The organism is Ensifer sp. Root278 (genome assembly GCF_001429285.1).
Taxonomy (GTDB): Bacteria; Pseudomonadota; Alphaproteobacteria; order Rhizobiales; family Rhizobiaceae; genus Ensifer.
The window spans coordinates 1-56,616 of record NZ_LMJJ01000003.1 but is presented as its reverse complement, the minus strand read 5'-3'; the positions used below and the strand labels follow the sequence as shown (position 1 = coordinate 56,616).

53 protein-coding genes and 1 pseudogene (1 of these 54 only partly in view) are annotated in these 56,616 nt (G+C 62.6%); 28 read left to right on the top strand and 26 right to left on the bottom strand.

Annotated elements, in window-relative coordinates; all coding sequences use genetic code 11:
- Positions 1–797, bottom strand: the 5' portion of a protein-coding gene (locus tag ASE60_RS04390) for a sigma-54 dependent transcriptional regulator (RefSeq protein ID WP_057248528.1). 562 nt of this gene lie to the left of the window's left edge; only the first 797 of its 1,359 coding nucleotides appear in the window; it begins with the start codon at positions 795–797; its stop codon lies off the left edge, out of view.
- Entirely contained in the window at positions 794–2,620 is a 1,827-nt protein-coding gene (locus ASE60_RS04385; protein ID WP_057248527.1) for a sensor histidine kinase, read from the bottom strand. The genes ASE60_RS04390 and ASE60_RS04385 overlap by 4 nt, the downstream gene beginning before the upstream one ends.
- Before the next feature lie 238 nt (positions 2,621–2,858).
- Here ASE60_RS04385 and ASE60_RS04380 point away from each other — a divergent pair, with 238 nt between their 5' ends.
- Positions 2,859–3,791, top strand: coding sequence for a VOC family protein (locus ASE60_RS04380; RefSeq protein ID WP_057248526.1), 933 nt, complete (start codon positions 2,859–2,861; stop codon positions 3,789–3,791).
- A gap of 164 nt (positions 3,792–3,955) precedes the next feature.
- Positions 3,956–4,558 carry an alpha/beta hydrolase gene (locus ASE60_RS04375; protein WP_057248525.1) on the top strand — a complete coding sequence of 201 codons (603 nt, stop codon included), beginning with the start codon at positions 3,956–3,958 and terminating at the stop codon, positions 4,556–4,558.
- A gap of 2 nt (positions 4,559–4,560) precedes the next feature.
- Here the strand turns inward: ASE60_RS04375 and ASE60_RS04370 are convergent, their stop codons facing one another.
- The 7 genes from ASE60_RS04370 to ASE60_RS04340 form a co-directional block, all read right to left on the bottom strand.
- On the bottom strand, positions 4,561–5,673 hold the full coding sequence (locus ASE60_RS04370; protein WP_057248524.1) for an ABC transporter permease: 1,113 nt from the start codon (positions 5,671–5,673) through the stop codon (positions 4,561–4,563).
- A gap of 1 nt (position 5,674) precedes the next feature.
- Positions 5,675–6,823, bottom strand: a complete 1,149-nt coding sequence (locus tag ASE60_RS04365) for an ABC transporter permease (protein WP_057248523.1) — start codon at positions 6,821–6,823, stop codon at positions 5,675–5,677.
- The gene (locus ASE60_RS04360) at positions 6,820–8,550 is read right to left on the bottom strand and encodes an ATP-binding cassette domain-containing protein (protein WP_057248522.1); all 1,731 of its coding nucleotides are present in this window, start codon (positions 8,548–8,550) and stop codon (positions 6,820–6,822) included. The genes ASE60_RS04365 and ASE60_RS04360 overlap by 4 nt, the downstream gene beginning before the upstream one ends.
- Positions 8,547–9,554: a secretion protein HlyD gene (gene hlyD, locus ASE60_RS04355; RefSeq protein ID WP_057248521.1), complete on the bottom strand. Its 1,008-nt coding sequence runs from the start codon at positions 9,552–9,554 to the stop codon at positions 8,547–8,549. The genes ASE60_RS04360 and hlyD overlap by 4 nt, the downstream gene beginning before the upstream one ends.
- Entirely contained in the window at positions 9,551–10,255 is a 705-nt protein-coding gene (locus tag ASE60_RS04350; RefSeq protein WP_057248520.1) for a CerR family C-terminal domain-containing protein, read from the bottom strand. Before ASE60_RS04350 ends, hlyD begins: the two co-directional genes overlap by 4 nt.
- A gap of 245 nt (positions 10,256–10,500) precedes the next feature.
- Positions 10,501–11,853 carry a HAMP domain-containing sensor histidine kinase gene (locus ASE60_RS04345; RefSeq protein ID WP_057248519.1) on the bottom strand — a complete coding sequence of 451 codons (1,353 nt, stop codon included), beginning with the start codon at positions 11,851–11,853 and terminating at the stop codon, positions 10,501–10,503.
- The gene (locus tag ASE60_RS04340; RefSeq protein WP_057248518.1) at positions 11,850–12,524 is read right to left on the bottom strand and encodes a response regulator transcription factor; all 675 of its coding nucleotides are present in this window, start codon (positions 12,522–12,524) and stop codon (positions 11,850–11,852) included. Before ASE60_RS04340 ends, ASE60_RS04345 begins: the two co-directional genes overlap by 4 nt.
- A gap of 272 nt (positions 12,525–12,796) precedes the next feature.
- Here ASE60_RS04340 and ASE60_RS04335 point away from each other — a divergent pair, with 272 nt between their 5' ends.
- The 4 genes from ASE60_RS04335 to ASE60_RS04320 all read left to right on the top strand — a co-directional run bounded on the left by ASE60_RS04335 (position 12,797) and on the right by ASE60_RS04320 (position 16,758).
- The gene (locus ASE60_RS04335) at positions 12,797–14,509 is read left to right on the top strand and encodes a phosphoethanolamine--lipid A transferase (protein WP_162261275.1); all 1,713 of its coding nucleotides are present in this window, start codon (positions 12,797–12,799) and stop codon (positions 14,507–14,509) included.
- 165 nt (positions 14,510–14,674) lie between these two features.
- Complete coding sequence (locus ASE60_RS04330) at positions 14,675–15,046, top strand: hypothetical protein (RefSeq protein ID WP_057248516.1); 372 nt, start codon at positions 14,675–14,677, stop codon at positions 15,044–15,046.
- 249 nt (positions 15,047–15,295) lie between these two features.
- The gene (locus ASE60_RS04325) at positions 15,296–15,964 is read left to right on the top strand and encodes a metallophosphoesterase family protein (protein ID WP_057248515.1); all 669 of its coding nucleotides are present in this window, start codon (positions 15,296–15,298) and stop codon (positions 15,962–15,964) included.
- Positions 15,965–16,083: 119 nt separating this feature from the next.
- Positions 16,084–16,758 (top strand): HAD family hydrolase, encoded by a 675-nt coding sequence (locus ASE60_RS04320; RefSeq protein ID WP_057248514.1) that lies wholly within the window; start codon positions 16,084–16,086, stop codon positions 16,756–16,758.
- A gap of 51 nt (positions 16,759–16,809) precedes the next feature.
- Here ASE60_RS04320 and ASE60_RS04315 read toward each other — a convergent pair whose 3' ends face one another.
- Together ASE60_RS04315 and ASE60_RS04310 are read right to left on the bottom strand one after the other, a co-directional pair.
- Positions 16,810–18,399, bottom strand: a complete 1,590-nt coding sequence (locus tag ASE60_RS04315) for an ABC transporter substrate-binding protein (RefSeq protein ID WP_057248513.1) — start codon at positions 18,397–18,399, stop codon at positions 16,810–16,812.
- Positions 18,400–18,566: 167 nt separating this feature from the next.
- Positions 18,567–19,253, bottom strand: coding sequence for a GntR family transcriptional regulator (locus tag ASE60_RS04310; protein ID WP_244495534.1), 687 nt, complete (start codon positions 19,251–19,253; stop codon positions 18,567–18,569).
- 239 nt (positions 19,254–19,492) lie between these two features.
- Here ASE60_RS04310 and ASE60_RS04305 point away from each other — a divergent pair, with 239 nt between their 5' ends.
- The 4 genes from ASE60_RS04305 (at position 19,493) to ASE60_RS04290 (ending at position 24,356) form a co-directional block, all read left to right on the top strand.
- Positions 19,493–20,524, top strand: coding sequence for an amino acid ABC transporter substrate-binding protein (locus ASE60_RS04305; protein WP_057248512.1), 1,032 nt, complete (start codon positions 19,493–19,495; stop codon positions 20,522–20,524).
- Positions 20,525–20,650: 126 nt separating this feature from the next.
- On the top strand, positions 20,651–21,799 hold the full coding sequence (locus ASE60_RS04300) for an ABC transporter permease subunit (RefSeq protein ID WP_057248511.1): 1,149 nt from the start codon (positions 20,651–20,653) through the stop codon (positions 21,797–21,799).
- A 3-nt stretch (positions 21,800–21,802) separates the two neighbouring features.
- A complete protein-coding gene (locus ASE60_RS04295) occupies positions 21,803–22,909 on the top strand; it encodes an amino acid ABC transporter permease (RefSeq protein WP_057248510.1) in 1,107 nt (368 codons plus the stop codon).
- Positions 22,902–24,356: an amidohydrolase family protein gene (locus tag ASE60_RS04290; RefSeq protein ID WP_057248509.1), complete on the top strand. Its 1,455-nt coding sequence runs from the start codon at positions 22,902–22,904 to the stop codon at positions 24,354–24,356. The genes ASE60_RS04295 and ASE60_RS04290 overlap by 8 nt, the downstream gene beginning before the upstream one ends.
- A gap of 28 nt (positions 24,357–24,384) precedes the next feature.
- Here the strand turns inward: ASE60_RS04290 and ASE60_RS04285 are convergent, their stop codons facing one another.
- Positions 24,385–24,972, bottom strand: a complete 588-nt coding sequence (locus ASE60_RS04285) for a YqaA family protein (RefSeq protein ID WP_057248508.1) — start codon at positions 24,970–24,972, stop codon at positions 24,385–24,387.
- Between the two features lie 112 nt (positions 24,973–25,084).
- Positions 25,085–25,987, bottom strand: coding sequence for an AraC family transcriptional regulator (locus tag ASE60_RS04280; protein ID WP_057248507.1), 903 nt, complete (start codon positions 25,985–25,987; stop codon positions 25,085–25,087).
- 99 nt (positions 25,988–26,086) lie between these two features.
- On the opposite strand from ASE60_RS04280, the gene ASE60_RS04275 reads away from it, so the two are divergent.
- Positions 26,087–26,830 (top strand): SDR family oxidoreductase, encoded by a 744-nt coding sequence (locus ASE60_RS04275; protein ID WP_057248506.1) that lies wholly within the window; start codon positions 26,087–26,089, stop codon positions 26,828–26,830.
- 49 nt (positions 26,831–26,879) lie between these two features.
- On the opposite strand, the gene ASE60_RS04270 is transcribed toward ASE60_RS04275, so the two are convergent.
- Positions 26,880–29,150 (bottom strand): methyl-accepting chemotaxis protein, encoded by a 2,271-nt coding sequence (locus ASE60_RS04270; RefSeq protein WP_057248505.1) that lies wholly within the window; start codon positions 29,148–29,150, stop codon positions 26,880–26,882.
- A 155-nt stretch (positions 29,151–29,305) separates the two neighbouring features.
- Positions 29,306–29,953 carry a TetR/AcrR family transcriptional regulator gene (locus tag ASE60_RS04265; RefSeq protein ID WP_057248504.1) on the bottom strand — a complete coding sequence of 216 codons (648 nt, stop codon included), beginning with the start codon at positions 29,951–29,953 and terminating at the stop codon, positions 29,306–29,308.
- A 145-nt stretch (positions 29,954–30,098) separates the two neighbouring features.
- Between ASE60_RS04265 and ligD the strand changes: the two genes are divergently transcribed.
- From ligD to ASE60_RS04235, 6 genes are all read left to right on the top strand, one after another.
- Positions 30,099–32,561 (top strand): DNA ligase D, encoded by a 2,463-nt coding sequence (ligD, locus tag ASE60_RS04260; RefSeq protein WP_057248503.1) that lies wholly within the window; start codon positions 30,099–30,101, stop codon positions 32,559–32,561.
- Between the two features lie 26 nt (positions 32,562–32,587).
- Positions 32,588–33,478, top strand: a complete 891-nt coding sequence (locus tag ASE60_RS04255) for a Ku protein (RefSeq protein WP_057248502.1) — start codon at positions 32,588–32,590, stop codon at positions 33,476–33,478.
- Positions 33,478–34,560, top strand: a complete 1,083-nt coding sequence (locus ASE60_RS04250; RefSeq protein ID WP_057248501.1) for a tetratricopeptide repeat protein — start codon at positions 33,478–33,480, stop codon at positions 34,558–34,560. Before ASE60_RS04255 ends, ASE60_RS04250 begins: the two co-directional genes overlap by 1 nt.
- Before the next feature lies 1 nt (position 34,561).
- Complete coding sequence (locus tag ASE60_RS04245) at positions 34,562–35,203, top strand: alpha/beta fold hydrolase (RefSeq protein WP_057248500.1); 642 nt, start codon at positions 34,562–34,564, stop codon at positions 35,201–35,203.
- A 13-nt stretch (positions 35,204–35,216) separates the two neighbouring features.
- Positions 35,217–35,990: an exodeoxyribonuclease III gene (gene xth / locus ASE60_RS04240; protein WP_057248499.1), complete on the top strand. Its 774-nt coding sequence runs from the start codon at positions 35,217–35,219 to the stop codon at positions 35,988–35,990.
- A gap of 132 nt (positions 35,991–36,122) precedes the next feature.
- On the top strand, positions 36,123–36,329 hold the full coding sequence (locus ASE60_RS04235; protein ID WP_057248498.1) for a molybdopterin-binding protein: 207 nt from the start codon (positions 36,123–36,125) through the stop codon (positions 36,327–36,329).
- A gap of 56 nt (positions 36,330–36,385) precedes the next feature.
- Here ASE60_RS04235 and ASE60_RS04230 read toward each other — a convergent pair.
- A pseudogene (locus ASE60_RS04230) lies at positions 36,386–36,595 on the bottom strand (TrmO family methyltransferase); the annotation flags it as partial.
- A 253-nt stretch (positions 36,596–36,848) separates the two neighbouring features.
- Here ASE60_RS04230 and ASE60_RS04225 point away from each other — a divergent pair.
- The 9 genes from ASE60_RS04225 to ASE60_RS04185 all read left to right on the top strand — a co-directional run bounded on the left by ASE60_RS04225 (position 36,849) and on the right by ASE60_RS04185 (position 46,102).
- On the top strand, positions 36,849–38,618 hold the full coding sequence (locus ASE60_RS04225) for a cytochrome c biogenesis protein DipZ (protein WP_057248779.1): 1,770 nt from the start codon (positions 36,849–36,851) through the stop codon (positions 38,616–38,618).
- 10 nt (positions 38,619–38,628) lie between these two features.
- Complete coding sequence (msrA, locus tag ASE60_RS04220) at positions 38,629–39,366, top strand: peptide-methionine (S)-S-oxide reductase MsrA (RefSeq protein WP_057248497.1); 738 nt, start codon at positions 38,629–38,631, stop codon at positions 39,364–39,366.
- A 223-nt stretch (positions 39,367–39,589) separates the two neighbouring features.
- The gene (locus tag ASE60_RS04215; protein ID WP_057248496.1) at positions 39,590–39,805 is read left to right on the top strand and encodes a hypothetical protein; all 216 of its coding nucleotides are present in this window, start codon (positions 39,590–39,592) and stop codon (positions 39,803–39,805) included.
- A gap of 408 nt (positions 39,806–40,213) precedes the next feature.
- A complete protein-coding gene (locus ASE60_RS04210; protein WP_057248495.1) occupies positions 40,214–41,014 on the top strand; it encodes an SDR family oxidoreductase in 801 nt (266 codons plus the stop codon).
- A gap of 86 nt (positions 41,015–41,100) precedes the next feature.
- A complete protein-coding gene (locus ASE60_RS04205; RefSeq protein WP_057248494.1) occupies positions 41,101–42,444 on the top strand; it encodes an epoxide hydrolase family protein in 1,344 nt (447 codons plus the stop codon).
- A gap of 52 nt (positions 42,445–42,496) precedes the next feature.
- Positions 42,497–43,135, top strand: a complete 639-nt coding sequence (locus ASE60_RS04200; protein ID WP_057248493.1) for a VOC family protein — start codon at positions 42,497–42,499, stop codon at positions 43,133–43,135.
- Between the two features lie 78 nt (positions 43,136–43,213).
- Positions 43,214–44,155 carry a GlxA family transcriptional regulator gene (locus ASE60_RS04195; RefSeq protein ID WP_057248492.1) on the top strand — a complete coding sequence of 314 codons (942 nt, stop codon included), beginning with the start codon at positions 43,214–43,216 and terminating at the stop codon, positions 44,153–44,155.
- Positions 44,156–44,317: 162 nt separating this feature from the next.
- Complete coding sequence (locus tag ASE60_RS04190; RefSeq protein WP_057248491.1) at positions 44,318–45,370, top strand: alpha/beta hydrolase; 1,053 nt, start codon at positions 44,318–44,320, stop codon at positions 45,368–45,370.
- Positions 45,371–45,685: 315 nt separating this feature from the next.
- Entirely contained in the window at positions 45,686–46,102 is a 417-nt protein-coding gene (locus ASE60_RS04185; RefSeq protein WP_057248490.1) for an organic hydroperoxide resistance protein, read from the top strand.
- A 141-nt stretch (positions 46,103–46,243) separates the two neighbouring features.
- Here the strand turns inward: ASE60_RS04185 and ASE60_RS04180 are convergent, their stop codons facing one another.
- From ASE60_RS04180 to ASE60_RS04155, 6 genes are all read right to left on the bottom strand, one after another.
- Complete coding sequence (locus ASE60_RS04180; RefSeq protein ID WP_057248489.1) at positions 46,244–47,578, bottom strand: HAMP domain-containing sensor histidine kinase; 1,335 nt, start codon at positions 47,576–47,578, stop codon at positions 46,244–46,246.
- Complete coding sequence (locus tag ASE60_RS04175) at positions 47,575–48,315, bottom strand: response regulator (protein WP_057248488.1); 741 nt, start codon at positions 48,313–48,315, stop codon at positions 47,575–47,577. The genes ASE60_RS04180 and ASE60_RS04175 overlap by 4 nt, the downstream gene beginning before the upstream one ends.
- A gap of 240 nt (positions 48,316–48,555) precedes the next feature.
- Positions 48,556–48,795: a 4-oxalocrotonate tautomerase family protein gene (locus ASE60_RS04170; protein WP_057248487.1), complete on the bottom strand. Its 240-nt coding sequence runs from the start codon at positions 48,793–48,795 to the stop codon at positions 48,556–48,558.
- Positions 48,796–48,915: 120 nt separating this feature from the next.
- Positions 48,916–49,629, bottom strand: a complete 714-nt coding sequence (locus tag ASE60_RS04165) for an SDR family oxidoreductase (RefSeq protein WP_057248486.1) — start codon at positions 49,627–49,629, stop codon at positions 48,916–48,918.
- 143 nt (positions 49,630–49,772) lie between these two features.
- Entirely contained in the window at positions 49,773–50,705 is a 933-nt protein-coding gene (locus ASE60_RS04160; protein WP_057248778.1) for a LysR family transcriptional regulator, read from the bottom strand.
- 123 nt (positions 50,706–50,828) lie between these two features.
- Positions 50,829–51,857, bottom strand: a complete 1,029-nt coding sequence (locus tag ASE60_RS04155) for a nitronate monooxygenase (protein ID WP_057248485.1) — start codon at positions 51,855–51,857, stop codon at positions 50,829–50,831.
- 243 nt (positions 51,858–52,100) lie between these two features.
- Between ASE60_RS04155 and ASE60_RS04150 the strand changes: the two genes are divergently transcribed.
- Positions 52,101–52,295, top strand: a complete 195-nt coding sequence (locus tag ASE60_RS04150; protein WP_057248484.1) for a hypothetical protein — start codon at positions 52,101–52,103, stop codon at positions 52,293–52,295.
- A 15-nt stretch (positions 52,296–52,310) separates the two neighbouring features.
- Here ASE60_RS04150 and chrA read toward each other — a convergent pair whose 3' ends face one another.
- The 4 genes from chrA to ASE60_RS04130 form a co-directional block, all read right to left on the bottom strand.
- Positions 52,311–53,717, bottom strand: a complete 1,407-nt coding sequence (gene chrA, locus ASE60_RS04145) for a chromate efflux transporter (protein WP_057248483.1) — start codon at positions 53,715–53,717, stop codon at positions 52,311–52,313.
- Position 53,718: 1 nt separating this feature from the next.
- Positions 53,719–54,540: a sulfurtransferase/chromate resistance protein gene (locus tag ASE60_RS04140; protein WP_057248482.1), complete on the bottom strand. Its 822-nt coding sequence runs from the start codon at positions 54,538–54,540 to the stop codon at positions 53,719–53,721.
- A gap of 203 nt (positions 54,541–54,743) precedes the next feature.
- Positions 54,744–55,502: an alpha/beta hydrolase gene (locus tag ASE60_RS04135; RefSeq protein WP_057248481.1), complete on the bottom strand. Its 759-nt coding sequence runs from the start codon at positions 55,500–55,502 to the stop codon at positions 54,744–54,746.
- A 196-nt stretch (positions 55,503–55,698) separates the two neighbouring features.
- Complete coding sequence (locus tag ASE60_RS04130) at positions 55,699–55,965, bottom strand: hypothetical protein (protein ID WP_057248480.1); 267 nt, start codon at positions 55,963–55,965, stop codon at positions 55,699–55,701.
- A gap of 129 nt (positions 55,966–56,094) precedes the next feature.
- Here ASE60_RS04130 and ASE60_RS04125 point away from each other — a divergent pair, with 129 nt between their 5' ends.
- Complete coding sequence (locus tag ASE60_RS04125) at positions 56,095–56,424, top strand: YciI family protein (protein WP_057248479.1); 330 nt, start codon at positions 56,095–56,097, stop codon at positions 56,422–56,424.
- Positions 56,425–56,616 lie beyond the last annotated feature (192 nt).

Genomic DNA, 56,616 nt, shown 5'->3' with positions numbered 1-56,616 from the left:
ATGACGCGTTCCTGGAGGACGCGCAGGAATTTTGCCTGAAGGTCGAACGGCATCGAGCCGATCTCGTCGAGCAGGATGGTGCCGCCGCGACCATGCTCGAATTTGCCGTAGCGCGGACGAATGGCGCCGGGAAAGGCGCCGGGCTCGTGGCCGAAGAGTTCGCTCTCGATCAGGTTCTCCGGCAGGGCCGCGCAGTTGATGGCGATGAACGGGCTGTTGGCGCGAGCGCTGAGATCATGCAGCGTGCGGGCCAGCACCTCCTTGCCGACGCCGGTATCGCCGATGATCAGCGTGTCCGCGTCGGCTGCGCCGATGGCGCGGATACGATAGCGCAGATCGACCATGACCTGGCTGCGGCCGGGGAGCCGCTGCTCGATGTCGTCGCGTTTGCCGGCGACGGCTTTCAGCCGGCGGTTTTCCAGAACGAGCGCGCGCCAGTCCAACGCCCGGCGAATGGTGCCAGCGAGCATCTGTGCCGCAAACGGCTTCTCGACGAAATCATAGGCGCCTTCGCGCATCGCGCGCACGGCAAGCTGAACGTCGCCATGGCCGGTGACGAGGATGACCGGCACCTCGGCATCGATCTCTCGGATGCGTTGTAGCAGCGTCATGCCGTCCATGCCGGGCATGCGGATGTCGCTGATGACGACACCGGCGAAGCTGTAGCTGATGAATTCCAGGGCACATTCGGCTGCGGCGAAGACATCGACGCGGAAACCCGCCAGTTCCAGCGCCTGCGCGCTCGAATGGCGCACCTCCTCTTCGTCGTCGACGAGCAGGATCCGGCTTTCGATCATTCGGCAGCCTCCCGGGCATTGCTGTTTTCAGCGGCAAGTTCGATCCGGAACTCGGCGCCGCCTTCCGCAAGGTTGGTTGCGATAAGACTGCCACCGAAATCCTTGATAATGTTATAGGAAATCGAAAGGCCAAGGCCCAGCCCCTTGCCGACGCCCTTTGTGGAAAAGAACGGATCGAAGATACGCTCGGCAATCGCCGGCGCGATGCCAGGTCCCCGATCGCTGACCGTCAGCACCACCTTGTGGTCTTCCTGTCGGGCGCGAAGGCGAATGGTCCGGTCATCAAGCCCCTCGACCGCATCGGCCGCATTGGAGATGATGTTGACGAGCACCTGCTGCAGGCGGACTGAGCCGGCACGGACGACGAGCGGTTTATCGCCGAGATCGATGTCGATGGTTGCCGCTGCGGCCTTCAGCCGAACCGATACGATCTCCATCGTATCGCGCACCACCTCTTCGACCGGAACCGGCCCAAGCTTCTCATTCGGTTTGCGGGCGAAATTTCGCAGATGCTTGCTGATCGCCGCCATGCGGTCGACGAGCCCGGAGATCCGGCGGATATTGTCGGTCGCCTCGTCGGAGCGACCACGTTCGATCAGCAGGGCCGCGCTGTCGGCATAGGTCTTGGCGGCGGCAAGTGGCTGGTTGAATTCGTGCGAAAGCGCCGCGGACATTTGGCCGAGACCTGCCAGTTTGCCTGCCTGGATCAGGTCGGCCTGTGTGCGGCGCAACTGCTGTTCCGTCAGGCGACGTTCGGCGATCTCCTCCTCGATCTGGGTATTGACGCGCGCGAGGTCGGCGGTGCGTTCGTCGACACGGCGTTCGAGTTCGACCTGCGCTTCTGCCTGCATTGAAATGCGTTCGTTGAGCCGCGCACGCCGCTGCAGAACAATGGCCACGCCAAGGCCGGCAAGACAGATCAACAGCAGCGCGGCGGCGACGGTGGTCAGCGCTTGCGTATAGGCAGAGGCCGTATCCACCAGTACGTTCACGGTCCAGTCGGCATCCGGCATATATTGGGAGAGCACGAGGTATTCGCGGCTCGAACCGCCGGAGGAGACGGTCATGAAGCGGTGGTCGGACGCGTTGCTCTCTGCCATGGGCAGCGGACGCAGGGTGGCGTCGGCGTACCGCCTCGAGGCTTCGGTGCGCGCGCGGCGGTCTGAGGTCAGCGGCAGGATAGAGGAATAGAGCCAGTCCGGGTCCCCGGACATGAAGATGATGCCTTCGGGATCGGAAACGAAGATCCTGTATTCCCCACCCTGCCACGAGGCTTCGATGCTTTCGACATCGACCTTGAAGACGATAACGCCGCGGATTTCGTCGCCGATCTGGATTGGCGAGCCGAAATAGTAGCCGCGCTTCAGCGATGTGGTGCCAAGCGCATAGAACCGCGACTGCTGTCCGCGAAGCGCTTCCTGGAAATAGGGCCGGTAACTGAAGTTCTGGCCGACGAAGCTCGTTGGCCCGTCATAGTTGCTGGCAGCGATCGTATCGCCGTCCGGCGTGATGACATAGATATCGGAGGAGTGGAGCAGCGCGTTGATGTCTTTCAGATAGGTGTTCACCGCCTCCCTCAGTCGCCGATCACGCGGGCGGGTGACCAGTTCCTGAACGTCTTCGTGATCGGCGATCAATGCTGGCAGCGCCTGATAGCGGTTGAGGTGACCATCGAGCGCCGTGACGGCGAGCCGGAGAGCGGTGGTGGCTTGAGCGGTCGCCTCGCGCAGATAGCTGTCTGTCGTGACCGCATAGCCTTTCCAGGCCAGCATGGTCGCAAGCAGCGGCAACAGCAGGAATCCAAGAGCCAGGCGAAATTTCACAGGTGTCCGCGCGCCTCCTCGCGTGCTTACGGCAACATGCCGCGAGCCGATCTTATGCATCGGCGCAACCGGTCACAAGCGCAGCGCTGCCAGGCATATGATTGTTGACGAGTCTCTGGTGTCGTCAATGAAATGTTGACAATGCGTTTGGCCGTCGCCGTCTTTCGCCGACGGCCGGATGAGCGCATCTATGACCCAACGGAGCGCCCGGTGGCGCCGGAGAGAAAGGATCACGGCAATGCTCAATCAGATCAAGGGTCTGCATCACGTCACTTCGATGGCCGACGATGCGCGCGAAAACAACCTGTTCTTCACCAAGTCGCTCGGCCTGCGCCGCGTCAAGAAGACGGTCAACTTCGACTCGCCGGATGTCTACCACCTCTATTACGGCGACGAAGCCGGCACACCCGGCACGGTCATGACCTATTTCCCGTTCCCGAACATGCCGCGCGGCCGTGCCGGTACCGGTGAAGTCGGGACCACCGTCTTCTCCGTGCCCGAAGGCTCGCTCGGCTTCTGGCGGGATCGCCTGACGGCATCGGGTATCTCCGGTCTCAAGGACGAAGAAACCTTCGGCGAGAAGCGCCTGAACTTTGCCGGCCCTGATGGCGACGGCTTTGCGCTCGTAGAGGTCAAGGGCGATCAGCGCACGCCCTGGACGGAAGGCGGCATCTCGGCGGATCACGCGATCCGGGGCTTCCACTCCGCCGCCCTCCGTCTTCGTGATGAAGGCGCGACGGCCGAACTGCTGAAGTTCATGGGCTATGAGGAGCTTGACCGCAAGGACGGCGTCACGCGTTTGATCGTGCCTGGCGGCAACGATGCGCGCGTCATCGACCTCGAGACGATGCCGAATATCGGCCGCGCTTCTCAGGGCGCCGGTTCGGTGCACCATATCGCCTTTGCCGTCGAAAACCGCGAAAAGCAGCTGGAAGTGCGCAAGGCGCTGATGGATACCGGCTACCAGGTCACCCCGGTCATCGACCGCGATTACTTCTGGGCGATCTACTTCCGCACGCCGGGGGGCGTGCTGTTCGAGATCGCCACCAACGAGCCAGGCTTCGACCGGGACGAGGATCTCGCTCACCTCGGCGAGGCGCTGAAGCTGCCGCAGCAGCACAAGCACCTGCGTCCGATTCTGGAAAGCCACCTGCAGAAGATCGACGACTAACACGTCGATGCAGAGAAGGCTCGCCGTTATGGCGAGCCTTCGGCACCGGATTGTACGGAAGAACGGTTCACAGTTTCGTCGAAACCGTGAATCTAACGCTTTGAAAACAGGCAATCTCGGACGGGGTGTTTACCCGTTTCCGGAAATTGCTCCAGGAGACAAAAATGGTCGATCATGGCTACGTTCACAAACTGAAGGCCGGCAAGCCCGGCCAGCCGATCTTCTTCGTCTTTCACGGGACGGGCGGAGATGAAAACCAGTTCTTCACCTTCGCGTCCGAGCTGCTGCCCGATGCGACGATCGTCTCGCCGCGTGGCGACGTGGCGGAATATGGGGCTGCGCGCTTCTTCAAGCGCACGGGCGAGGGCGTCTACGACATGGCGGATCTTGCACGCGCCACCGAGAAGATGGCCGGTTTCGTCAAGGCATTGGCCGCCGAGCATCAGGCTTCGGAGGTGATCGGCCTTGGCTATTCCAACGGCGCGAACATTCTTGCCAATGTGCTCATCGAAGACGGTGTCTTCGACAAGTCGGTGCTCATGCATCCACTGATCCCGTTCCGACCGAAGGACAACGCGGGCCTCAAAGGGCGCCGGGTGTTGATCACGGGCGGCGAACGCGATCCCATCTGCCCGGCGCCGCTGACGCAGGCCCTGGCAGACTATTTCCAAGGGCAGGGCGCCGTAACGGAAACCGAATGGCACCCGGGTGGCCACGATATCCGCCAGAACGAGGTCGCCGCGATCGGGCGTTTCCTGAAAGGTTGACGCTATTCCAGCCGGCGGCGGAACAGCCATGAGGCGGCCGAGAGGGTGACGATGGCGATCAGCAAGAGCGGGATCGTCTGGCGCGCCACCTCGACCGCCGGAATGTCCTTTAGGAATACGCCCTTCACAATGACGAGGAAATAGCGCAACGGGTTGACGTAGGTGATCGGTTGCAGCCACGAGGGCATGTTCTCGATCGGCGTCGCGAAACCGGAGAGCAGCATTGCCGGCACCATGAAGAGAAATGCGCCGAGGATCGCCTGCTGCTGTGTCATCGACAGCGCCGAGATGAACAGGCCGAGACCGACGACGGCGGCCAGGTAGAAGACGGCGCTGCCGTAGAGCAGGAACAGCGATCCGCGCAGCGGCACCCCGAAGATGAAGACGGCGGCCAGTATGTAGATGGTGATATGGAACAGGCCGATCATCATTGGCGGGATCAGCTTGCCGATCAGGATTTCGTGGGTTCGAAGCGGTGAGACCATGAGCTGATCGAAAGTGCCGAGCTCGCGTTCGCGCGCGATCGATAGCGCGGTCACGATCAGGCCGATCAAAAGAGCGATGCTCGCCACCAGGTTCGGCACCATGAACCATTGATAGGTGAGGTTCGGATTGAACCAGTTGCGCGCAACGACCGTGACGGCGCTCGACGCCATGCGTTGGCCGGCCGGAGTCTCGGCGGCAAGCGTTCCGACGATGCGACTGAGATAGCCGGAGACGATCTGCGACGCGTTTGAGCGGCGCCCGTCGAGGATGAGCTGCACCTTTGCCGGCCGGCTCCCCTCAATATCGCGCGAGAACGTCGGGCCGATTTCGATCGCGGCAATGACCTTTTGGGTGTCGATCGCCACGCGCACCTCATCGGGGCTGTTGGTGAAGCGGATGCTGCGGAAGGTCGGCGACCCCTGGATCTCCTGAACGAGATCCTGGCTCCAATGGCCGTTGTCTCGGTTCAGCACCAGGACGTCGACGTTCGTTACCTCCAGCGTCGCGGCATAGGAAAACACCAGCAGTTGCATGATCGGCGGCACGATCAGCACGGTGCGTCCCTTGGGATCACGCAGCACCGCCAGCAATTCCTTGACGATCAGTGCCTTGAGCCTTGTCCACCACATCTCAGCCAATCCTCTTGCGGGTGCTGCGGGCGGCGAGCGCAAAGAAGACGCAGCCGATCAGGAGCATGACGGCGATGGAGCGCGTGAACATCGGCCAGATGTCGCCGGCAAGGAACACGGTCTGTAGGCTTGGGATCAGATAACGCGCCGGCACGATGAGAGTGATCCATTGAATAACCGTCGGCATCGAATTGATTTCGAAGAGAAAGCCGGAGAGCAGGAACGCCGGCAGAAAGGCTGAGATCAGCGCGAGCTGCGAGGCGAGAAACTGGTTCTTCGTGGCCGCCGAAATCAGCAGGCCCTGGCCGAGCGCCGGCATCAGGAAGGTTGCCGAGAGCGCATAGAGTGCTGCGACCGAGCCGCGGAAGGGGACGCCGAAGAGGAAGACGGCAAGCAGAACGCAGAGCGTCATCGACGTGAGGCCGAGGATAAAATAGGGCAGCAGCTTTCCGGCCAAAAGTTCGGCGGCCGAGACGGGTGTCGCCATCATCGCCTCCATCGTGCCCCGTTCCCATTCACGGGCAACGACGAGCGAGGTGAGCAGGGTCCCGACCAGCGTCATGACGATGGCGATTGACCCGGGCACAAGGAAGTTCCGGCTGGTCAGCTCCGGATTGAACCAGAATCGTTGCTCTGCCGAAATTGCCGGCGGCCGGCCGGCGCCGTCGCTCAAGCGCTGGCGCTCCCAGTTGGCAAGGGTCGCCTGGGCGTAGTTTTGCACGAAGTTGGCGGTGTTGGGGTCCGAGCCATCGACGAGCACCTGCACCGTCGGATGGCGCCCGGCGGCATAGTCCGCCGTGAAGCCGGCCGGAATCACGACGATGCCGCGCACGCGACCAAGCACCAGGTCTTCTTCGAATTCGCGCCGGTCGCGGCCGACCGTTACCTTGAAATAGCGTGACGCCTGGAAGCCGGCGGCGAGGTCGCGGGTCAGCGGTGCCTCCTCCTCGATGACGAGCCCGACGCGGGTCTGCGTCGTATCGAGCGAGACGCCGTAGCCGAAGAGAAACAGCAGGATCATGGGCAGCACGAAGGCGATCAGGATGCTGCTCGGATCGCGAACGATTTGATAGCTTTCCTTGCGCACGAGTGCGGCAAAGCGACGGGCTCGGGCGGCCCGGCTTTCGAGGTTGGCGGATTGCGCGCTCATGCCGCCTCCTTTTCCTCCGACCCCTGGACCAGGGCGATGAAAGCATCCTCCATCGTCGGATCCGGAAGCTTGTCGCTGGCGACCTGTGCCTTCAGTTCATCCGGCGAGCCGAGCGCGATCGACCGGCCGCGATAGATGAGCGAGATGCGGTCGCAATACTCAGCCTCGTCCATGAAGTGGGTGGTGACGAGCACGGTCACGCCCTTTTCGACCAGCCCGTTGATATGGGTCCAGAACTCGCGTCGGGTGATGGGGTCGACGCCGGAGGTCGGTTCATCGAGAAACAGTGCTTCCGGCTCATGCAGGACGGCGCAGGCAAGGGCCAGCCGCTGCTTGAGCCCAAGCGGCAGATCCTTGGCCGACATGTCGAGCAGCCGGCCGAAGGCGAAGATATCGGTCATCAGCTGGATGCGTTCGCGCTTGCCCGTGCCGGAAAGGCCGTAGACGCCGGCAAAGAAACTGAGGTTCTGCGCGACGCTTAGGTCTCCATAGAGCGAGAACTTCTGCGCCATGTAGCCAAGCCGGTTGCGCGCCTCCGCCGCGTCGCGACGCAAGTCGAAACCGGCGACGCGGCCTTCGCCGGCCGTAGGCTTCAACAGCCCACACAGCATCTTGAACGTGGTCGACTTGCCGGCGCCGTTCGGGCCGAGCAATCCGAAGATCTGGCCGCGCGGGATATCGAAGGTGATGTCGTCGGCGGCGGTGAAATCGCCGAAGCGTTTCGTCAGGCCGTGGGCCTCGATGACGGGCTTGCTGTCCTCCATCGTGAAAGGTGTCTGTGTTTCCGCCAGTTTCGAGCGGCCGCCGGGGCCGCCGCCGAGCATGTCGATGAAAGCATCCTCGAAGCGGGGCGGGGTGGTCGTCACGTCAGGCGCAGACGAGCCGTCGTCCGGTGTCGGCGGTTTTGTGTCCGGCTTCATCACCAGTCGGATCGCTTCACCCTGGATGACACCGTCGACGACATCGTCGTCATCGAGCAAGCGAGCGAGCTTCTGGCGGCGTCCATGCGCGATACCGGAAACCTTGAAGACGCGGTCGGCGACCCGAGCGGTCAGATCGGCGGGGCTGCCGGCAAAAAGCAACTTGCCCTCGTTCAGCAGGAGAACGCTGTCGCAGGCCTCGGCTTCGTCGAGATAGGCCGTCGACCAGACGACGCCAATGCCCTCGGCCGTCAGGTTCTCGACCATCTTCCAAAGGTCGCGGCGCGAGATCGGATCGACGCCGACGCCCGGTTCGTCCAGGAGGAGCAGGCGGGGCTTGCGCAGGAGCGCACAGGCGAGACCGAGCTTCTGCTTCATGCCGCCGGAGAGTTTGCCGGCAAGTCGCGCGGTAAAGCGCTTGAGATCGGTGAATTCCAGCAGTTCGTCGAAAGTCGCGGCACGCTCGGCGAGCGGCAGGCCACGCAGATCGGCATAGAGGTTGAGGTTCTCCTGGACGGAAAGATCTTCATAGAGGCCGAAGCGCTGCGGCATGTAGCCGATCGCCGCCTGGATGTCGGCGGCGTTGGTCACCGTGTCGAAACCGAGAACCTCGACCTTTCCCTCGTCCGGCACCATCAGCCCGGTCATCAGCCGGATCAGCGTGGTTTTTCCCGCGCCATCAGGGCCGACAAGCCCGGTGATCCGTCCGCCGAGGATTTCGCCATCGATGTGGTCGAGCGCCGCCGGGGCATCGCCGAAGCGCTTGACCACATCCAGGATCCGGACGAACGGTGCGTCGTCGTTCATCGTGTTGCCTCTGCGGATGCGGGCAAGTGCACTGTCACTGGCATGCCCTGCCTGAGATCGGGACCCGGCTTGTCGACCACGATGCGCAGGCGATAGACGAGGTCGGTCCTGAGCTCTGGCGTTTCCACCGACTTCGGTGTGAACTCGGCGACGGGCGAGATGAAACCTACCGTCGCGTTGTAGGGGCGATCCGGCGCACTGTCCGACGTGATCTCGACGTTCATGCCCGGATGCACCCGGCCAAGATCCGGTTCTGCGACATAGGCCCGGACCCAGACGGGTTCGTTGAGCGAGACGACATAGACCATGTCGGACGGCGCGACGATGGCGCCGACTTCGCGCACCCGGGACAGCACCGTGCCCGCGCTTGGCGCGAGCAGGCGGGTATCGGCAAGCGACGTGCGGGCACTTTCGAGCTTGGCTTCGGCTGCGAGCACCTGTGCCTGACCCGCCTCGATGTCCTCAATCCGGCTTCCCTCCACGATGAGCGCCAGCGCCTCGCGGGCGGAGGTGGCGCGCGCGGCGGCGGCAGCCCTGTTGGCGTTTGCCTCATCCAGATTGGCTTGCGAGATGGTGCCGTTCGGACGCAATTGCCGCGCGCGTTCATAGGCAAGGTTGGCATTTTCCAGGTCGGCCAGACGCTCCTCATGGGTGGCGCGCGCCTGGGCGATTTCTGTCGGGCGGGCGCCCGCCTTCAGTTTTGCAAGATTGGCCTTGAGCGCGCCGAGTTCGGCTTCGGCCGCGGCCACCGCCTGTTCGAACGGACCGGCGTCAAGGGTCGCAAGGACATCGCCCGGCTTCACCGCGTCGCCTTCGTCGACGGTGAGGCTCGCGATACGGCCATTGACACGGAAGCCGAGAGAGACTTGGCGGATGTCGACATTGCCGTAAAGCACCGAGGTTCGCTCCGTGCCGGTCCAGCCGAGCCGCTGGGGGACGTCGAACCACCAAGCACCGGCAGCAGTGCCAGCGAGCAACAGAAGGGCGATTGCCGGCTTGTTCATGGCTGACCCTCCTTCTCGCCGCCAAGTGCCGCGACAAGCTCGGCGACGTGCCGACGCAGAATGTCGAGTTCGTCGGGGCCAACGGCCTGCCAGTTCATCTGCCGGAGCATGGCCGCATGGGCCATACGGAAGACGAGGATGCTGCCGACGAAGGAGAGGGTCTTCAGCCGGACATGTTCGGATTGCGGCGGTTCGTCGAGAATGGTCGCGACCAGTCTCCCGGCCATGCCGATGATCGGTCCCATGACGTTGGTGTAGACCCGTTCGAAGGCTTCGGTCGGTTCCATCTGTTCGCGGATGATGAAACGCGCCCAGCTTTCGGACTGCCGGCTGACGAAGATCGCGACCATGTGTTGCGCCGTCTGGGTCAGGAGTTCCCGGGCTTCCTCAGCCGACATCGCCTTGCCTTCGTTGTCGAGGCGGGCAAGGCGCTCGAGGATCACGTTTCTGAGATCGCCGACATGTCCAACGATAATCGATGCAAGGTGTTCTGCGGCGGCGATGTAAAGGCCTTCCTTGCCACCGAAATAATAGGGGATCGCCTGCAGGTTTACGCCGGCAGTCTCCGCGAGCCTCCGCGTGCTGGCGCCATCGAAACCGTAGCGGCCGAAGACATCGATGGAACTCGTCAAAAGCTTTTCACGCGTGACATCGCCGCGGTCCTGCTTGGGTGCTTGGGTCGAGGTTTTGTTTTTCATCATGTCCTGAAATTACATCATTCCATTGATTAAGTCAATCGAATGAATTTGTCATGCGCGGTTGTGCGGCTCCGGTCCGGGCCATGGGCGGATCAGCGAAACGTTCGCGGCTCACGGCAGAGCGACGTAAAGGTTGGCTGCGATTTGGCCATTTGGCGCAGATGGTTGCGCATGGCGCCTAAGGCCGGCGCGCGATCACAAGGGGATGGAGGGGAGCATATACTGCTGGATCGGCCAATTGGCGGAGCCTAGACTGCCGCAGAGAAATCTATCGAGATCTTGGTACCGCGCTCCGGGGCCGTATCGACCGCGACGGTCGCCTGGTGGAGTTCGCTGATTCGCCGGACAATCTTCAGGCCGAGCCCGAGCTGACCGGAACTCTTCACGTAGCCTAGATCCTCGTGGTGTTCGGGCAAGTCGACGAGCCCCTTGCCATTGTCCTCGACCGAGACGACCGGGCCGGGACCGCAGGCGAGAACGATCCGCGTGCCCGGCGGATTGTGCTTCACCGCGTTCTCGATCAGGTTTCGCAGCATATTCTCGACGAGCGCCGGGATCGCGGTGACCGGCGGCGTGCCTTCGTCGACGAATTCGAGCGACTTGTCGTGGTCGAAGACGAACGGCGCGATGGCTTCCGCAACAGCGGCCCCGATTTGCGACAGGCTGGTGCGCTGGTAGGCGGAGGGATCGACTGCATCGGCCCGCGCCAGAGAGGTGAGCTGCTCCAGGATATGGGTCAGAGCGTCGAGGTCCCTTTCGGCATTGCGGGCCCTTGGGTCGTCGATGCGGCTCAGTTCCATCTTGGCGATCGAGACCGGCGTCCGGATCTCATGGGCGATCGAGGAGGAGAACAGCTTCTGCGACTGAATGAGATCGGCAACCCTCGTGAGCATGCGATTGACTGCGGAGACCAGCCGCGCGATCTCCTGCGGCATCCGCGTCAGTGGCAGGCGTGCATTGCTGTCGCGCGGGTCGAGTGCATCGGCTGCCTGGGCGGCCATGGCGACGGGTTTCAGCGCGCTGCGAATGGACCAGATCGTCGCACCGATGACGAGGCAGAACATCAACGTCATCGGTACGATCATCGAATCGAACATCTCATGCAGCAGGGCGCCGTACATGAAGCCGTTCGGATCGTTGAGGATCGCAAGTTCGATGAGCACGGTGGTCCCGCTCCGTTCGAAAGTCTGGCCGCCGGCGACGCTGAAGGGCTTGCCGGGAGCGATCAGCCGCTTCCAGAACTGCGGTGCATCCATGCTGACGGGCAGGAAATGCTGGGCGCATTCGCTCGTGCAGTTCGAATAGACGATCACGCCTGAGGCTGTGCGGATGCGCAGGAAGATCGAGCCATCGTCGTCATGGCGGTCCTGATAGCGCTCGCGCATCTCGTGACTGGGTTCGTAGCTCGCCACGCCATCGCGGACCTGGACATAGCCGACCAGGTTTTCGGTTTCCTGCTGGAGCATGAGCACGCTCAGCTTGTCGTCGTCGAACCAGTAGTCGGCAAAGACGACGCCGATCTGAATTGCCATGGCAATCAGCGAGAAGGCGATGATGCGGCGGGCGACGATGCCGATCAGCGACGGGTTGCGGGGTTTCATGAGGCGCGCCTGAGCAGATAACCGATACCGCGCACGGTCTCGATCTGTACGCCGGTGTCAAGCGGCTGCAGGCGCTTGCGCACGCGTGATACCGCGAGCTCGAGCGCATTGGGCGTCATTTCCTGGCCATATTCGGAAAGCGCCGTTTCGAGTTTGCGCTTCGGCACGACGCGGCCGACTTCCCGCATCAGGATTTCCATCAGCGAACGCTCGCGCGGCGGCAACGGCACCACGATGCCGTCACAGGTAAGGTCCGCAGTCGCCGGGTCGTAGCGCAAGGCGCCAGCCTCCAGCACCGGCTGGACCGCTTGCGGGTTGCGTCTCAGCATCGCACGGCAACGGGAGAGAAGCTCCCGATGATGGAATGGCTTGACGAGATAGTCGTCGGCACCGGCATCGAGCCCGGCAATACGCTCGTCGACGGATCCCTTGGCGGTGATGATCAGCACAGGCAGCCCCGGATAGTCGTGCCGGAGGCGACGAAGCAGGGACAAGCCGTCGCCGTCGGGCAAGCCGAGATCGAGCAATACGAGATCGTGCTCCTGCCCCGCGATTGCCGTTTCGGCGTCCGCAACGGTTGAAACGGAATCGAGGCGCCAGCCAGCGTCCCGCATGGTTTCTCCGACCAGTTCTACCAGTCGCGGGCTGTCTTCAACCAGGAGCAGGCGCATTGAATCGTCTCGATATTACAGGGGCCGCTGCCGACCATATGGGCTTTCGCTTGGGCTGCCAACTCCCGGTCGCAATACCCACCACCGCGTGCATGAAGCGGTCAATGAGCAATCTTGACGGGGTTTGGACAGCTTGCACGTCGTATCTCGACCGGTGAGGGGGAGGCTGTAACTGAACAGGTGGCCGTATTGCGGTCTCCGCTTCGACTGAATGCCCGCGCCTGTATTGACCATCTCAGATGATCGTGCAGTCGCCGCTGGAGACGACCGCATTGATTTTTTCGAGAATTCGCCGGCCAGAGATCGGTAGTATCGCTCTGAGCGCGCTCGTCAGCGCCTATCTGCTTGTCGCCACCAACAATTCCTTCTGGACGCACACGGTTGCCTATTTCAACGATTCCGTCGTGGCGCTTGTGTCCTTCAGCGCGGCACTCTGCCTCCTGACCTTTGCTGGGCTTACGACCGCTTCCGTCAAATATGTGATGAAGCCGGTGTTGATCTTCATCATCATGGTGTCGGCGTCGGCCTCCTATTTCATCGATACCTTTGGCGTCATCATCGACAAGGACATGATCGGCAATGCAGCCGTGACGACGCAGGCGGAAGCCGGCCACCTGCTGACCGGCAGCCTGGCGATGCACCTGCTGCTCTATGGTCTGCTCCCCTCGCTTCTCGTCATCTGGGTCAAGGTCCGCCGTCGCCCCTTCGTTGCGAATGCCGCGATCAATCTTGCGGTGATCATCCCCTGCCTCATCGTCAGCAGCGGGCTGGTTTATGCCAATTTCGCGAACGTCGCCTACGTGATCCGCGAGCACAAGGACCTGATGAAGCGGTTCAATCCGACGGGGCCGGTCTCGGCCGCCGTGCGGTATGCCGCTTCGACTTTCAAAGAGCGCAACATCGTCGTGCAGCCGCTCGGCACCGACGCCCGCCAGGGTCCGCGGATTGCGGCGGCCGGCAAGCCGGTGGTCGTTGTCGTCGTAGCGGGCGAGACCGCGCGCGCAATGAACTTCTCTTTGAACGGCTACGCGCGCGAGACCAATCCGGAACTGAAGGCGCTCGGCGTCGTGAACTATGCGGACACCACGAGCTGCGGCACGGCGACGGCGATTTCGCTCCCCTGCATGTTCTCCGTCTATCCGCGTAATGAATACAGCGACTGGAAGGCGCGTTCGACGGAAAATCTGATGAACGTGCTGACGCGTGCCGGCGTCTCGACCACCTGGTGGGACAACAACACCGGCAGCAAGGGCATCGCCGATCTCATCAGCTTCGCCAGCATGACCAACCAGAAGAACAGCCCCCTGTGCAAGAACGGCGAATGCCTGGATGAAATCTTCCTCGGCGAACTCGACAGGAAGCTCCAGGCGACCACATCGAACAGTGTTATCGTCCTGCACCAGCTCGGCAGCCACGGGCCGTCCTACTATCTGCGCTACCCTGAGAAGTTCCGCCGGTTCACGCCGGATTGCCGGACGCCGGAACTGATGAAGTGCTCGGTCGCCGAGATCACCAACGCCTACGACAATTCGATCCTTTACACCGACTACGTGCTGGCAAGTGTTGCCCGTCTCCTGGAAAAGCACCAGGACCGCGTGGCGGGCGCGATGATCTACATGTCCGACCATGGCGAGTCGCTCGGCGAAGACGGTATCTATCTGCACGGTGCGCCCTACGCGATTGCCCCGCGGGAGCAGACGCAGGTGCCGTTCGTCGCCTGGTTTTCGAAGCCCTATCAGGCGGCCATGGGGGTCGATACCGCCTGTCTCGCCAAGGATACGGCACAGCCGAAGTCGCACGACAATCTCTTCCATACCGTTCTCGGCATGATGAACGTCGAGACGAAGGTCTACAAACGTGACCTCGACGCTTTCGCAAATTGCACGCGGAAGCCGGCCGGTGGCCCGGTATTCCAGTCGGCAGATACCGCCAACGATCTGCCGGCCAATACAACGCGCGCCGTCGCATTGCCGGGCGCACTCTGAGCGCAACCGCGACCGGTTGCCGCGATTTTTCCAAGGTCTCGGAACAAAAGCGCGTTTCGACGCTTCCTTGCTTACATGTCCTCGACTCCGCGCGGACGGTCGGCGACCCCTTTTGCCATATCAGTCCGGTGGACAGAGGCCCCAATCCGTACGCAGGAGGATTAGATGCGCGTCGTCGGTATACAGGTTTCCCCGGAAAGAGGCGGTCGAGCCGGATTTAGCGTCGAGTTCGTCGGCGATGGCGGGGAAGTGGTGACCGTGATGTGCCCGCAGGATGATGCCGGCTCCTTGAACCGGCTCAACGCCATCGCAAAGGCAAAGGATATGCTCAGAACGGCGCTCGACGCAGACGAAGCGCTTCCGGCTGCGGGCGGTGCGAAGGCGGCCTTTCGCGGACCGCTGCCGAATGCACGTCGGGCGCATGATCGGGACGCGATGGAAGAGCAGCTCGAAGAGGGGCTTGAAGATACATTTCCGGCGAGCGACCCGGTATCGATCGCCACTTCGACGATTGCAAAGGGCCATTCCCGCCGCTGAGGGCTCAGCGACGATGCCGCCTGTCCCGAGTGACGGAATACGGCTTTCGCGATTTCGCTCGAAGGCGTACCTCCGCCCAGTTTCGGCCATCTCGGCGGACTACCGGAAAAATTGTCGGGCACTTTGACGTCAATCGATATCGCGCGCATACGTTTCGACGAAAGACTTGTTATAGTGTTTTGATTTATCGATATTTTCTCTCGGATCAGCCCGGTTCGAGGGTTTGGAGTATGTGTGGAGAGTAGACGCATGGCCGGCCGGCAACTCACCTTCGCTATCGGCGACATTCATGGTTGCCTCGACCAGTTGCGTGTGCTTTTGCGCGAGATTGAAACCTATGCACCGGCGGGCAGGGTCATTTTTCTCGGCGACTTGATCGACCGGGGGCCGGACAGTCGCGGCGTCGTCGAGTTGGTCATGGCCGGCCCGTCAAAACCCGGTTGGACCTGGCTGACACTCAAGGGCAACCATGAAGAGATGTTATGGGGCGCCAGCAGCGGCGAGAGCGACGTTGATTGGTGGCTCATGAACGGTGGCCAGGAGACGCTGGTCTCCTACAATGGCGTCGTTCCCGGTCGGCATCTGAAGTGGATCAAGGAGCTTCCCACGATCCTTGTCGAGCGGCATCGCATTTTCGTGCATGCGGGTATCGATGAGACCTTGCCGCTCGAACAGCAAGGCGACGAGATCTTCCTCTGGATCCGGCGACCAGAGGACTATTCGGGCGAGTACTTTGGAAAACATCTCTGCCATGGGCATACACCCAGCATGGCCAATCCGCGCACGATCGGAAACCGGACCAATGTCGATTCCGGCGCCGTCTTCAGTGGCGTGCTGTCCTGTGCCGTCTTCGACGACGATCAGCCCGGTGGCCCGATCGATTTCCTCATGACGACGCAAATCCAGGCCGCAAGCTGAGCGACATCGCTGGCGGTTGCGGCGCAAATGTCATTGTGCGTCCGGCCGTCCGGTAGTAGGTGTGCCTTCTCCATAGGGCGATGTTGCTGCCGCCCGTTTCACCACCTCAGGGGATTGCCTTGGACGCCGCGCCTTCATCCGTGTTCACGAAGAATTTTGCTGCCCTGCTGTTCGATATGGATGGCACTCTGCTGAACTCCATGGCCGTCGTCGAGCGCGTCTGGGGCGCCTGGGCGGTGCGCAACGGGATCGATCCGATCGAGTTCATAAAGACCGTTCATGGCGTGCGCGCCGTCGATACGATCCGCAATCTCGAACTGCCCGATGTCGATCCGGAAAAGGAAGCCTTTGATCTGGCGCTCGCAGAGATCGCCGATGTCGAGGGCATCGTCGAAATCCCCGGCGCCGTCGCGTTCCTGAATTCACTACCGCCGGAAAAATGGGCGATCGTCACGTCCGCGCCGCTGGACTTGGCAGTGCGCCGCCTTGCTGCTGCCGGCATCCCGACGCCGCAGTTGATGATTACGGGCGAAGATGTTTCCGTCGGCAAACCCGATCCGCAGGGCTACCGGATGGCTGCCGAGCGCCTGGGTGTGCGTCCGGAGGATTGCCTGGTCTTCGAAGACGCACCTGCGGGAATTCTTGCCGGTCTCGCGGCCGGCGCCGACGTCGTCGTCGTTACCGGCGCACACGCGGCCGTGGAAGGTACTCCGCACCTGACGCTTGATCGCTACCACGAGATCGAGGTGGAACTCGCAAGCGACGGCACGCTGTCGCTGCGTCAAACTCTCTAAATGCGTCAAGGAAGCCGAAGGTCGGCGACGGCCTTCGGCTTCCCATTTGATTCAGGCGTTGAGCCAGCATTTCGTCAGCGCGTGGCCGCCCATCAGTTCGCCGTTCGGATCGTCGACCCAGCCGCCGACCTTGTCGCTCGTTGCGTCGATGTAGTTGTTGAACATCGGCACGATGACCCCGCCCTCGTCACGCAAAATCATCGCCGACTGGCGATAGAGCGCCTTGCGCTTGGCTGTGTCGAGTTCGCCGCGCGCAGTGAAGATCAGCTTGTCGAAATCCTCGCGGAAGAAGCGCGTGTCGTTCCACTCTGCCTTCGATAGGTAGGCGATGGAATAGACCTGGTCCTGCGTCGGCCGCCCGGTCCAGTAGGACATGCTGAAGGGCTGCTTGTTCCAGACATCCGACCAGTAGCCGTCGCCCGGTTCGCGCTTCAGGTCGATGGTGATCCCGCATTTGGCGGCACTCATCTGGAAAAGCTGCGCCGCGTCGACGGCGCCTGGGAAGGCGACGTCCGAAGTTCTCAGCAGAACCGAGCCGCTGTGGCCGGACTTCTTGTAGTGGAACTTCGCCTTGTCCGGATCGAATGCCCGCTGTTCGATGTCGTTGTCGAAGAGCGGGTAGCCCTTGATCATCGGCGTGTCGTTACCGACGGTGCCGTAGCCGGCGAGCACCTTGGCGACCATCTCTTCGCGGTCGACGGCGTATTTCAGCGCCAGGCGCAGGTCGTTGTTGTCGAAGGGCGTCGTGTTGCAGTGGGCGATGAAGACATAGTGACCCTTGCCCGGCACGTTGCGGATGACGACCCCGGGCAAGCGCTGGATCAGGGCCACGACCTTGGGCTCGATACGGTTGATCATGTGGATCTGGCCGCTCTGTAGCGCGGCGGTGCGTGCCGTCGAATCGTTGATGACGGCGATTTCGATCTGCTCGGCATGGCCGCGTTCGGCGGAGCCCCAATAGCCTTCGTGGCGTTCGGCGATGTGTTTGACGCCCGGCTCATTGGAGACCACCTTGTAAGGCCCGGTGCCGATGCCCGCCGTCGGATCATCCTTGCCACCGTTCGGCTGGATCATCAGGTGGTAATCGCTGACAACATAGGGCAGGTCGGCGTTCGGTTGGCGAAGCGTGATGACGACGCTGTCGCCATCTGCCTTGATTGTCTCGAATTCCTGGACGAAGGGCAGGGCCGCCGATTTGGAATCGGCATCGCCGTGACGCTCGAGTGTCGCCACCACGTCCGCCGGGGTCAGTTCCTTGCCGTTGTGAAAGGTGACGTCCTTGCGGATCTTGAAGCGCCAGGTCTTGGCGTCGGGTGTTGCCTCATAGGATTCGGCGAGCCGATATTCGATCTCGCCGGCCGGAGATACCTCGAGCAACTGTTCTCCCCAGCAGCGCCCAAGTGTGTAGGGGACCTGGCTTGCCCATGTCGCGGGGTCGAGGCTGTTCGTCGACTCCCCGCCGACGAGGCCGGCCTTCAGTGTTCCCCCTTTGACAGGCCCGGCCGCTCGAGCTGCCTGGCCGAGCAGCAGGTTCGCCGACGCGACCGTAACGCCGAGCGCTGCGGCGCGCCCGAGAAACTCCCGTCGCGACAGCCGCCCTGCGGCCACCTGTTGGCTCATGAATTCCAGTTCTCTTGGCATGGCTCACTCCCTCCCTTGTAAGACCCGCCCGGCGCACCGGTATCGTTGCAGGATATTGGAGGCAGATATCGCGTCTGGATTCTTGCCGCGCGACAGTTGGTGCCGCAGATCGACTGGAGAACGTCGTATCCTCGACCGCCGGCACGACCCGACGGCGACAGGCAGCGTCAGCCCTTGCGGGCGTAACGTTGCAGAACGGCGGAGATATCCGGCTCGGTCTTGTCGATATCGAGTTCGGCGCGCAGCTCGACGGCGTGGAGATGCTCTAGCATGATCCGCTCTGCCGTGGCGGTGTCGCGCGACTGCAGCGCGCGGATGATCTGCACATGTTCGTCGACTGCGCATTCCGGAGAATGCAGCCGGGCGAAACGCGCTAGGATCAGCGAGCAGCGCGAGACGATCTCGCGGACAAAGCGCGCCAGGGCCTGCGAGCCCGTGAGTTCGGCGAGCAGGATGTGGAATTCGCCTGCGAGGCGGATCGAAAGCGGGCCGTGATCGGAAAGGGCTGCTTCTTCCTGCTTCACGTGCTGCTCCAGCCGCTTGACGTCGGCGCTGTCGAGATCGGCCACCAGCCGGCGGATCACTTCGGCTTCCAGCATGCGCCTTAGCGCGAAGATATCGCGGGCTTCTTCCAGCGTCGGCTCCGCCACGCAGGCGCCCTTGTTGGCTCTGAGATCGACGATGCCCTCGGCGTTCAGCCGGACCAGGGCCGCGCGAACGCTGGTACGGCTGACCTTGAAATGATCGGCGATCGTGTCTTCGGCAAGCTTCGTTCCCGGCCTTAATGCCTGCTCCAGGATGGCCTGGCGCAGGAGCCTGTAGACGATGTCGCTGCGGCTCGATTTCTCAGACAAGGTTGCCTCCCCCGACGGGCCGATCGAGGATCGGCCAAACATGTCCTGCATTTCGATAACGCCCGAATATTTCGTCGTCAATATTGTATACAATCATGTTGATGTTTGTATCCGTCTATCGTATGCAATTGATGGCGCTGACAATTACGGGTTGGTGTCGATCGGTTCGGGAGGAGGCGTGCGATGAGGACCGCACGACCAGGACCGGTCAGGACAAGGAAACCAAAGGGAGGGAATTCATGAAAAACAGAATCCTACAGCTTTGCGCGACCGTTGCGGGCATCGCCGTCGGGCTTGTGGCCGCGACGTCTGCGAACGCGGCGACGACGCTTGAAACGGTCAAGGCGCGCGGCAAGCTGATCTGTGGCGTCTCGATGAGCACGCCGGGCTTTGCCACCGCGGATGCCAAGGGTCACATGGGGGGCTTCGACGTCGACGTCTGCCGTGCCGTGGCCGCCGCCGTTTTCGGCGATCCGGAAAAGGTCGATTTCGTCCTGACGAACATCAATACGCGCTTCCAGGCGCTCCAGTCCGGCGAGATCGACATGCTGTCGCGCCAGACGACCCTTACCTTCTCGCGCGAAGTCTCGCTTGGCCTCGATTTCGGGCCGACAGTCTTCTACGACGGCCAGGGGCTGATGGTGCCGAAATCGCTCGGCGTCAACAGCGCCAAGGAACTGACGGATGCCGCGATCTGCACGCTGCCGGGCACCACGACCGCGCAGAACCTCAGCGACTTCTTCCGCTCGATCGGCGGCAAGTTCGAACTGGTCGTCTTCGAAAACCCGGACGAAAACCGCAACGCCTTCTTCTCAGGCCGTTGCGAAGCGATCTCGTCCGACCGTTCGGACCTCGCTTCGATCCGCGCCGTTGCCAACAACCCGGATGATTACGTCGTTCTGCCGGAAACCATCTCCAAGGAGCCGCTGGCGCCTGCTGTTCGCCAGAACGACTCCAACTGGCGTGACATTGTATCCTGGTCCGCCTGGATGCTGATGGCGGCCGAGGAGCGCGGCATCACGCAGGCCAATGTCGACGAGATGGCCAAGAGCGAGGATCCGGAGATCCAGCGCATGCTCGGCGTCAATGAAGAACTCGGCAAGATGCTGAACCTCGACAACAAGTGGGGCTACAACATCATCAAGGGTGTGGGAAACTATGGTGAAGTGTTCGAGCGCAACCTCGGCACCAAGACCGCTCTCGGCCTGACCCGAGGTCCGAATACGCGCTGGAGCGAAGGTGGCCTGCTCTACGCACCGCCGTTCCGTTGAGGATTGATAGGCCCACGCTCAAGCGCGGGCCTAGCTTTCTGCTGCAGAAATTCAAAGTGCCAAAGCGACCTCTGCGCCCCGGTAAGACCGGCGGCGCTGTAGGTCCTGCCTAAGGGACGGGTGCCGATGCCCCTGTTTTATGATGCGCGCATTCGCGCCTATCTCTATCAAGTGATCGCCGTCGGTGTCGTGCTGCTCATCGCCTGGGTGATGTTCAGCACCGCAAGCGCCAATCTTGCCAAGCAGGATATCGCGACCGGTTTCGGCTTCCTGGCGCGCCAGGCCGGTTTCGTCATCACGGAAACCGCGATCACCTACGAGCCGACCGATACAATCGGCCGTGCGATCCTCGTCGGCATTGCCAATACGGTGAAAGTCTCGCTGCTCGCCGCACTGCTGGGCACCATTCTCGGTCTGCTGGTCGGCATCGGGCGGCTGTCGCACAATCCCGTGCTGTCGCGACTGATGCTTGCCTATGTGGAGGCCCTCCGCAACGTGCCGCTGCTGCTCTACCTGCTGCTCTGGTACTCGCTGATCATCTCCACCTTTCCGCCGGTCAAGCAGGCGATCCAGATGCTTCCGGGTGTGTTCCTGTCGAACAGCGGCCTGGTCATGCCCGCCCTGCACTGGGAGAGCGGATTTTCGGCAATGGTCACGGCTCTCGTTGTCGGCATCGCTGCGGCCGCTTCCGTTGCACGGATTCTCGGCCGCAGGCGCGTCGTCACCGGCAAGGACAGACCGATTGCCTTGATCGCGACGATTGCGCTTCTTCTGCCGCTCGTGGCAGCATTGCTGCTCGCCAACATTTCCGTCACTTGGGACGTACCAGAACTCGGCCGGTTCCGCTTGAGCGGCGGCTATCACCTGCGCCCGGAATTCGTGGCGCTTCTCCTCGGGCTGACGCTTAGCGTGTCGGCCAACGTTGCGGAGATCGTCCGGGCCGGCATCCAGGCGGTCAGCAAAGGACAGTGGGAGGCCGCGACGGCCCTCGGCCTATCACGCGCGCGCACCTTGAAGCTGGTGATCCTGCCGCAGGCGCTGAGGATCATCATCCCGCCTCTAACCAACACCTATCTGACCGTCTTCAAGAACAGCTCGCTCGCGATCGCCATCGGCTATCCGGATCTGGTGATGGTTTCGAACACGATCATGAACCAGACCGGGCAGGCGATTGAATCCATTGCCATTTTCATGGGCGTCTATCTCGGGCTGTCGATCCTCATCTCGCTGGTGATGAACTGGTACAATGCCAAGGTCGCGCTGAGGGAGCGCTGAGCAATGACACAGATCGATACCCTCATCGGCGACGCATCGCTTACGTCCCACCGCGAAGCGCCACCGGCACCGAAAGGGCGCTGGCTCAGCGCCTATTTCGGAACGCCGGGCAACGCACTGATCACCATCCTTTGCCTCGGAACGATCTTCGCGGTTGCGAAACTGGTGATCGGCTGGCTGTTCGTCGACGCCACCTTTGTCGGCACGCCGGCGGAATGCAAGGTGACGAATGGCGCCTGTTGGCCGTTCCTGTCGACGAAGATGCGCTACATCTTCTTCGGCTTCTATCCGTTCGAGGAGCAATGGCGGCCGCTGACGGCGATGCTCTTGTTTCTCGGCGCCTGTGTCGTCTCGATGGTCCCGAAGGTCTGGGGACGGGCGCTGTTGATCGCCTGGATCGCAGTCATCCTGCCGGTGCTCTATGTGCTGATGGCGGGCGGGTTCTTTGGCCTGACGGTCGTGCCGACGACGCAATGGGGAGGGCTGCCGCTCTCCTTCATGCTTTCCTTCATCGGGCTTGCCTGCGCGTTGCCGCTTGGGATCGCGCTTGCACTCGCCCGCGCCTCCAGCCTTCCAGCCATCCGCATCCTGGGAGTGAGCTTCATCGAGATCGTGCGCGGCGTGCCGCTGATCAGCATCCTGTTCATGGCAACGGTCATGCTGCCGCTGTTCATGCCCGACGGCATCACCATCGATAAGCTCATCCGCGCACAGGTGGCGATCATCCTCTTTGCCGCCGCCTATATCGCCGAGATCGTCCGTGGCGGCTTGCAGGCGGTGCCCAACGGGCAGGTGGAGGCCGGACACTCGCTCGGTCTGCACTACTGGCAGATCATGCGCAAGATCGTGCTGCCGCAGGCGTTGAAGAAGGTCATCCCGCCGCTCGTCAGCCTCTTCATCGGGTTCTTCCAGGATACGACACTGGTGACCATCGTCGGCTTGCTCGACTTCCTCGACACCGTGCGTACCGCCATGCGCGATCCGGAATGGCAGGGCATCGCGGTGCTAGAAGGCTACGTCTTCGCGGCCGTCGTCTATTTCATTTTCAGTGCTCTCATGGGAGCTTACAGCCGTTTCCTCGAACAATATTTCAGGACATCGCATGACTAAAGAGATCCACGTCATCCGCAATGTGCATACGCTCGTCGCCTTCGACAGCGAGCGCAATGGCCATGTCTATCTGCACAACGCCGACATCGCCTATGACGACAAGGGCTTCGTCCATGTCGGCGGTCACTACGAAGGTCCGTTCGACAGTGAGAGTTCCGGCCGCGACCGGATGATCATGCCGGGCTTCGTCAATGTCCATTGCCACTCCGGCGAAGAGCCGATCTCCAAGGGCATCTTCGAGGACACGGGCACGGCAGCCCTTTGGGGCAATGCGCTCTACGAATACTCCAACCTTCTGGAGATCGACGAAGACGCGATCGAGGCGTCGCTGACCGTCATGGTCGGTGACCTGATGCGCAGCGGCGTCACCACGCTGCTCGATATCGCCGGCCCGCATGAAAGCTGGCTGCCGACGCTCGCGCGAAGCGGTGCACGCGCTTTCGTCGCGCCGGGCTTCCGCGAGGCGCAGTGGCATGTCGAAGACAGCCACCGTCTCGATTTCCGCTGGGACAAGGCGCGTGGGCGCGACGCTTTCGCTCGGGCTCTGGAGGTCGTCGATGCCGCGACAGCGCACCCCTCCGGTCGGCTTGGCGGCGTCGTCGCACCATCGCAGATCGAGACCTGCTCGCCGGAACTGCTGCAGGATGCGGTGGCGGCAGCGCGCAAGCGCGGCGTTCCGGTCACCATCCACGCCGCCCAGACCATGGCCGAGCACGAGGAACTCCTGCGCCGACACGGACTGACGGCCGTGCAATATCTCGAAAGCCTGGGCTTGCTCGGAAAGGATCTGATCCTCGGCCATTGCATCTTTGTCGACAGCCATTCGTGGACGCGCCAGCGCACGGAGGTCGATTTGCGTCTTCTTGCCGATCGCCAGACGACCGTCGCCCATTGCCCGGTCACCTTCTCGCGCAGCGGCATGGCGCTGGAATCGGTCGGCCGCTACCGTCGGGCAGGCGTTAACGTTGCGCTCGGAACGGACAGCTATCCCTTCAATATGCTGGAAGAAATGCGCCAGGCGATGATCTGTGCACGACTGTCCGGCAAGTCCGTCTTCGATGTCGCGACCGGTGATATCCTGGAGGCTGCGACCATCGCCGGCGCCAGGGCGCTCGGCCGTGATGACATCGGCCGCATCGCCGTCGGTTCCAAAGCGGATTTCCTCGTGGTCGATCTTCGCCACCACGCGATGCAGCCAGTCTACGATCCGCTGCGCAATCTCCTTCATTGTGCAGCCGAGCGGGCGATAGAGCGGGTCTATGTTGACGGAACCTGCGTCGTCAGCGGCGGACGGCCAACCCTGATCGACTACGATGGAGCGCTTGCGAAGCTGCAGGAGGCGCAGGACTACGCTTGCCGGAAGGCACCTGAAAACGACCCGAAGGGCCGCGGGATGCGGACGCTAGCGCCGCTATCCTTGCCCATGGCCCGTCCGGGAAGGGCGTAGCCGCCAAAAGAGACGGTTCAGACTAAGATCAGTAGAAAAGGCGGTGGGCGGCGAAGAGGCAAATCAGGATCGCCGCCGCCCCACCGGCCAACGCGCTCAGCCGCCGCTCGAGAAAATCACGGATCTCCTCGCCGAAGCGGCGCAGCAGCCAGGCGAGCACAAAGAAGCGCGCGCCACGTGCAACGATCGCCGACATGATGAAAAAGCCGAGGTTGATGTTGGCCGCGCCCGAAAGGATGGTCACGACCTTGATCGGCGGCAGATGGGCCAGGCCTGAGGTCACGAGCAGCAACGCCAGCATTTCAGAGTCGACCGACGCCTTCAGATGCTCGAACGTGTCGAGCTTGCCGTAGAACTCCAGCAGCGGCCTTGCCAGCGTATCGAAGGCATAATGGCCGAGATACCAGCCGGCGACACCCCCGAGCACCGACGCGATGGTGGCCACAAGCGCGTAGCGCCACGCCCGCTCCGGGCGCGCCAGCGCCATCGGGATAAGGAGCAGATCCGCGGGGACCGGAAAGATCGAGCTTTCGACAAAGGCGATGATGCCAAGCCAGACAATGGCGGTTTCTCGTGTCGCGAGCGACATCGTCCAGTCATATAGGCGTCGGAGCATGAATTACGGTTCGCTGTTGGTGGTAGGCCCTCTATAGGCGACCGAGCGGGGTGTAAATGTGGCCGCCTTGGCATTTGAGCGATTTCTTACGAAGGGCGAGGCATGGCCGCCGCTAAGCAACAGCCATGCGTGCATAACGGCTTGGCGGCTGTCCAACATGGCGGCTGAAGGCTGTGCTGAAGGTACTGGCTGAACTGTAGCCTACACGTTCGGCGACGGAGGCGAGATCGACGTCGCGTTGCCGCAGCAGATCCTTGGCGAGCGCCATGCGCCAGACGAGCAGATATTCCATCGGCGGCACGCCAACAGCGCGGGTGAAGCGCTCGAAGAACACGGAGCGGGAGAGTGCCGCCTCGCTCGCGAGTTCCGCGACCGTCCAGGCATGGGCCGGATCGGCGTGGATCTGCCGAATGGCCGCCGCCAGCCGCGGGTCACCCAGGCCGCGCAACAGGCCGGGCGTTGCGCTTTCGCCTTGAATAGACCGAAGGGCCTCGATCAGCATGACTTCCACAAGCCGTGCCAGCACCAGGTCCCGGCCTGGCCTTTCGTCACGCGCCTCTTCGCCCACCAGACACACGAGTGTCGAAAGTCGGTCGATCCCGCGCAGATGCATCAATGTCGGCAGCAGCGAAACAAGCAGTCCGGCATCGGGCGAATCGAGGACGAAATAGCCGCCGAGCAGGCGCACGTCCGGTTCGCCGTGTTGCCTGCCGTGGCGAACCTCGCCGGTCGGCGCCGGCATCCCCTTGGGGTCGATGAAGGTCGGCTGAACCGGATCGAACCCCGAAAGGGTGAAACCCGGTGTTGCCGGCAGCAGCACGAAATCTCCGGCCTCCAATGTGACCGGTACCTCGCCATCGACAGCCAGCCGGCAAGCCCCCTCGATGACGGTGCAGAAGCTCGGCTGCCCGAAATCGGCATAGCGCACGGCCCAGCGGCCGGCGCCGCTGATACCCTTGGTGAAGACCGTGCGCGGACGAAGAAGCTGAATGAGTTGCGAGAGTGGATCGACCATGTCAGGACGATAGCAAATGAAATCAGGACTTCAAGCCGTAGAGCGTCCAGAGCGGAGGCGATATCTCTTTTCCATCGAAACAACTGACAGGAAATCGCGATGAATACCGTACTGATTACCGGCTGCTCTTCCGGTTACGGGCTGGAGACGGCGCGGCGCTTTCATGCCGAGGGCTGGAACGTGATCGCCACGATGCGCCGACCGCAGCGAGACATTCTGCCGAACTCCGACCGGTTGCGTGTCTTGGCTCTTGATGTCACCGATCGCGACAGCATCGCGGCTGCGATTGAGGAAGCCGGCCCGATCGATGTGCTTGTTAACAACGCCGGTATCGGCGTGGTTGGCGCCTTCGAGGCGACTCCGATGTCCCATATCCGCAAGGTTTTCGACACCAATACCTTCGGTGTGATGGCCATGACCCAGGCGGTGATACCGCAGTTCCGTGCCCGCCGGTCGGGCGTCGTGGTCAACGTTACGTCCACTGTGACGCTTGCTTCCATGCCGCTCGCCGCAGCCTATACCGCCAGCAAGTCGGCGATCCAGGGCTTCACCGGCTCGCTCGCTCACGAACTGGAAGCTTTCAACGTCAGGGTTAAGCTGGTCGAGCCCGGCTACGCGCCGACCACCCGCTTCGCCCGCAACACCACTATGCGCGTCGAGGACCTGATCCCGGCGGCCTATGCGGATTTTGCCGCACCCATCTTCGCGCAGTTTGCCGCCCCACCCTTGGTCACGACCGAGACCGATGTGGCGGAGGCCGTTTGGCAGGCGGCGAACGATCTGTCCGGCCAGCTCCATTTCCCGGCTGGCGCCGACGCCGTGGCGCTTGCCAAGGCGAGCTGATCTCGCCTTCCGATACGGGACCGCGACAGCGCGCGGGCCTGTACAGGTGTCAAGCGATCAGTCGGAGGCGCGCGTCTGTCTCCGTCCGGTTGTGCGCGCCGGATGCCGTACGGAAGCGCTCGACGAGATCGAAGAGGCCGGATGCCTGGCTTGAGAGCCGAAGAGTCATGGCGGTGCTGTCTTCAACCATCGCATTGTTCTGCTGCGTCACGGCGTCCAGCGACAGCATGGTCTGGTTGATGTGCTGCAGGTCGTTCGCCTGGTCGCGCGCGTCGCCGGCAATCTGCTGTGTCTGCTCGTTGATGGCATGGATCTGGCCGGAGATCTCGTCGAGCGCATCGCCTGCCGCCCGAACCAGCGAAACGCCCTTCGTCACTTCCTCTGCCGAGGTGGTGATGATCGCCTTGATTTCCCGGGCGGCGAGGGCGGATTTCTGTGCCAGCTCCCGCACTTCATGCGCGACGACCGCAAAGCCCTTGCCCGCTTCGCCGGCACGGGCCGCCTCGACCCCCGCATTCAGGGCCAGCAGGTTGGTCTGGAACGCGATGTCGTTGATGGTTCCGATGATCTGGGAAATGGCGACCGATCCCTTTTCGATCTGAGCCATGGCGCCGACAGCGTTCATGACCACCTGGCCCGAGCGGTCGGAGCTCGCCTTGGCGGCAGCCGCGATCGTCGTCGCCGATGTAGCGTGTTCGGCAGTGCGCCCGATGGTGGCGGTAATTGCGCTCAAGGCCGCGGTTGCTTCTTCCAATGTCGCCGCCTGATGTTCGGTGCGCTTGGCGAGCTGGCCGATGGCGTCGCGCATCTCGCCGGTCTCGCCGTCGATCTCAGCGCTTCTCGCCTTCACGTCGCCAAGCGTGACGGCAAGGCTCTCCAGCGACAGGTTGAAGTCCGAGCGCAGACGGTCGAAACCGGCGCCGAAGGGCCGGTCGATGCGTGCAGTCAGGTCGCCATGCGACAACCGTTCGAGCCCCGACGCCAGCATCTCTACGGCCTCGTTGATCTGGCGCGCCACCTCGGACTGGGTCATCTCTCGGACTTGTCGTTCCTCTTCGATCATGGTCCGCGTTTCCGCCGCCTCGGTTTCAAGGCGGGCGCGATCGAGAAGCGCGTCGCGGAAGACTAGGACGGAACGGGCCATGTCACCGATCTCGTCCTTGCGGTTCCGGCCGACGCCGCCGATCGTCGTGTCGCCGTCGGCGAGTTGGCTCATGTCCTGAACGAGGCCGGTGATCGGGCGCGTCAGCCGGCGTGAATACCAGATGGAAATTGCCAGCGCTGCCGCGAGGACGGCCAGAGCCGTCGCGAGCGTCCAGTTGCGCAAGGCGGTGACGGCGGCAAAGGCTTCCCGTGACGTCATGACCGCGGCCATGGTCCAGCGAGTGCCGAAAGCATCGAGGCTTGTGGCAGCCATCTGCGCTTCCTCGCCGCGGAAATCGGCGAGCCTACTGCTGACGATGACATCTTCCGCCGGCTGGTCCGGCGAGACCCGGGCCTTGAGGATATCGTTGTCGGGTGTGGTGGCGCTGTCAGTGAGGAAAAATCCGTTGCCGTCGAGAAGGATCGTTTCGCCAGTCTCGCCAAGGCCCGTGCGGTTGCCGACGATCTCTCCGATGCGCGCGTCCGGCATCTCCAGGATCAAGGTACCGATCTTACCGTCGATCGATTCCAGCGGGATGGCGATGAACGCCGCGGGGCTGCCGCCGAGCGGTGCATAGGCCTCGTAGGAGGCAAAGGCCAGTTTGCTCTTGTCTGTTCCCTCGGCGGTTTCGCGGAAGATGCGACCAAGCCCCGTGTCCTTCCAGGAGCCGTCTTTGAGGCTGACGGCAAAGTTGCCCTTCTTGTTGAGGGAGTAGACAACGTCACCGCTGAGATTGGCGAGCAGCACGTCGCGATAGCCGTGGGCTTCCGCGAAGCGGCGGAAATACGGGTGATAGTGCGCATGGAGCGCGTCGTAGTCGTCGATGCCAGCGGTACTGTAGAGCGCGCGCTTGTCATCGAGATTGGGGTTTTGCGTGAGGTAACGGCGCTGCAATTCGCTCTCGGCCTTGTCGCCGAACTTGGCGGCAGCGCCATTCAGATCGCTGAGCGCCTTGGCGACGGATTTCTGCGCCTGCAGATTGCGCAGGTCGTTTTCCACGGTGGTGAGATAGTGGCGAAGCTCGTTGCGGCGGGCATCGGCGAGCGCCTCCAGCTTCTCGATCGCCGCGCGCGACGACAGGTCGCCGCTGACGGTCAGGCTGGCAAGACTGGTGGCAGCGATGGAGAAGGCAGCCAGAGCCGCCGCTGCGAGGGGTAGCTTCGCGGACAAACGCATAACAATCACCGGGCTTCAAGGAGAGGAGGCCATGCCAAAGGGCTGGTCGCGACGCCTCATGCGCCCGGCGGGAGATCTCCCGCGCGGAGAGTTATACGGTCGCATGTTACAGTTTGATGACGTCCGGATGACGAGGCGAAAGTTTAGCCGTGGACTTATCTCAGCAGGGTGCCGGTCAGAAAGACCTTCGCGCAGCTCTCAGCGCGCGCCATGATCGTCGCTTCGTCAATGCTGCCGATGCGGCCCATCATGACGGCGCGTTGCGGCTCCATCGCCATCATGCCGCGCAGCATGCCCGCCGCCAGATACGGATCCTCGATCACGAGGCGGCCGAGAGTCGTTTGCGCCCTGAGCCAGCGCTCCAGCGTTGCGTTTGTCCGCTCGATTGCCTGCTCCCAGAAGGTGGCAGCGATCTCCGGAAAGCGCTCCGCCTCGGCGAGCACCAGACGTATGATGGCGATCGTGTCTGCCGCCAGCACGAGGTGCCCATAGGCGGCAAGCAACTGCACGAGACCGGTCTTCACGCTCATGGCGTCGAGATGCTCTTCGTCGGCCTCGAGCGCGAACTCAGAGATCCTGAGGGCGATGACACGTTCGAAGAGATCGGCCTTGGTGGGAAAGAGGCGATAGAGCGTCTTGGTGGAGACGCCGGAATTCTGGGCGATAACGTTGATGTTGGCGGTCTCATAACCGAGGTCGCAGAATTGCCTTTCGGCGGCAAGGATGATCACCTTGCGGGTCTCGTCGTCGGATCGGACCTGGGGTCGGCCGCGGGAACGCGCCGATTTCTGCTTTTCGACCATGTGGACTTTCCAAATTCCTTGGCGATTTTTAGTCGTTGCCAGATGGGAAAGCAAATGTTTTCCGAAGCAGGCGTGTGCATAGCCGCACAGTTCCCTGTTTTTGGCGGATATTGCGACCTCTGCGAACACGCCCTAGCTTTGCCATATGGCGACGTCGAAGCTCACGGCCTACCGCGCGAAGCGGGATTTTTCCAGGACGCCGGAGCCTGCCGGGAGAACCGGCGGGGAGGGCAATCGTTTTGTCGTGCACAAGCATCACGCCACGGCCGATCACTATGATCTCAGGCTTCAGGTCGGTGATGTGCTGAAAAGCTGGGCGGTCCCCAGGGGGCCGTCACTCAATCCCGCCGACAAGCGTCTGGCGGTCGAGACCGAAGATCATCCGCTCGACTATATCGACTTCGAGGGCGTCATTCCGGAAGGCGAGTATGGCGGCGGGCCGATGATCGTCTGGGATACCGGCGTCTGGGCGCCGATGGACGATATCGACAAGAGCCTGAGGACCGGCGCGTTCAAGTTTCGTCTGGCCGGCGAAAAGCTCAATGGCGGCTGGATGCTGACGCGGCTGAAACCGAAGCAGCGTGAGGAAGACCAACGTAACTGGCTGCTTTTCAAGGAACATGACCTTGCAGCCGACCCTGATGTCGACATCCTGACGTCGCGTCCCGAAAGCGTGAAAAGCGGCAGGCGGATCGAGGAACTGGTCGAGCCGCCGAAGAAGCCGGCAAAGCGGGTCGTTCTTAAACCCGGCGCGCTGCCGGGTGCGGTGAAGGGCCTAAAGCCGCACCGGATCGAGCCGCAGCTTGCCAGCCCAACACCGAAGCCGCCGGGCGGTCCGCCAGACCGCCAAGTCTGGCTGCATGAAATCAAGTTCGATGGCTATCGGACGATGGCGGATATTTCGGGCGGCAACGTCAGGCTCATCACCCGCAGCGGGTTGGACTGGACGAAGCGCTACGGCGACCTTCCCGATGCCTTCCAGAAGCTGCCCTGCCGCGAAGCGATCATCGACGGAGAGATCGTCGTACTAGACGACAAGGGCATCAGCCGCTTCGCGCTCTTGCAGGACGCGCTTTCGACAGGCGTCGACAGCAAGCTCGTCTTCTATGCTTTCGATATCCTCCATCTCGAAGGGTGGAACCTGACCGAGGTCCCGTTGGAAAGGCGCAAGGCGCTGCTGGCGCAACTGCTCGAGGGGCAGGTTTCCAGCCGTTCGGCCATCCAGTTCAGCGACCATGTCGAAGGCGATGGACACGGGCTTTACGAACAAGCCTCGGAGCTGGGGCTGGAGGGGATCGTTTCGAAGCGCGCCTCGGCACCCTACCGGAGCGGCCGCACGCAGACCTGGACCAAGACGAAGGCGCTCCAGTTCGGTGATTTCGTGATCGCCGGATACACCACTTCCGAGGCGGCCGAAGGCCTTGCTTCTCTCGCTCTCGGCGAGTGGGAGGAGGGCGAGCTGCACTATCGCGGCAAGGTCGGAACCGGGTTCGATGCGGCGACCGCCAAGCAGTTGCTGACCCGGCTGGAGGCGTTGCGCGGCGACGCGGCGGCGCTGGAAGGCGCGCCGAAGGAAATCACCTGGGTTCGGCCGGTGCTGAGCGCCCGTATCCATTATTCCAACCGCACGACCGACAATGTGCTGCGCCATGCGGTGTTCAAGGGGCTTCGCGATGTCGAGCTTTCCGCACCGGCGCGGGCAACGCGCAGGCGGCTGATCACGGATGCCGATCTCGCAAGCATCCACGTCACCAACGCCGATCGTCGAGTGTTCGGCAAATCCGGGCCGACCAAGCTCGACATTGCCGTCTACTATGCGCTCGTCGGCGACTTCATGCTGCCGCATATCCTCGGTCGGCCGGTGTCTCTCTTCCGTTGCCCGACGGGAAAACGTGCAGACTGCTTCTTCCAGCGTCATCCCTTTACCGGCATGCCACCCTCGATCATCAGCTTCAACTCGACCAACTCCGAGGGCGAAACCAATTCCTTCCTCTCGATCGAAGGCACGAAGGGCTATCTGGCGCTCGCTCAGTTCGGCGTGATCGAGCTTCATAGCTGGGGCACGAAGCGCGAGCGGCTTGAAAAACCTGACCGCATCGTCTTCGATCTCGATCCCGGCCAGGGCATCGCCTGGCGCGATGTCGTCGAGGCGGCCGTCCATATCCGCGGTGAGCTGGAGGCGCTCGGCCTCGTTCCCTTCGTCAAGACATCCGGCGGCAGCGGCATCCATGTGGTCGTGCCGGTGACGCCGAAACTCGACTGGAAGAAGACGCACCAGGTGACGAGTGCGATCGCGACGCGGCTGGCTGCAACCGCGCCCCAGACCTTCACCACCACGATGGGCAAGGAGAACCGCATCAAGCGGATCTTCATCGACTTTCATCGTAATGCCCGCAGCCATACGGCGGCGGCACCCTATTCGCTGCGTGCACGCACAAATCTGCCCGCCTCGACGCCGCTCAACTGGGCGGATCTAGAGACTATCGACGCTCCGGAGGATTTGAATTATTCTTCGCTGCCTGGACTTCTGGATACATTCGGCGATCCCTGGGCGGATATCGACGACTTTGCCAAGGATTTGCCGCTTCTGTCCGAAACGAGGACGTAATGCGTTTGGCCGCGTAGGAGACAATCATGGCGCCCAGGGCAAGTTGGAAAGGTTATCTCAAACTCAGTCTCGTCAGTTGCCCCGTGAGGCTCTATCCGGCGACCAGCTCGAGCGAACGCATCAGCTTCAATCAGCTTCACAAGGACACCCACAACCGGATCAACATGAAGCCGGTCGACCCGGAGCTCGGCCTTGTCGAGCGCTCCGATCTGGTCAAGGGTTACGAATACGAAGACAAGAAATACATCATCATCGAGGACGCCGATCTCGAAAGCGTCAGGATCGAATCCAACCACACCATGAACATCGAGGCCTTCGTCGATGAAGGCTCCGTCGATGTGATCTACCAGGACGCGCCCTATTACCTGGCGCCCGACGGCGCGATGGCGGAGGAAACCTTCGTCGTGCTGCGTGAGGCGTTGAAAAAAAGCGGCAAGCTCGCAATCGCGCGTCTGGTGCTTTCGAGCCGGGAGCGGGTTGTGACGATCGGTTCACGCGAAACCGGAATGTTCGTGTGTACTCTGAGAAACCCGAGCGAAGTGCGTGGAACCGCTGAGTATTTTGGCAATATCCCCGTCGGCCATCCCGACCCCGAAATGCTGCAGCTTGCCGAAGCGCTGATCCAGCAGAAGATGACGGTCTTCGATCCGAAGAACTACGAGGACCGCTACGAGATCGCGCTGATGAAGATGATCCGAGAGAAGCTTAAAGGTCATAAGCCGATCATTGCGGCAGCGCCGGAACGTGGCAACGTCATCAATCTCATGGATGCCCTGAAGGCGAGCCTGTCGCAGTCGAAGCCACCGGCAAAGAGCAAGTCCAAGGCCGAGCCGGCGGCGAAGGAAACGGCCAAGGCTGCAACTCCGGCTGCGGCCAAGCGGACGGCGGCAAAACCGACCGCGAAGAAGAAAGCCTGATGGCGGTTGCAGGCCAGACATTCGGTATCGTCGGGGGCCTCTCGGCCTTCCCGCGGCGACTTGTGGCGCGGGAAGTGGAGCGACAGTTCGGCCACTTGCGGCGCGGCGTTACGCGCCAGACGACGTATCTGGTGTTCGGCCGGAACCTGCTGGCGAAGTCGAGCGAAGCGGAGATCGAAGCCCGTTTCGATGCGGAAAATGCGGCGGGGCGATGGCTCGTCAGCGAGAACGGCTTCCTCCGGCTTCTCGGGCTGATGTCGGTGCCTGGAGCGTCCGCACTCACACGTCAGTCTCTGATCGATCAGGCCAAGCTTTCTCCGCGGACCTTCGATCTCCTGTCCCTGTTCGATGCTTTCGAGCATGACAGCGAGCCCTTTTCGTTCCGTGATCTCATCCTCGCCAGAAAGTATGCGGAACTGATTGGAAGCGGTGCGAATTGGAGCGCCATCGTCCGATCCGTTCATCGTTCGGGACAGGTCGCGTCGTTAACGGCGCTTTCGCTGCATAGTGGCGGTCCCGATGCGATCTACGCGCGGAGTGCCGAGGGGCTGAGCGAGCTCAATGGGCAATTGCTCTTCGATCTCGGCACGCCCGATGCCGCCCTGGAAGATCTCTTTGATCTGGCCGAGGAGGCGGAGGCGAATGGCGACTACGAGGAGGCCGCCACCTTCTATCAGCGCTATCTCGCCATGGACCGGACGGATTCGGTTGCGGCTTTCAATCGTGCCAATTGCCTGAAGGCTGCAGGACGGGAGCTGGATGCGGCGCATGACTACGCCCGTGCCATCAAACTCGATCCATCCTTCGTCGAGGCTTGGTTCAACCTCGCCGGGCTGATGAGTGAACGGGGACGGATCGACACTGCCCGCAGGCACCTTAGGAAGGCAATCGAGCTCGACGGCGACTATGCCGACGCTGTCTTCAATCTGGCGAAGCTCGAATTCGATGCCGGTGATCTCGGTGAAGCCAGGCGCTGGTGGAGTCGCTATCTCGAACTCGATAGCGACAGCGAATGGGCGCGAACGGCGGAACGCGGCGTGCAATATGTCGATCTGCAAGGCCATCCAAGGACAGCGGGCTGATATGGGCGACAAATTCCTTTTCGACGGACCTGATGATGCGCCCGTCACCATCCTTCTTGCCCATGGCGCCGGCGCGCCGATGGATTCCGCGTCAATGACTGCGACCGCCAAGGCGCTTGCTGCCGCCGGCTTCCGCGTCGCCCGCTTCGAGTTCGGCTACATGGCGGCGCGGCGGACGTCGAACGGGCGCAAGCCCCCGCCGCGCGCCGAGACGCTCAATCCGGAATATGTCGCCGCCATCGAAGCGCTTGATGCGAAGGGGCCGCTCATCATCGGCGGCAAGTCGATGGGTGGGCGAGTTGCGAGCATGGTCGCCGACCAACTCCATGCGACCGGCAAGATCACCGGGCTGCTCTGCCTCGGCTATCCCTTCCACCCGCCGGCAAAGCCGGAGCAGTTGCGCACCAAACATTTGGCTGGGCTGAAGACGCCAACCCTGATTTGCCAGGGTACCCGTGACGAGTTCGGCACGCGCGAGGAGGTTCCGGGCTATACGCTTTCCGACGCGATCGAAGTCCTATGGCTCGAGGACGGCGACCATGACCTGAAGCCGCGCAAGAGCCTTTCCGGCTTTTCAACCGCCGATCATTTGAGGACCGTGGCCGATGCGGTGGCGGCCTGGGCCGCCCGACTGACGCGCTGATCTGTTTGCCGGGATGAAGATCGCCACCTTCAACATCAACGGCATCAACAAGCGGCTCGAAAACCTGATCGCCTGGCTTGGCGAAACCAAGCCTGACATTGTCTGCCTGCAGGAACTGAAAGCCACCGACCGCCAGTTTCCACGCACGGCGGTCGAGGCGGCCGGCTATGGCGCCGTCTGGCAGGGACAATCCGCCTGGAATGGCGTGGCAATCCTCGCCCGCGACAGCGCGCCGGTCCTGACTCGCGTCGGGCTCGACGGTGATCCCTCGGACAACCAGGCGCGCTACATCGAGGCTGCCGTCAGCGGCGTCCTGGTCGCCTGCCTCTATGCCCCCAACGGCAACCCGCAGCCCGGCCCCAAGTTCGCCTACAAACTCGCCTGGCATGAGCGAATGGCCGAACACGCCGCCGAGCTCTTCGCCCTCGATCTGCCTGTTGTGCTTGCCGGCGACTACAACATCGTGCCGGAGCCGCGCGACATCTACCCGACAACCTCCTACGACGACAACGCGCTGGTGCAGCCGGAAAGCCGTGCTGCGTTCCGTACGCTCCTCGACCACGGCTGGCTGGATGCGCTGCGCAAGACCCATCCGAAGGAACAGCTCTTCACATTCTGGGACTATCGCCGGAACCGGTGGCAGCGCGATGCCGGGCTCCGGCTCGATCATATGCTGCTCAGCCGCAAGCTGTCCCGCAAGCTCATTGGCGCCGGCATCGACCGCGAGGTTCGCGGCATGGAGGGCGCGAGCGACCACGCGCCGGTTTGGATCACGTTGCGCGATTGAGCTGGCTGTATTGCGGGAATGAAGCTGAGAGCGTCAGCGCTATTCGCAACCCTTATCCGGATTACACCCGCTGCGGCAGGTGGATGGAAACGGCGACCGCGAACGTCCAAGGTAACCACGAAGGAGAGCCGCATGAAAATCAGCGCACGCAATCGCCTCAAGGGCAAGATCTTCGAAGTGATCAAGGGCGCTACCACCGCCCACGTTCGTATCGACGTCGGCGGCTCGATCGTGACTGCTGCAATCACCAACGAGTCGGTCGACGAGTTGGGTCTAAAGGTCGGCGGCGAGGCCTATGCGGTCATCAAGGCTTCGGACGTCATGGTCGGGACTGACTGACAATTCTCAGGAAGGGCGCGTGGGTCTTCCGTCGCGCCCACCCAAATCTTGATCGATCACGCCTTCTGGCAATTATGTGGGCCGCTGTCGCCGGCCTCGAAGTCGCCGCGCTGCGGCGGCGCGATCGGCTTGAACGGGGTCGTGCCGTCGAGGCAATCGAGACTGCGGACAAGCAGCGTTGAGCCTTCCACAGCTTCAAGCTTGACGGTCGACGTGCCGATCAGATTGGGGCGCACGGGCGAGCGCAGTGAAAAGGTGCCGTGCACCGCTATCTGACAATCGAGCCCGGGACCGTCCTGGCCTCTTTTGCTTTGGTCCATCTGTGCTCACCCGGTCGAGCGAGCATCTGGCCGCGATCGTGTGTCGCGACGTGCCGCCGCCCCGCATACGCCGCAACTGTTGCACTGAGATACAAATCTCCATCGATCGGAAACATCCGCGATACGTCGCGATGGTCCTCTGCCGCACATGTCAAGTGATCACTGCCTCGGGGCATTGATCCAATGCGGAGAGACGATGATGCTCCTCTTTGTTGTAGCCTATCTTGCAGGCGTCCTGACGATCGTCAGTCCCTGTATCCTGCCGGTCCTGCCATTCGTGTTTGCCCGCGCCGGCCAGCCCTTTTCCACCAGCATACTTCCGATGCTGCTCGCCAAGACCGTGACCTTTGCGGGCATCGCCTCGCTTGCCGCGCTCGGCGGCAACTGGGCGGTCCAGGCGAACGCGTTTGGCCGCTACGCCGCGATCGCGCTACTGGCGGTCTTCGGCGTAACACTGCTTTCGACGCGTGCCGCAGCTTTTGTGACTGGCCCACTCGTGGCGCTGGGAAACCGGCTGTCGAGAAAGGCTGCGACCGGGGAGAAGGGCGGCGTCGGCGGCGCCATCCTGCTCGGTGTTGCGACCGGATTGCTTTGGGCACCCTGCGCCGGACCGGTGCTCGGCCTGGTGTTGACCGGCGCGGCGCTGAACGGCGCGAACGTGCAGACGACGCTTTTGCTTGGCGCCTACGCCGCAGGCGCCGCGACCTCGCTGGCGCTTGCCGTTCTTGCCGGCGCCAGAGTGTTCGCGGCGATGAAGCGCTTCCTCGGCATTGGCGACCGCATCCGCCAGGGCCTCGGCGTTGCGGTGCTGGCCGGCGTTGCGGCCATCGCCCTTGGGCTGGACACCGGCCTGCTGGCGCAGCTTTCCTATGCGAGCACTTCGGGCTTCGAACAGTCGATCCTCGATCGCCTGCGCGCCAATGCGGCGCCTGCCGACGTCGCAAGCACCCGCATGACCCTTGCCGCTAAGGATACGAGACAGGCGGCCTATCGCAGCGACCTCCCGGTCGAAGGTCCGTTCCCGTCGCTCGACGGCGCCGTTCAGTGGCTGAATTCCAAGCCGTTGACCCCGGCCGAGCTTCGCGGCAAGGTCGTCCTTGTCGACTTCTGGACCTACTCCTGCATCAACTGCATCCGGACCATCCCCTATGTGCGGGCCTGGGCCGAGAAGTACCGGGATCAGGGTCTGGTCGTCATTGGTGTTCACGCACCGGAATTTGCCTTTGAAAAGCAGATCGGCAACGTCGAAAAGGCGGTGCGTGACTTCAAGATCACCTATCCGGTGGCGATCGACAACGACTTCGCCATCTGGCGCGCGTTCTCCAACAGCTACTGGCCGGCCCACTACTTCATCGATGCCGAAGGGCAGATCCGCTACACGCATTTCGGCGAGGGCGACTATGAAGGTTCCGAGCGGGTGATCCAGGATCTGCTGGCGGAGGCCGCGGGGAAGCGGAAGGCCGAAAACAACTTCGTCAAACCGGATGCAAAGGGCGCCGAAGCCTCGCCCGACCTCTCCCGGCTCGGATCGGGCGAGACTTACCTCGGGTATGAGCGGGCCGCGAATTTCGTGTCTCCGGAGGGCGTCTCCGCAGACAGCGCCAAGCGCTATACGGTCGATAGCCCGCGTCTCAACGAGTGGGGCCTTACCGGCAACTGGACAGTCGAGGCCGAGCAGGCCCGTGTCAACGAAGCGGGCGGCGGTATCACCTACCGGTTCCGCGCTCGCGATCTGCATCTGGTGCTTGGGCCTGGCGCCGGCGGTAAGCCGATCCCGTTTCAGGTGACGGTGGATGGTGTGGCACCCGCAGCAGACCGTGGCTCGGATATCGACGCGTCCGGCAGGGGGACCGTCACGGAGACCCGCCTCTATCAGCTCGTGCGCCAGTCAGGCGCGGCGCGGGAACGGACCTTCGAGATCCGCTTTCTCGAACCCGGCGCGGAAGCCTTCGTTTTCACTTTTGGATGAGAGTTCACAGATGACCGACAAACAACACCAGCGTGGGCGCCGCTTGCCCGCCCTTTCCCGACGTCTGTTCGTCGCGCTGGCAATGGTTGGCGGCGGGCTGACGTTCGCCTTCGACGAACAAACGGCGGCGCAGCAGGCCAAACCCATTCCCAAGGCGCTCCATGACGTCGCTTCAACGGAGACAAGGCAGACGGCAGTGCTCGCAGGCGGCTGCTTCTGGGGTGTGCAAGCCGTGTTTCAGCATGTGGCCGGCGTCACGGGCGTCAGATCCGGCTATGCCGGCGGCAGCGCGGAGACGGCGACCTACGAACAGACGGAAACCGGCACCACCGGCCACGCCGAAGCGGTGGAGATTACCTTCGATCCCAATAGGATCAGTTATGGGCAGCTTCTCGAGATCTATTTCTCGGTTGCGCATGATCCGACGCAGCTTGGCGGACAGGGGCCGGACAGCGGCCCGCAGTATCGATCGACGATCTTCCCGCGCAATGAAGGGCAGGCGAAGGTCGCTTCCGACTACATCGCGCAGCTGAACGCGGCGGACGTCTTTGCCCGGCCGTTTGTGACGACCATCGAACCCGGCAAGGCTTTCTATCAAGCGGAGGCCTATCACCAGGACTACGTCTACAACAATCCAGGCCAGCCCTATGTGGTCCTCTACGAGCAACCGAAGATAGAAGCGCTGCACCGCCTGTTCCCGAGCCTCTATCGCGAGAAGCCGGTGCTTGTCGCAGACAGCGCGTCGTAGCCGATCGTGGGCTTGTGTGGATCGCGAGCACGACCAGACCCGTGACGTTTCGAACGGATCTTGCAAGGGGTCGGGCCAAGTCGGCCTTCTACACAAGGATACAGTTTTGCGGCCGCCCGCACACATCCGCGATACGCCCAAAGGACACTCTGGCGGTGAGCAAGGCTTGGGCCCGTGGTGACGGGACGCGTCGCTGCCGCCATGATCAACGGAAGGAGACATCATGCGCATTTTCGCAACAGCTTTCGCCATAGTCGTCCTCGCGGCGGCGCCATGCGCCTGGGACAGCGACCCGGGAGAGCCCTCGCTTCTTGCGGCGCTCGTCGCCATTCCGGCGTCCGCAACGGCCGCGGCGCGGCCGCAGCCGGCCGCGATTGAGGACGGAGGATTGCTGCCGGAGGCTCCGCACGAGGAGCTTGCCAACCCGTTCTTCGATTGATCACCGCACCGCGAAAGCTGGCGGCGCGAACCTTTGAAGCCAATCAAGGTGGATTTTCGCAGCGAAGCCGATGGGCGGATGAAAGGTTCTGGAGCGGGTCGACGCTGCGTCGGCCCCGTCTTCTTTTGCTGATCTCCACGGCCCCGTTCGCTTTGAACCCCAGAGCATTTCGTATCGCTCTGCCGTTGTGCTCGGCCGATCAAACATTGAGGTACACAGACGCCGCTCCAGAACACATCTCCGATACACCGCCCACGCATGGTCACGGCGAAGGTTGGTTCGCATCCCTCCGACACGGCGTTGCAGTCGGTGAAGGTGGGCGTGGCCTAAAACGTCGGAATTACGACATTTGAGCCATTGGCGTTTCGTCTTACCATCGAGGCTCCAACCAAGGCAAAGGAGCTTGAAATGAGCAGGAATTCCAAAGGTACGGCACTTATCACCGGCGCGTCCTCCGGTATCGGCGCGATCTATGCCGATCGTCTGGCGCGCCGCGGCTTCGACCTGATCCTCGTTGCCCGCAACCGTGAGCGCTTGAATGGGCTCGCCAGCCGGCTGGCGGACGAGACCGGGCGCGCCATCGAGGTCGTCGCTGCGGACCTCGGGAACAAGGACGATGTCAGGCGGGTCGAGAAGATCCTCCGGGACGACGCGAGCATCACGGTGCTGATCAACAATGCGGGTGTTGGTGCCACCGCACCGCTGCTCTCATCCGATGTCGACAAGATGGAGGAGATGATCACGCTCAACGTCAGCGCGCTGACGCGGCTGACCTATGCGGCCGCGCCCGGATTTGCCGCGCGCGGCGCCGGCACGATCATCAACATCGCTTCGATCGTCGGCGTTGCGCCCGAACTCCTGAACGGCGTCTACGGTGGCACGAAGGCCTTCGTTTTGGCGTTCACCCTGTCGCTGCAGAAGGAACTTGCCGACAAGAACATCCGCATCCAGGCCGTGCTGCCGGGTGCGACTGCGACCGACTTCTGGGGCATTGCCGGCACGCCGCTCGAACATGTTCCAAGCGAGATCGTCATGCGGGCCGAAGACATGGTTGATGCCGCGCTTGCCGGTCTCGATCAGGGCGAAGTGATCACCATCCCGGCGCTGCCGGAGGCCGCTGATTGGGCGGCCTATGAGGCGGCTCGGCAAAAACTCATGCCGAACCTTTCAAGGAGCGCACCCGCAGCTCGCTACAACATCGGGGGATAGCCCCGATCTGCCTCCGGGCTCCTCCCATCCCGGAATTGCTCGGCGATGCCTCTGGCATCGCCCCAACTCGAACCAGGAGAATGATGATGTCCAGACGCTATTTGCCAACTGCCAAGAGCAGTCGCTTGGCCGCCTTCGCGCTGTCCGGAGCGATCGCGATCCTGCTTCCTCCGCTCGCCGCCCACGCCGCAGGTGCCTCCTCGGCGGGCGGTGCTCAGGTCGTTGCCGCCGCAAAGCCCGCGGCCGACGAATCCATTCGGCCATTCCAGTTCCATGCCAGCGATGCGGCGCTTGCCGACCTCAAGCAGCGCATCGCGGCCACCAAGTGGCCGGACCGGGAACTGGTGAACGACGGCACCCAGGGCGTGCAGCTCGCCACCATGCAGAAGCTCGCCGACTATTGGGCGACCAAGTACGATTGGCGGAAGGTGGAGAAGAAGCTCAACGACCTGCCGCAGTTCGTGACCAATATCGACGGCGTCGACGTCCATTTCATTCACGTGCGGTCGAAGCACAAGAACGCGATGCCTCTCATCGTCACCCACGGCTGGCCGGGCTCGATCATCGAGCAGCTGAAGATCATCGATCCTCTGACGAACCCGACGGCGCATGGCGGCAGCGAAGCCGATGCCTTCGACATCGTCATTCCCTCGCTGCCCGGCTACGGCTTCTCCGGCAAGCCCACCGAGCGCGGCTGGGATCCGGTGCGGATTGCGCGGGCCTGGGCGGTGCTGATGCAGAGGCTTGGTTATACCCACTACGTCGCACAGGGCGGCGACTGGGGGGATGCGGTCACGGAGCAGATGGCGCTGCAGCGGCCGGCCGGGTTGCTGGGCATCCACACGAATATGCCGGCGACCGTTCCCGCCGAGATCCAGAAGAGCCTCGACGCGGGTGGCCCAGCGGCGTCGAACCTCTCCGCCGACGAGCGCCGTGCCTATGACCAGCTCGATTTCTTCTACAAGAACGGTTTGTCCTATGCGCAGGAGATGAGCAAGCGTCCGCAGACGCTCTATGGCATCGAGGATTCGCCGATCGGGCTTGCCAGCTGGATGCTGGACCATGACGCCCGCAGCTACGAACTGATCGCCCGCGTCTTCGATGGCCAGTCGGAGGGCCTGAGCCGTGATGACGTGCTCGACAACATCACGCTCTACTGGCTGACCAATACCGCCGTGTCGTCGGCGCGTCTCTACTGGGAGAACAAGCTCGCCTTCTTCCAGCCGAAGGGCATTCAGATTCCGGTGGCCGTCAGTGCCTTCCCGGACGAACTTTATCAGGCGCCGAAGTCGTGGGCAGAGAAGGCGTTTCCCAAGCTTATCCATTATAATCGCCTCGCCAAGGGCGGACACTTTGCGGCCTGGGAGCAGCCGGCGGCCCTGGTCGATGAATTGAGAGCTTCCTTCAAGTCACTGCGTCAACCGAGCTGACAGAAAGGGGCGCGCGAAAGCGCGCCCCGCCGTTGCACAAAGGAGAAGTGTCATGACAAGTGCTGGTAGCGAAAAGAGAGCGCAAACCGTCGACTTAAAGTTCGAAGTCGCGCTCATACCCGTTTCGAATGTCGACCGCGCCAAGGCGTTTTACGCCAATCTTGGCTGGCGGCTCGATGCTGATTTCCCGGTCGGAGATACGTTTCGGGTTGTCCAGTTCACGCCGCCGGGTTCGCCGGCTTCGATCCACTTTGGTACCGGGCTGACGTCTGCGGCGCCAGGTTCGGCGAGCGGGCTCTATCTGGTCGTCTCAGACATCGAGGCGGCACGTGCCCAGCTCATCAAGGGCGGTGCGGAGGTCAGCGAGATCTTCCATCGCGAAGGCCCTGGGAAGCCGGCGATCAGCGGACGTGACCCCGCAGGACGCAGCTACCGTTCCTACGCAACCTTTAGCGACCCCGATGGTAACGGCTGGCTGCTCCAGGAGGTGACCGAACGTCTGCCCGGCCGCGTGGACGCGGATGGTACGGACTTCGCTTCGGTCGCCGATCTTGCGGCGGCACTGCGTCGTGCGGCAGCCGCGCACGGCGAGCACGAGAAGCGCAACGGCGGTCAACACGACCACAACTGGCCGGATTGGTATGCCGCGCACATGGTCGCGGAGCATGCCGGAAAACCGTTGCCCGAATGAAATAGAACCCATGACCGCCGCGTTCCCTTCATGGCGTAAATTTGCTATAAGCGATCATTCCGGACGGAGTGATATGACATGCACAGGATCGGCTACGTTGTCTTTCCGAGGTTTCAGCTCATGGGGTTCGCGGCGGTCACTGCCTTCGAGGTCGCCAATCTGACGCTCGGGGAACAGGCCTACGAGATCGAACTGCTTTCCGAGGCCGGCGGCGAGATCAAGTCGTCCGCTGGCTTCGGCGTGCTGACGAAGGCCTTCGACAACACCGCCTTTGATACCGTCATGTTCGGAGCGGGCACCGAGATCGAACCGGTAACACCCGGGCTGGTCGCCTTCGCGCGCCACGCGCTCAAGGCCTCGCGGCGAGTGGCCGCCCCTTGCACCGGTGCCTTTATCCTGGCGGAGTCCGGGCTGCTCGACGGGCGTCGCGCCACGACCCATTGGGTGTTCGCGCGTCAGTTGCGGGAGGGTTTCCCTGAGGTGCGGGTGGAGGAGGATCGCATCTTCATCGTCGACGGCAGCGTGTGGACCTCTGCGGGCATGACGGCCAGCATCGATCTGGCCCTGGCGATGATCGAGAAGGACCATGGCGAGGAAGTTACCCGCCAGGTCGCCCGCAAGCTTGTCGTCTATCACCGGCGCGCCGGCGGCCAGTCGCAGTTTTCAGCCTTGCTCGAGCTCGATCCGAAGTCGGACCGCATCCAGAAATCGGTCAACTATGCCAAGGCGAACCTGCGCAACGTGTTGTCGGTCGAGGAACTGGCGGACGCCGCAGGCCTGAGTGCGCGGCAATTCAGCCGCGCCTTCCGCTCCGAGACCGGCCAATCGCCGGCCAAGGCCGTCGAGCATCTCCGCGTGGAAGCGGCGCGCCTGTTGATGGAGCAGGGGCGACACTCCATGGATGTGATCGCGGAGGAAACCGGCTTTGCCGATAGCGATCGCATGCGCCGCGCGTTCCTGCGCACGCTCGGTCAACCGCCACAGACGGTCAGGCGCAATGCGCGCGAAGGCATTGTCTGAACCTGACGGCACTGCGATGGGGCGCACCTCAGGAGAATTGTATCGCTGTGTATCCGCCGCCTGCCGTTTCTACATGCGCTTTCAATAGGAGCCGCAGAGCACACGGCCCGGATACACCGGCACTCCATTTCTGATGTCAGTTCAGTTCACCGGAGGCAATCAATGTCGGACGAAATCAACCACCCACGCCGTCGTTTCATCGGCGCAATCGCGCTCTCGCTGGCCGCGACGCAATTCGCTTCAGCGGGAGCCGCCAGAGCGCAAGCGGGAAACAATGAGGCGCCGCGCCTGCCGGCAGTCACCCCCGGGACGAACAAATCCTTCGCAACCCTCAAGCAGATCGATGCCGGCGTCCTGAACGTCGGCTACGCCGAACTTGGCGCGCGCGACGCGCCGGTCGTGATCCTCCTGCACGGCTGGCCCTATGACATCCACACCTATGTGGATGTGGCGCCGCTGCTGGCAGATGCCGGCTACCGTGTCATCGTTCCCTATCTGCGCGGCTACGGCACGACCCGGTTTCTCTCCGCTGACACACCTCGGAACGGCCAACAGGCGGTGATCGCCGCGGACATCATTGCCCTGATGGACGCGCTCAAGATCGAAAAGGCGGTCATCGGCGGCTGCGACTGGGGTGCGCGAACCGCCAACATCATCGCCGCACTCTGGCCCGAGCGCTGCAAGGCGATGGTCTCGGTCAGCGGCTACCTCATCGGCAGCCAGGAGGTGAACAGAAAGCCGCTGTCACCGCAGGCCGAGCTTGCCTGGTGGTACCAGTTCTACTTCGCCACCGAGCGTGGGTATGCCGGCTACAAGCAGAACCACAAGGAGTTTGCCCGGTTGATCTGGAAGCTTGCCTCGCCCAAGTGGGATTTCGACGATGCCACCTTCGATAAGAGTGCCGAGGCACTCGAAAACCCGGACCATGTCGACATCTCGATCCACAATTACCGCTGGCGTCTCAGCCTCGCCGAGGGCGAAGCGAAGTATGACGGCCTCGAAAAGCAACTCGCTGCGTTCCCGACCATTACCGTCCCGACCATCACGCTAGAGGGCGACGCCAACGGTGCTCCGCATCCGGATCCATCGGCCTATGTCAAGCGCTTCTCCGGCAAGTATGAGCATCGGCTGATTACCGGCGGCGTCGGCCACAACCTGCCGCAGGAGGCGCCGTCCGCCTTTGCCAAGGCGATCGTCGACGTCGACCGTTTCTAGTTTTTCTCACGCAGATTGCGTGGAGGCGCGGGGTCCGGTTCGCTGGTCCCGCGCTTTTTTGTGTGCCGACGTGCTTTGGAACCGTGCCTGGCGCACTATGGCGCCGCGCGGGGAGGTCCTCACGAAGAGCGTAGGTCCGCGCACCGAAATGGCCGCCTTCGTATCAGCGTGTATCCGTTCCCGTACTTGGCAGACTTGCACACATTTCCGCTTCTCGGTGAAACATCCCATACACCTGCGAAGCGCCATCTGTGTCTCGACGGTCGCACAGGGCAATCGGGCCCGAAAAGAACACCTGTCGAAAGGAAGAACATGATGAGCGAAGCTGAAAAGGTACTCTACACCGGCAAGACCCACACGACCGGCGGCCGCGACGGCGCCTCCCGAAGCGACGACGGGCGTCTGGACGTCAAGCTCTCTTCACCCGGCAGTTTGCGGCCGGGCACGAACCCGGAGCAGCTCTTCGCCGCCGGCTGGTCGGCCTGCTTCATCGGCGCAATCGGACTGGCGGCTGGCCAGATGACGGTTGCACTCCCTGCAGACCTCGCCGTCGATACCGAGGTGGATCTGCGCAACCGGGACGGCGGTTACTTCCTGCAGGCTCGGCTCAATGTCAGCCTGCCTGGGGTCGACGCGGATGTGGCGCGTCAATTGGTGGATACTGCGCACCAGACCTGCCCCTATTCCAAGGCGACGCGTGGCAACATCGATGTGACGATCAACCTCGTCTGACGGAGCTCCGATTGCCGGAGCATCCTGCAACATGACCCAACGGAAGCGGCGGCCGATGAGGCCGCCGCTTTTTGATTGGAGGGTTGGCTATTTCGAAGTGGAAAAGTTGGAGGCGTGTGAAGTGCCGCGCTTTGCTATGCCTCATGCCCGATGATGACGAATGGCAAGCTCTGCAACCAAGCCACCGCCGTCGCGGTTCGTCAGCGTCAGTGAGGCATTGATGGAGGCCGCGAGCTGTTGGGCGATGGCAAGGCCGAGGCCGGTTCCGCCGGTATCGCGGTTGCGGGAGTCCTCCAGCCGGACGAAGGGTTTGAGCACGGCATCCAGCTGATCATCGGGAATGCCAGGCCCGCGGTCGAGGACCTTGATTGTCACCGTGTCGTCCGCCAGCCGCCTGACCTCGATCTCGGCGCTGTCACCAAACTTGAGTGCGTTGTCGACCAGGTTGGTAAGGATGCGTCTGAGCGCCTGGGGCCGGGTGACGATCGCGCCGCTATCGACATCGCTGGCGGTAACCGCCCTGCCGGTGTCCTGATAGTCATAAACGAGGCTTTCGACGAAGGACGCAAGATCGATGCGTGTCGCTTTTTCGACATTGCCATGGGCGCTGCGTGCATAGGCGACGCCTTCCTTGACCAGGCTTTCGATCTGCCCGAGATCCTGGATCAGCTTCTCCCGGTCGGCGAAATCATCCGCCATTTCGGCGCGCAGCTTCATGCGTGTGATCGGCGTCTGCAGATCGTGGGAAATGGCGGCGAGAATCTGGACCCGCTCTTCGAGATACTGGGCGATACGGTCACGCATGGCATTGAACGCGGTCGCCGCATAGGCAACCTCGGTGGGCCCGGTTTCGCTGAGACGCGGTGTGTTCCGGTTCGGGTCGAGCGTATCGGCAGCCGCGGCAAGATTGACGAGCGGGCGCACCGCCTGACGCATGGCGAACCAACTGCACAGGAGCAGCAGCGCGAGCTGGGCTACGAGCACGAAGGGCAGCCAGTCGGCCAGGGGCATGACACCCTTGGGAAAGACGTCGATCGTCAGCGGTGAGCCGTCGCTCAGCGTCAGATGCGCCTGAAGGTGGCGGCGGTCGCCCGGGATCGTTTCGACCTTGACCGGAAATTGAAGGCCAGTCGCCCGCTCGATCTTGGTCGCGATCTCGCTGGCGGCCGGGTCGAGCGACGGATTGCCCGCAATGCCGGGGCCGAGAAGGAAGCCATAATTGTCGCGGTCGAGGCGAGCGAGCCACGAGGCACGCTCGGGCGCGGGCAGGCGATCGAGTATGGCGATCGACGTTGCGATTTCGTTTTCGAGCGTATCGAACATGACCGATCTGGCGGCCATGTAGCGCTCGAGGAACAGAACGGTGAACGACATGACATGCGCGATGGTGAGACCGGCCAGCAGGATAACGAAGAGCCGCGCCCTGAGCGTGCGCGGCCATAGTCGAAATCCTTTTGGGTCTGCGCTCGCCGTCATTCGCGCGCCTCCACGATCTCAATCGGGACCGAGAAGACATAGCCTTCGCTGCGCACCGTCTTGATGTAGGTCGGTTCACGGGCATCATCGCCGAGCCGCTGGCGAACCCGGCTGACGAGCAGATCGATCGATCGGTCGAAGAGCTCGGCCTCACGACCCTGGGTGAGATTGAGCAACTGGTCGCGATTGAGCACCCGCTGAGGGTGGTCGATGAACACCTTCAGCAGCCGATACTCGGCGCCGCTGAGTGCAATCACCGTGCCGTCAGCATCGATCAGGTGCCGGGCGGTCGTGTCGAGTTTCCACTGGCCGAAGCGCAGCAGCTGTCCAGCCTCCGAGATCTGCAGGTTCGGCGGCAGCATGCGTGCGCGCCTGAGCACCGCCTTGATACGGGCGAGCAGTTCGCGCGCGGAGAACGGCTTGGAGAGATAGTCGTCGGCACCCATCTCGAGGCCGAGGATCCGGTCCATCTCGTCGCTGCGGGCCGTCAGCATGATGATCGGGATCGCCTTGTGTTTGCCGGCGCGCAGTTCGCGGCTGAGCACGAGCCCGTCGTCGCCCGGTATCATCACATCGAGTACGATGAGATCGACGGTATCTCCCTCGAGGAAGCTGCGCATCTGTCGCCCATCGGCGACTGCCGTTGCGCGCAGCCCGTTCTTCTTGAGGTAACCAGACACGAGTTCCCGGATCTCACGGTCGTCATCGACAATCAGTACATGGTCGATATGCTCCATCGAGCAAACTCCTCAAATCCGGTTTGGTCTTCGCATCCTTGCGGCATCACCCGGCCAGGGCCGGGGAACATCCGCTCAGTTTCATTGGCGCCCAGGATATGTCCTCGGTGTGTTCGCGATATCCAGACTTGCATGCGAAAGTAATGCAAGCACTTCCGGATACATTTCGACACAATTTCGCAAACGAAACCCGCCGCTTGCTGTCGAGCGGCGGGTTGCAAGAACGTCTGACCGGCGATGTCAGGCTTTTGCCTGAGCGTCCCGCTGGGCGCGGTATTGCGCGGTCGGCAGGCCGCCCCAACCCCAGTTGTCGAGCTCTACTTCCTCGATGACCACGTAGGTCGATTCCAGCGGCTTGTTGAGCACGTCGAGCAGGACCTGGCTCACGCCCTTGATGATTTCGGCCTTTTCCTCGGCCGTGACCGCCTTGCGGTCTGGAGTGGTGCCTTCGCGGGTCACCTGAACTGTAACGATCGGCATTGCCGTCTCCTCTTCATATCTGGATGTTGGCGGCTCCATCAAGGTGCCGCATCTGCAATGGATGGGAGGGGAGGAGCGGCCCGGCTTGGGTAACGGTCGCTCCCGGACATACCTGCGCCGTTACCAGCGCCCGGCGTTCTGTCCGCCATCGACGTGCAGGATCTCACCCGTCACGAAACCGGCATTCTCCAGGTAAAGGACGGCGTCGACGATATCGCGGATCTCGCCCATGCGGCCGACGGGATGCAGCGTCGAGAGCGCCGCGTGCGTTTCCGGCGCGTGCATCGGGGTCTTGATGATGCCCGGCGAGACGGCATTGACGCGAACACCGGTCTTGGCAAATTCGATCGCGAGCGCCTGGGTCACGGAATTCAAACCACCCTTCGTGATAGACGCCAGGGCCGCCGGGACGCCGGCAATCGGCTGATTCACGAGGCTGGTCGTGATGCTGACGATGTGGCCGGAGCCCTGCTTCAGCATCTCGCGGGCCGCGTGCTGGGTAACGTGGAAGAAGCCGGCCACGTTGACACCCATGTTCAGATCATAATCTTCCTGAGTGAACTCGGTGAATGGCTTGGCGGTGAAGACCCCGGCATTGTTGACCAGCGTATCGATACGGCCGAACCGTTCCAGCCCCTGGCGAATGACCCGCTCGGCGGTCTCAGGCTTGCTGATATCGCCGGCGACACTGAGGATGCCAGCGTCCGAACTTTCCTGAATGGAGCGGGACGTGGCGATGACGCGATAGTTGCGATCGCGGTAGGCCTGAACCAAGGCGGCGCCGATGCCCTGCGATGCACCGGTGATGATGGCGACCTTCTGCTCATTGCTCATGGATGTGGTCCTTCTTCGATTGCAACGGGCGCTTGGTGTGGCCCGTCCTCCGCCCTCGGCGTTGGTGCAATCAGATTTAGACCCATCCGATGTGTGAGAGAATTGACGCTATTTGGCGATCAATCAACCGCATACCGGCATAATCAGGCGAGCGTGCCAGCTTCCGTTGCCATGCGTGCGAACTCGGTCCGCAGACGTGGCAGCGCGTAATCAGCAAAGGCGCGAACCTTCGGAACCGACATGCGGCCCTGCGGTGCAAGAAGATGAACCGGCATCGGGGGATGCTCGGCATCAGCCAGCACGATTTTCAACCGCCCATCGCTGACGTAGCGCGCGACATGATAGGAGTAGAGCCGGGTCAGGCCGGTACCCGCGGCGGCGGAGTCGGTCGCGGCACGCACACTGTTGACGATGCAGCGCGGTTTGAACTGCACCGTGCGAGGGATCAACGAGCCCTCGGCTGGCGTGAATGTCCAGGAATCGAGGCCGAAGTTGGTAAAGGCGACGATCTGGTGTTTGGCGAGATCGGCCGGCTCGTCAATCCGCGGGTGGTTGGCGAGATAACGAGGCGAGCCGACGACGACACGCCGGACATCGCCACCCATTCGTGTCGAAATCAACGAAGAGTCGGCGAGATGGCCGATGCGGAGCGCGATATCGACACCCTCGTCGACAAGGTTTACGAAGCGATCGAGCAGGAGGAGCCGGGCCGAAACCGAAGGGTAGAGGTTGAGGAATTCGTCGAGGATCGGACGCAGCACCTCTTCGCCAACGATCGGTGGCGCGGAGATCGTCAGCGTGCCGCGAGGGGCCGCACGTTCGCCACCTGCGAGCATGTCGGCCTCTTCGAGATCGATCAGCACCCGCCGGCAGGCAGCCGCATAGCGCTGGCCGGCTTCGCTGAGCTTCAACGATCGCGTCGTTCGATGGAGCAGTTCGACCCCGACATGAGCTTCGAGCAGGTTCAGGGCGCGGCTGACCGCCGTCGGCGACCGCTTCAGCCGCCGGGCCGCGCCCGCGAGGCTGCCTTCATCGACCGCGGTTACGAAGACCTTCATTGCGTCGATACGATCCATTCTGCCGACTTTCGCGATGATCATTGCAAATTGGCAAGCATTCACCCGCAACTGGACAGAAGTAAAGAGACCCGCTCCATCCTCTCGTCAGCGGTGTCGGGGCACAATTGGAGCAGCGGGCGATCAATCGGCAAACAGCTTCTCGATCAGATCGGCCGCTGAGCCCTGCCAAAGCTCTCCCTTGCCGGTTCCCGCCCAAAGGGAGAGGAAGTCCGCCGATCCCTTTGCTGCAGACGCGCCTCTGATATCGCGCGTGAACTTGTTCTGGGCCGGGAAGGGCATTGCGGCGGCGGCGTCCAGCTCGTTCATGAAGCGGTTCTCGATGCCACGGGCAAACCGGCCGGAGAAGGCGCGCGTTGTCCGCGTTGCGCGTTCCGTGCCCTGGAGTGCGGCGCGATAGGCTGCCGAGGTTCCTGCTTCGGCGGTCGCGAGGAACGCCGTTCCCATCTGCACCGCGCTGGCGCCCATGGCGAGGACCGACCGGATATCCACGGCCGTCATAATGCCGCCTGCCGCGATCAGTGGCACCTTCGCCTTCGGGAGGGTTCGGGTCAGCAGATCCCGGAGGCCGATTTCACTGTCCGCGGCCTCGGGATCGAATATGCCGCGATGGCCGCCCGCCTCAAAACCCTGGAGGGTGATCGCATCGACGCCGCTTTCTTCGAGCGCCCCTGCTTCCTCCGGTGTCGTCGCCGTGCCGATGATCAGCATCCCCGACTTGCGCGCGGTCCGCATGTACTCGGCAGGCAGCACGCCGAAGACGAAACTAAGGACTGCCGGCTTCGCCTTCAGCACGGCCTCGAACTGCTGATCGAAATCCTCTTCATAGGGTGCGGCGAATTGCGGCGCCGGCAGATCAAGTTCCGCACGGTACTTCGCCGTCGCTGCCACCGCCCGCTCGACCGTCGCCGCGTCGATCTGCGGCTGCGGGTGCTGGATGAAGAGGTTGATCGCAAAAGGACGGTCGGTGCCTGCACGAACCTTGTCAACGAACTCGGTGATGGCCGCCGGGCTCGAATAGGCTGCGCCGATCGACCCGAGCGCTCCGGCTGCCGAAGACGCGATGACGAGCTCCGGCGACGAGGGGCCGCCGGCCATCGACGCGACGATCAACGGGTGCTTCAGGCCGAGTCTCGCCAGGGGATCCTGCATATTCGATTTCCTCAATGAAGGTGCGTTCTTGCGTGCCGGCGGCGCGCGGGCTGAGGTGAAGGTTGACGAGCGGTCGCATTGATCGCCCGACTATGCCGCACCATAAAGGAGACCCGGAGCGGCCAGAGGTCAACTGTACAATGGTCGCACTGTCGAACGGGCGATCATGCCGCCGAGCAGTTGCGGCGAGATCGATTGGCTGGCACAGTCGCTCCGTGACGAGAGTTGCCCATGAGGATCCTGATGTCGCGACCGACGGACAAGCAAGACCCATCTCCAAGCCTTGTCGAACACTATCGGCCAGTGCAGCTCAAGGCCGTGCTTGCCGCCTGCGCGGTGAAGCATCGCGAACCTCCGCCGCCGCCGCCGGAGGAACGCTTCTATGGATCGCAATTGCCGGAGGGATTCCACCTCCCGCAATCGGTCCACGACGACTAGGCGCGGCTTTCGCAATCAGTTCGTTGCCAGCGTCCAGGCCATGCCTGCAAGCGCGCAGGCAAGCAGCGTCGTGATCACCGAGGCGTTGAAGCGGAAGATCGCCACGCCGGCGGCAAGCGTCAGCAGGAGCGACGGCAGTACCAGCGACCCTAGCACCGGTATGTCGAGCGCGAACGGCCCGAAATGCCCGCTCACGAGCTCCCCAAACAAGGTGTGCAGCCCGAACCAGACGGCAAGGTTGAGAATCACTCCCACAACGGCGGCGGTGATCGCCGACATGGCGCCCGTGAGCGCGATATTGTTCCGCAGCCGCTCAATGAAGGGCGCCCCAAGAAAGATCCAGAGGAAACACGGGACGAAGGTCACCCAGGTGGTCAGCATCGCCCCCAAGGTCGCCGCCATCATTGGATGGAGCGTGCCCGGGTCGCGGTAGGCGCCCATGAAGCCGACGAACTGGACGACCATGATCAGCGGCCCCGGCGTCGTCTCGGCCATGCCGAGGCCGTCCAGCATTTCGCCGGGCTTCAGCCAGCCGTAGTGCTGGACGGCTTCCTGGGCGACGTAGGCGAGCACGGCATAGGCGCCGCCGAAGGTGACGACCGCCATCTGGCTGAAGAACAGGCCGATCTGGCTGAAGACGCTGTCCCGACCGAGGACGATGATGAGCAACGCCAGGGGCACGAGCCACAGCGCAAGCAGCACGCCGGAAATCCGCAGCGACCATGCAAGGTTGGGGCGAGCATGCGCGGGGATTTCCTCGCCGAGCGCGGAGTCCTCGTCCTTCAGAACCGGGCCCGTGCCGCCCTTGTGTCCACCGCCAATGCGAAAGAGCGGCGAACCGGAGCGAGCGCCGATATAGCCAAGCACGCCGGCTGCCAGGATGATCAACGGGAAGGGAACGCGGAAGAAGAAAATGGCGACGAAGGCGGCGGCCGCAATGCCGATCATCATTCGGTTCTTGAGTGCTCGGCCGCCAATGCGGAAGACAGCCTGGACGACCACCGCGAGTACGGCGGCCTTCAGGCCGAAGAAGAGGCCTTCGACGACGGTGACATTGCCGAAGGCGGCGTAGATGTAGCTGAGGCCGAGGATCGCCAGGAAACCCGGCAGCACAAAGAGAAGTCCGGCAACGAGGCCGCCGGCGGTCCGGTGCAGGAGCCAGCCGATGTAGACGGCGAGCTGCTGCGCCTCGGGTCCGGGCAGTAGCATGCAGTAGTTCAGCGCATGCAGGAAGCGATGCTCGCCGATCCAGCGCTTCTCATCGACAAGGATGCGATGCATCACCGCGATCTGTCCGGCAGGGCCACCGAAGCTGAGGGCCGCAATGCGTGCCCAAACCCGGACGGCTTCGCCAAACGGGATGCCGTGGCTTTGCCGTTGCCGCGCCACTTCGGGCGCGGCCTTGTCAGCAATATCGGTCATCTCAGAGGTCCTTCTTGGGCGAGGGCCAGTTGTGCGTCTCGTTGGTAGCATCCCGGCACCAGCGATAGAAGGCGTCGTAGAGCAGCATCCCCGCATCCAGTTGCTCCAGGTCGTCGGCATACATGCGCGAGAGACCGAGGGAGGCGGCAAGCAGGCCCGGCGCCTCGGGCGCAAGCTCGGGACGGGCGGTGTCGGCCCCGCGCACGATGGTGGCTAGCCGCAGAAGCGGAGCGGTTGCAAGGCCGAACTGCTCGACCATCACGTCAAAGGTGCAGAGTTCACCGCGATGGCTCCAGCGGATCGGAGCATCGATATCGAAGGGCGTAGCGCCGAAGCGCTCGCCGACCATCTCGACCTCTGACGGCGCCACGTACAAGAAGACTGCCTTCGGATCGACGAAACGACGGATCAGCCAGGGGCAGGCAATGCGGTCGATCTTTGGTCGTGCCCGCGTAACCCAGACGGTCCTTCCGCCGGCGTCCCGTTCGGGTATCGCGGAAGCGGGCACGGCCGGATAGCCGCCATCCGCCCAAGCCTCGAAACCGCCTTCGAGCACGTCGGCAGCAATGCCGGCATGGCGAAGCCAGGCGGCAACGCCATGGCTGAGCTTCTTGCCCTGCTGGCAGATGATGATTGCCGATGCCTTGGCGACGTCGTCGATCCAATCCTGAACCTGGCGGTAGTCGCGCCTGTAAGAACCTGGGATGAGGCGGGGATCGGCGTCGAAATCTTCGTCGATCCTGACATCGATCAGTGTCGGACAGTTCGGCGTGCCGACGAGGCGAGAGAGTTTTTCCGAGGATATTTCGAGAAATGACGACATGACGCGTCCTCCGGATGAGCGGTTGAATGGACGCGATGCTTCGGCTGGCGCCTCATGGGGTGATCGCACCCCCATGCGCGAAGTTTTCCGCTCTTTGAGCGGACTGTCAAGCCGGCAATCAAGAATGGAAGAACGTCGCCGATCCGCTGTCCTGAGTGCAGAAGGGCGCCGCACTCAGGACGCAGACGCTCGGCGTGTTCGGGCTATTTGCCGGCGTCCTCGGCGGCGGTCTCTATGATCTTGGCAACCTTTTCCGCTTGCGAGGCAAAGACGGCGTGGCTCGCCTTGATTTCGCTTACCTGGCTGCCGGCGCGCTTCGCCATGCTTCGTTCAATGTCCGGATTGATGGCGCGATCTTCGGTCGCCACGACCGCCCAGCTTTTCTTCGTCCGCCATGCCGGCTCGCCGGACTTGGCGGTGAAAACTTCTTTCGCGGCAAAGACCTGCGACTTCGCCGCAAAGGCCGCTTCCGCTTTGGGAAGGTCGGCGGCGAAATCAACAGCAAACGCTGTCGGATCGAGATAGAGATATTTGCCGTCGGTGGTTTCCTTGATGCTCATTGCAGCCGGCGGCTTCGATCCGGCAAGCGTTGCCAAATCCTCGCCCTTGTCCGGTTGAAACGCTGCGACGTAGACCAATCCTTCGACCTTCTGGTGATGTCCGGCTTCGCTGATCACCATGCCGCCGTAGCTGTGCCCGACGAGCAAGGTCGGCCCATCCTGCAGGTCCAGAACGCGGTTCGTCGCCTCGACGTCGGCGGCAAGCGAGGTCAGCGGTTCCTGCACGACGGTCACGTTGAAGCCGCGCCGCTCCAGGATATCGCTGGCCTGTCGCCACCCCGAACCGTCGGCGAAGGCGCCGTGCACGATGACGATGTTCTTGATATCCGCAGCCTGGGCGGCGAAAGCAACCACGCTCGTTGCAAAGGCGAGGGCAAGAGTAGGGATGATTCGGCGGCGCATGCGATCGTTCCTTTCGGGGCCGTTGAGGTGACGATCGCAATCTGGACCGGCGAGGTATCCCGGATATGTCGGCCGCCACCAGCAATTGTACCGCAATGTATGGGGTCGGCTCAGGTCGCAGCGAAGCACCGCGGGAAGGGCGGCTCCCCGGTGAGTTCCGTCTGGCCTCAATGGCTGAATACGGGCGGACTGTGCCCTATGATTCAACCAGGATCACGATTGATTCCGGTACGACGCCATCAAAGACCATCGCATCGGCCGCGGCCTGGGTCTGCATGGCTTTCGACAGGGCGTCCAGATCGGGGACATCCATGAGAATGGCCACCCGGGTCTGGTCCTGGGGATCGACGAAGGTTCGAATGCTGGTCACGCCGAGCGTGCTGAAGAACTCCTTGCGTTTCGGTGATTTCAACCAGTGTTCCGCGCTTTTCGTGATCTTGTGGTGGGCGATGATGGTCGGCATTGCATCCTCCCTGTCGCGGCATGGACGAACTTTTTCCTGTGCGGCCGCGTTCCCTCACGGAAGGCTCCGTCGGCCCGACTGTCAATTAGCCCGTCGGAAGTAGGTGCCGTCACCGGGAGGATACTGCTGATGCCTAAATTCGTGACCATTGGATATGGAGACCGTGCAGGCTACGACCGCACGGCGGCGGACGTCCGTAATGCGGCGCACGCGCATGATGCGGAACTTCGTGCAAGAGGAGCCTTGATGGGGATTGCCGGAGCGCCTGTTCAGGTGCGCAACGCCAACGCCGCGCATGTCGAGAAGCGAAGCGGTCCGTTCATGTCGTCTTCGCTTCCTGTGGCCGGCTTCGCGGTGATCGAGGCCGCAGACCTGGCCGAAGCGATCGATATGGTGTCACGCACCCCGTGCGCGGTGGCTCATGGGGTGGTCGAGGTCTGGCCGCTCGAGACTCCTTAAGTCCGACGATGTGTCGCCCCTGCCTAAGAGGCCTGGGCGACCAATGTTGGTTCCTGTATCTCGATGGCGCGGCTCTCGATTTTTGCCTCCGCGGCTACAGCCTGCTCTCTGTTGTCTCTGAAGAGTTTCCACTTTGTCGGCCGGAAGGCGATGCGGCTGTGGTCGCCGGCGGCGGCGCGTTCGGGCGACAGC

Excerpts from the sequence above, each read along its gene's own strand:
- ASE60_RS04380 (WP_057248526.1), top strand. The coding sequence starts at position 2,859 with ATGCTCAATCAGATCAAGGGTCTGCATCACGTCACTTCGATGGCCGAC.
- ASE60_RS04375 (WP_057248525.1), top strand. The coding sequence starts at position 3,956 with ATGGTCGATCATGGCTACGTTCACAAACTGAAGGCCGGCAAGCCCGGC.
- ASE60_RS04370 (WP_057248524.1), bottom strand. The coding sequence starts at position 5,673 with ATGTGGTGGACAAGGCTCAAGGCACTGATCGTCAAGGAATTGCTGGCG.
- ASE60_RS04365 (WP_057248523.1), bottom strand. The coding sequence starts at position 6,823 with ATGAGCGCGCAATCCGCCAACCTCGAAAGCCGGGCCGCCCGAGCCCGT.
- ASE60_RS04360 (WP_057248522.1), bottom strand. The coding sequence starts at position 8,550 with ATGAACGACGACGCACCGTTCGTCCGGATCCTGGATGTGGTCAAGCGC.
- hlyD (WP_057248521.1), bottom strand. The coding sequence starts at position 9,554 with ATGAACAAGCCGGCAATCGCCCTTCTGTTGCTCGCTGGCACTGCTGCC.
- ASE60_RS04350 (WP_057248520.1), bottom strand. The coding sequence starts at position 10,255 with ATGATGAAAAACAAAACCTCGACCCAAGCACCCAAGCAGGACCGCGGC.
- ASE60_RS04345 (WP_057248519.1), bottom strand. The coding sequence starts at position 11,853 with ATGAAACCCCGCAACCCGTCGCTGATCGGCATCGTCGCCCGCCGCATC.
- ASE60_RS04340 (WP_057248518.1), bottom strand. The coding sequence starts at position 12,524 with ATGCGCCTGCTCCTGGTTGAAGACAGCCCGCGACTGGTAGAACTGGTC.
- ASE60_RS04330 (WP_057248516.1), top strand. The coding sequence starts at position 14,675 with ATGCGCGTCGTCGGTATACAGGTTTCCCCGGAAAGAGGCGGTCGAGCC.
- ASE60_RS04325 (WP_057248515.1), top strand. The coding sequence starts at position 15,296 with ATGGCCGGCCGGCAACTCACCTTCGCTATCGGCGACATTCATGGTTGC.
- ASE60_RS04315 (WP_057248513.1), bottom strand. The coding sequence starts at position 18,399 with ATGCCAAGAGAACTGGAATTCATGAGCCAACAGGTGGCCGCAGGGCGG.
- ASE60_RS04305 (WP_057248512.1), top strand. The coding sequence starts at position 19,493 with ATGAAAAACAGAATCCTACAGCTTTGCGCGACCGTTGCGGGCATCGCC.
- ASE60_RS04300 (WP_057248511.1), top strand. The coding sequence starts at position 20,651 with ATGCCCCTGTTTTATGATGCGCGCATTCGCGCCTATCTCTATCAAGTG.
- ASE60_RS04295 (WP_057248510.1), top strand. The coding sequence starts at position 21,803 with ATGACACAGATCGATACCCTCATCGGCGACGCATCGCTTACGTCCCAC.
- ASE60_RS04290 (WP_057248509.1), top strand. The coding sequence starts at position 22,902 with ATGACTAAAGAGATCCACGTCATCCGCAATGTGCATACGCTCGTCGCC.
- ASE60_RS04285 (WP_057248508.1), bottom strand. The coding sequence starts at position 24,972 with ATGCTCCGACGCCTATATGACTGGACGATGTCGCTCGCGACACGAGAA.
- ASE60_RS04280 (WP_057248507.1), bottom strand. The coding sequence starts at position 25,987 with ATGGTCGATCCACTCTCGCAACTCATTCAGCTTCTTCGTCCGCGCACG.
- ASE60_RS04275 (WP_057248506.1), top strand. The coding sequence starts at position 26,087 with ATGAATACCGTACTGATTACCGGCTGCTCTTCCGGTTACGGGCTGGAG.
- ASE60_RS04270 (WP_057248505.1), bottom strand. The coding sequence starts at position 29,150 with ATGCGTTTGTCCGCGAAGCTACCCCTCGCAGCGGCGGCTCTGGCTGCC.
- ASE60_RS04265 (WP_057248504.1), bottom strand. The coding sequence starts at position 29,953 with ATGGTCGAAAAGCAGAAATCGGCGCGTTCCCGCGGCCGACCCCAGGTC.
- ligD (WP_057248503.1), top strand. The coding sequence starts at position 30,099 with ATGGCGACGTCGAAGCTCACGGCCTACCGCGCGAAGCGGGATTTTTCC.
- ASE60_RS04255 (WP_057248502.1), top strand. The coding sequence starts at position 32,588 with ATGGCGCCCAGGGCAAGTTGGAAAGGTTATCTCAAACTCAGTCTCGTC.
- ASE60_RS04250 (WP_057248501.1), top strand. The coding sequence starts at position 33,478 with ATGGCGGTTGCAGGCCAGACATTCGGTATCGTCGGGGGCCTCTCGGCC.
- ASE60_RS04245 (WP_057248500.1), top strand. The coding sequence starts at position 34,562 with ATGGGCGACAAATTCCTTTTCGACGGACCTGATGATGCGCCCGTCACC.
- xth (WP_057248499.1), top strand. The coding sequence starts at position 35,217 with ATGAAGATCGCCACCTTCAACATCAACGGCATCAACAAGCGGCTCGAA.
- ASE60_RS04235 (WP_057248498.1), top strand. The coding sequence starts at position 36,123 with ATGAAAATCAGCGCACGCAATCGCCTCAAGGGCAAGATCTTCGAAGTG.
- ASE60_RS04225 (WP_057248779.1), top strand. The coding sequence starts at position 36,849 with ATGCTCCTCTTTGTTGTAGCCTATCTTGCAGGCGTCCTGACGATCGTC.
- msrA (WP_057248497.1), top strand. The coding sequence starts at position 38,629 with ATGACCGACAAACAACACCAGCGTGGGCGCCGCTTGCCCGCCCTTTCC.
- ASE60_RS04215 (WP_057248496.1), top strand. The coding sequence starts at position 39,590 with ATGCGCATTTTCGCAACAGCTTTCGCCATAGTCGTCCTCGCGGCGGCG.
- ASE60_RS04210 (WP_057248495.1), top strand. The coding sequence starts at position 40,214 with ATGAGCAGGAATTCCAAAGGTACGGCACTTATCACCGGCGCGTCCTCC.
- ASE60_RS04205 (WP_057248494.1), top strand. The coding sequence starts at position 41,101 with ATGTCCAGACGCTATTTGCCAACTGCCAAGAGCAGTCGCTTGGCCGCC.
- ASE60_RS04200 (WP_057248493.1), top strand. The coding sequence starts at position 42,497 with ATGACAAGTGCTGGTAGCGAAAAGAGAGCGCAAACCGTCGACTTAAAG.
- ASE60_RS04195 (WP_057248492.1), top strand. The coding sequence starts at position 43,214 with ATGCACAGGATCGGCTACGTTGTCTTTCCGAGGTTTCAGCTCATGGGG.
- ASE60_RS04190 (WP_057248491.1), top strand. The coding sequence starts at position 44,318 with ATGTCGGACGAAATCAACCACCCACGCCGTCGTTTCATCGGCGCAATC.
- ASE60_RS04185 (WP_057248490.1), top strand. The coding sequence starts at position 45,686 with ATGAGCGAAGCTGAAAAGGTACTCTACACCGGCAAGACCCACACGACC.
- ASE60_RS04180 (WP_057248489.1), bottom strand. The coding sequence starts at position 47,578 with ATGACGGCGAGCGCAGACCCAAAAGGATTTCGACTATGGCCGCGCACG.
- ASE60_RS04175 (WP_057248488.1), bottom strand. The coding sequence starts at position 48,315 with ATGGAGCATATCGACCATGTACTGATTGTCGATGACGACCGTGAGATC.
- ASE60_RS04170 (WP_057248487.1), bottom strand. The coding sequence starts at position 48,795 with ATGCCGATCGTTACAGTTCAGGTGACCCGCGAAGGCACCACTCCAGAC.
- ASE60_RS04165 (WP_057248486.1), bottom strand. The coding sequence starts at position 49,629 with ATGAGCAATGAGCAGAAGGTCGCCATCATCACCGGTGCATCGCAGGGC.
- ASE60_RS04160 (WP_057248778.1), bottom strand. The coding sequence starts at position 50,705 with ATGGATCGTATCGACGCAATGAAGGTCTTCGTAACCGCGGTCGATGAA.
- ASE60_RS04155 (WP_057248485.1), bottom strand. The coding sequence starts at position 51,857 with ATGCAGGATCCCCTGGCGAGACTCGGCCTGAAGCACCCGTTGATCGTC.
- ASE60_RS04150 (WP_057248484.1), top strand. The coding sequence starts at position 52,101 with ATGTCGCGACCGACGGACAAGCAAGACCCATCTCCAAGCCTTGTCGAA.
- chrA (WP_057248483.1), bottom strand. The coding sequence starts at position 53,717 with ATGACCGATATTGCTGACAAGGCCGCGCCCGAAGTGGCGCGGCAACGG.
- ASE60_RS04140 (WP_057248482.1), bottom strand. The coding sequence starts at position 54,540 with ATGTCGTCATTTCTCGAAATATCCTCGGAAAAACTCTCTCGCCTCGTC.
- ASE60_RS04135 (WP_057248481.1), bottom strand. The coding sequence starts at position 55,502 with ATGCGCCGCCGAATCATCCCTACTCTTGCCCTCGCCTTTGCAACGAGC.
- ASE60_RS04130 (WP_057248480.1), bottom strand. The coding sequence starts at position 55,965 with ATGCCGACCATCATCGCCCACCACAAGATCACGAAAAGCGCGGAACAC.
- ASE60_RS04125 (WP_057248479.1), top strand. The coding sequence starts at position 56,095 with ATGCCTAAATTCGTGACCATTGGATATGGAGACCGTGCAGGCTACGAC.